The sequence below is a fragment of the Mesorhizobium sp. LSJC285A00 genome (assembly GCF_000503155.1).
Lineage (GTDB): Bacteria > Pseudomonadota > Alphaproteobacteria > Rhizobiales > Rhizobiaceae > Mesorhizobium.
On sequence record NZ_AYVK01000013.1, the window covers coordinates 111825 to 167912 of the forward strand.

The 56088-nt window shown below is 63.0% G+C and carries 57 protein-coding genes and 1 pseudogene (2 of these 58 running past the window's edge); 31 read left to right on the top strand and 27 right to left on the bottom strand.

Features of this window, described 5'->3' with window-relative positions; translation table 11 throughout:
- The 7 genes from mgrA to X726_RS155445 form a co-directional block, all read right to left on the bottom strand.
- A protein-coding gene (gene mgrA, locus X726_RS155475) for an L-glyceraldehyde 3-phosphate reductase (RefSeq protein ID WP_023669798.1) crosses the window boundary here: on the bottom strand, nucleotides 1-403 show its 5' end (the start). The gene continues 644 nt to the left of window position 1, outside the view; 403 of the gene's 1047 nt are visible here — the first part of the coding sequence; the start codon lies at nucleotides 401-403; its stop codon lies off the left edge, out of view.
- Nucleotides 404-460: 57 nt separating this feature from the next.
- Nucleotides 461-1603 (bottom strand): Gfo/Idh/MocA family oxidoreductase, encoded by a 1143-nt coding sequence (locus X726_RS155470; protein ID WP_023669799.1) that lies wholly within the window; start codon nucleotides 1601-1603, stop codon nucleotides 461-463.
- A gap of 11 nt (nucleotides 1604-1614) precedes the next feature.
- Entirely contained in the window at nucleotides 1615-2361 is a 747-nt protein-coding gene (locus tag X726_RS155465; protein ID WP_023669800.1) for a sugar phosphate isomerase/epimerase, read from the bottom strand.
- Nucleotides 2362-2460: 99 nt separating this feature from the next.
- Nucleotides 2461-3561 carry an ABC transporter ATP-binding protein gene (locus tag X726_RS155460; protein WP_023686606.1) on the bottom strand — a complete coding sequence of 367 codons (1101 nt, stop codon included), beginning with the start codon at nucleotides 3559-3561 and terminating at the stop codon, nucleotides 2461-2463.
- A gap of 5 nt (nucleotides 3562-3566) precedes the next feature.
- Nucleotides 3567-4502, bottom strand: coding sequence for a carbohydrate ABC transporter permease (locus tag X726_RS155455; protein ID WP_023669802.1), 936 nt, complete (start codon nucleotides 4500-4502; stop codon nucleotides 3567-3569).
- Nucleotides 4495-5388, bottom strand: a complete 894-nt coding sequence (locus tag X726_RS155450; RefSeq protein WP_023669803.1) for a sugar ABC transporter permease — start codon at nucleotides 5386-5388, stop codon at nucleotides 4495-4497. The genes X726_RS155455 and X726_RS155450 overlap by 8 nt, the downstream gene beginning before the upstream one ends.
- Before the next feature lie 81 nt (nucleotides 5389-5469).
- Nucleotides 5470-6708 (bottom strand): ABC transporter substrate-binding protein, encoded by a 1239-nt coding sequence (locus X726_RS155445; RefSeq protein ID WP_023669804.1) that lies wholly within the window; start codon nucleotides 6706-6708, stop codon nucleotides 5470-5472.
- A 392-nt stretch (nucleotides 6709-7100) separates the two neighbouring features.
- On the opposite strand from X726_RS155445, the gene X726_RS155440 reads away from it, so the two are divergent.
- Complete coding sequence (locus X726_RS155440) at nucleotides 7101-8144, top strand: LacI family transcriptional regulator (RefSeq protein ID WP_023692000.1); 1044 nt, start codon at nucleotides 7101-7103, stop codon at nucleotides 8142-8144.
- Nucleotides 8145-8178: 34 nt separating this feature from the next.
- On the opposite strand, the gene gndA is transcribed toward X726_RS155440, so the two are convergent.
- Nucleotides 8179-9606 (bottom strand): NADP-dependent phosphogluconate dehydrogenase, encoded by a 1428-nt coding sequence (gndA, locus tag X726_RS155435; RefSeq protein WP_031214895.1) that lies wholly within the window; start codon nucleotides 9604-9606, stop codon nucleotides 8179-8181.
- A 206-nt stretch (nucleotides 9607-9812) separates the two neighbouring features.
- Between gndA and X726_RS155430 the strand changes: the two genes are divergently transcribed.
- Entirely contained in the window at nucleotides 9813-10250 is a 438-nt protein-coding gene (locus X726_RS155430; RefSeq protein WP_023669807.1) for a VOC family protein, read from the top strand.
- Between the two features lie 25 nt (nucleotides 10251-10275).
- On the opposite strand, the gene X726_RS155425 is transcribed toward X726_RS155430, so the two are convergent.
- The 5 genes from X726_RS155425 to X726_RS155405 form a co-directional block, all read right to left on the bottom strand.
- Nucleotides 10276-11901: a copper resistance CopC/CopD family protein gene (locus X726_RS155425; protein WP_050588533.1), complete on the bottom strand. Its 1626-nt coding sequence runs from the start codon at nucleotides 11899-11901 to the stop codon at nucleotides 10276-10278.
- Nucleotides 11902-11954: 53 nt separating this feature from the next.
- On the bottom strand, nucleotides 11955-12473 hold the full coding sequence (locus tag X726_RS155420; protein WP_023669809.1) for a YcnI family protein: 519 nt from the start codon (nucleotides 12471-12473) through the stop codon (nucleotides 11955-11957).
- Nucleotides 12474-12512: 39 nt separating this feature from the next.
- The gene (locus X726_RS155415) at nucleotides 12513-13052 is read right to left on the bottom strand and encodes a copper chaperone PCu(A)C (protein WP_023669810.1); all 540 of its coding nucleotides are present in this window, start codon (nucleotides 13050-13052) and stop codon (nucleotides 12513-12515) included.
- Between the two features lie 104 nt (nucleotides 13053-13156).
- Nucleotides 13157-13513, bottom strand: coding sequence for a DUF2946 family protein (locus tag X726_RS155410; protein WP_023669811.1), 357 nt, complete (start codon nucleotides 13511-13513; stop codon nucleotides 13157-13159).
- A gap of 118 nt (nucleotides 13514-13631) precedes the next feature.
- Nucleotides 13632-14531 (bottom strand): GntR family transcriptional regulator, encoded by a 900-nt coding sequence (locus X726_RS155405; RefSeq protein WP_023669812.1) that lies wholly within the window; start codon nucleotides 14529-14531, stop codon nucleotides 13632-13634.
- A gap of 259 nt (nucleotides 14532-14790) precedes the next feature.
- Here X726_RS155405 and X726_RS155400 point away from each other — a divergent pair, with 259 nt between their 5' ends.
- The 7 genes from X726_RS155400 to X726_RS155370 all read left to right on the top strand — a co-directional run bounded on the left by X726_RS155400 (nucleotide 14791) and on the right by X726_RS155370 (nucleotide 22410).
- Nucleotides 14791-16296, top strand: a complete 1506-nt coding sequence (locus X726_RS155400) for an altronate dehydratase family protein (RefSeq protein ID WP_023669813.1) — start codon at nucleotides 14791-14793, stop codon at nucleotides 16294-16296.
- 53 nt (nucleotides 16297-16349) lie between these two features.
- On the top strand, nucleotides 16350-17351 hold the full coding sequence (locus X726_RS155395) for an aldo/keto reductase (RefSeq protein WP_023669814.1): 1002 nt from the start codon (nucleotides 16350-16352) through the stop codon (nucleotides 17349-17351).
- 73 nt (nucleotides 17352-17424) lie between these two features.
- Nucleotides 17425-17640 (top strand): hypothetical protein, encoded by a 216-nt coding sequence (locus X726_RS155390; protein WP_023669815.1) that lies wholly within the window; start codon nucleotides 17425-17427, stop codon nucleotides 17638-17640.
- Between the two features lie 12 nt (nucleotides 17641-17652).
- Nucleotides 17653-18645, top strand: coding sequence for an ABC transporter substrate-binding protein (locus X726_RS155385; RefSeq protein WP_023669816.1), 993 nt, complete (start codon nucleotides 17653-17655; stop codon nucleotides 18643-18645).
- A 147-nt stretch (nucleotides 18646-18792) separates the two neighbouring features.
- The gene (locus tag X726_RS155380; RefSeq protein ID WP_023669817.1) at nucleotides 18793-20316 is read left to right on the top strand and encodes a sugar ABC transporter ATP-binding protein; all 1524 of its coding nucleotides are present in this window, start codon (nucleotides 18793-18795) and stop codon (nucleotides 20314-20316) included.
- Nucleotides 20317-20351: 35 nt separating this feature from the next.
- Nucleotides 20352-21317: an ABC transporter permease gene (locus X726_RS155375; protein ID WP_023669818.1), complete on the top strand. Its 966-nt coding sequence runs from the start codon at nucleotides 20352-20354 to the stop codon at nucleotides 21315-21317.
- Between the two features lie 73 nt (nucleotides 21318-21390).
- A complete protein-coding gene (locus X726_RS155370) occupies nucleotides 21391-22410 on the top strand; it encodes a zinc-binding alcohol dehydrogenase family protein (RefSeq protein ID WP_023669819.1) in 1020 nt (339 codons plus the stop codon).
- 99 nt (nucleotides 22411-22509) lie between these two features.
- Here X726_RS155370 and phnF read toward each other — a convergent pair whose 3' ends face one another.
- A complete protein-coding gene (gene phnF, locus X726_RS155365; RefSeq protein WP_023744068.1) occupies nucleotides 22510-23259 on the bottom strand; it encodes a phosphonate metabolism transcriptional regulator PhnF in 750 nt (249 codons plus the stop codon).
- Nucleotides 23260-23375: 116 nt separating this feature from the next.
- On the opposite strand from phnF, the gene phnG reads away from it, so the two are divergent.
- The 3 genes from phnG to X726_RS155350 are packed head-to-tail and all read left to right on the top strand — an operon-like array spanning nucleotide 23376 to nucleotide 25561.
- A complete protein-coding gene (gene phnG / locus X726_RS155360; protein WP_023669821.1) occupies nucleotides 23376-23837 on the top strand; it encodes a phosphonate C-P lyase system protein PhnG in 462 nt (153 codons plus the stop codon).
- A complete protein-coding gene (gene phnH, locus X726_RS155355; RefSeq protein WP_023669822.1) occupies nucleotides 23837-24448 on the top strand; it encodes a phosphonate C-P lyase system protein PhnH in 612 nt (203 codons plus the stop codon). Before phnG ends, phnH begins: the two co-directional genes overlap by 1 nt.
- Entirely contained in the window at nucleotides 24449-25561 is a 1113-nt protein-coding gene (locus X726_RS155350) for a carbon-phosphorus lyase complex subunit PhnI (RefSeq protein ID WP_023669823.1), read from the top strand.
- Nucleotides 25562-25563: 2 nt separating this feature from the next.
- Here X726_RS155350 and X726_RS155345 read toward each other — a convergent pair whose 3' ends face one another.
- Nucleotides 25564-25767, bottom strand: coding sequence for a hypothetical protein (locus X726_RS155345; protein WP_023669824.1), 204 nt, complete (start codon nucleotides 25765-25767; stop codon nucleotides 25564-25566).
- 65 nt (nucleotides 25768-25832) lie between these two features.
- Between X726_RS155345 and X726_RS155340 the strand changes: the two genes are divergently transcribed.
- From X726_RS155340 to phnE (X726_RS155305), 8 genes are all read left to right on the top strand, one after another.
- Nucleotides 25833-26732 (top strand): alpha-D-ribose 1-methylphosphonate 5-phosphate C-P-lyase PhnJ, encoded by a 900-nt coding sequence (locus tag X726_RS155340; RefSeq protein WP_023726432.1) that lies wholly within the window; start codon nucleotides 25833-25835, stop codon nucleotides 26730-26732.
- On the top strand, nucleotides 26729-27505 hold the full coding sequence (phnK, locus tag X726_RS155335; RefSeq protein WP_023669826.1) for a phosphonate C-P lyase system protein PhnK: 777 nt from the start codon (nucleotides 26729-26731) through the stop codon (nucleotides 27503-27505). The genes X726_RS155340 and phnK overlap by 4 nt, the downstream gene beginning before the upstream one ends.
- 208 nt (nucleotides 27506-27713) lie before the next feature.
- The gene (gene phnL, locus X726_RS155330) at nucleotides 27714-28421 is read left to right on the top strand and encodes a phosphonate C-P lyase system protein PhnL (protein ID WP_023669827.1); all 708 of its coding nucleotides are present in this window, start codon (nucleotides 27714-27716) and stop codon (nucleotides 28419-28421) included.
- Nucleotides 28418-29035: a DapH/DapD/GlmU-related protein gene (locus tag X726_RS155325; protein ID WP_023669828.1), complete on the top strand. Its 618-nt coding sequence runs from the start codon at nucleotides 28418-28420 to the stop codon at nucleotides 29033-29035. The genes phnL and X726_RS155325 overlap by 4 nt, the downstream gene beginning before the upstream one ends.
- 130 nt (nucleotides 29036-29165) lie before the next feature.
- On the top strand, nucleotides 29166-30023 hold the full coding sequence (phnC, locus tag X726_RS155320; RefSeq protein ID WP_023669829.1) for a phosphonate ABC transporter ATP-binding protein: 858 nt from the start codon (nucleotides 29166-29168) through the stop codon (nucleotides 30021-30023).
- 148 nt (nucleotides 30024-30171) lie between these two features.
- Nucleotides 30172-31080: a phosphonate ABC transporter substrate-binding protein gene (gene phnD / locus X726_RS155315; RefSeq protein ID WP_023669830.1), complete on the top strand. Its 909-nt coding sequence runs from the start codon at nucleotides 30172-30174 to the stop codon at nucleotides 31078-31080.
- A 56-nt stretch (nucleotides 31081-31136) separates the two neighbouring features.
- Complete coding sequence (gene phnE / locus X726_RS155310; protein WP_023669831.1) at nucleotides 31137-32093, top strand: phosphonate ABC transporter, permease protein PhnE; 957 nt, start codon at nucleotides 31137-31139, stop codon at nucleotides 32091-32093.
- Nucleotides 32094-33461, top strand: a complete 1368-nt coding sequence (phnE, locus tag X726_RS155305) for a phosphonate ABC transporter, permease protein PhnE (RefSeq protein ID WP_023669832.1) — start codon at nucleotides 32094-32096, stop codon at nucleotides 33459-33461.
- Between the two features lie 80 nt (nucleotides 33462-33541).
- Here phnE (X726_RS155305) and X726_RS155300 read toward each other — a convergent pair whose 3' ends face one another.
- The 3 genes from X726_RS155300 to X726_RS155290 form a co-directional block, all read right to left on the bottom strand.
- Nucleotides 33542-34393 (bottom strand): sugar phosphate isomerase/epimerase, encoded by an 852-nt coding sequence (locus tag X726_RS155300; protein WP_023669833.1) that lies wholly within the window; start codon nucleotides 34391-34393, stop codon nucleotides 33542-33544.
- Between the two features lie 123 nt (nucleotides 34394-34516).
- On the bottom strand, nucleotides 34517-35704 hold the full coding sequence (locus X726_RS155295) for a Gfo/Idh/MocA family oxidoreductase (protein ID WP_023669834.1): 1188 nt from the start codon (nucleotides 35702-35704) through the stop codon (nucleotides 34517-34519).
- 18 nt (nucleotides 35705-35722) lie between these two features.
- Entirely contained in the window at nucleotides 35723-36778 is a 1056-nt protein-coding gene (locus X726_RS155290) for a sugar phosphate isomerase/epimerase (RefSeq protein ID WP_023704241.1), read from the bottom strand.
- A gap of 399 nt (nucleotides 36779-37177) precedes the next feature.
- On the opposite strand from X726_RS155290, the gene X726_RS155285 reads away from it, so the two are divergent.
- The 5 genes from X726_RS155285 (at nucleotide 37178) to X726_RS1000000171655 (ending at nucleotide 41462) form a co-directional block, all read left to right on the top strand.
- A complete protein-coding gene (locus tag X726_RS155285; RefSeq protein WP_023669836.1) occupies nucleotides 37178-38065 on the top strand; it encodes a sugar phosphate isomerase/epimerase in 888 nt (295 codons plus the stop codon).
- Nucleotides 38066-38074: 9 nt separating this feature from the next.
- On the top strand, nucleotides 38075-39244 hold the full coding sequence (locus X726_RS155280) for a mandelate racemase/muconate lactonizing enzyme family protein (RefSeq protein ID WP_023669837.1): 1170 nt from the start codon (nucleotides 38075-38077) through the stop codon (nucleotides 39242-39244).
- A 2-nt stretch (nucleotides 39245-39246) separates the two neighbouring features.
- Nucleotides 39247-39963 carry a FadR/GntR family transcriptional regulator gene (locus X726_RS155275; RefSeq protein ID WP_023683008.1) on the top strand — a complete coding sequence of 239 codons (717 nt, stop codon included), beginning with the start codon at nucleotides 39247-39249 and terminating at the stop codon, nucleotides 39961-39963.
- 86 nt (nucleotides 39964-40049) lie between these two features.
- Nucleotides 40050-41027 (top strand): NAD(P)-dependent oxidoreductase, encoded by a 978-nt coding sequence (locus tag X726_RS155270; protein WP_023669839.1) that lies wholly within the window; start codon nucleotides 40050-40052, stop codon nucleotides 41025-41027.
- Between the two features lie 225 nt (nucleotides 41028-41252).
- A complete protein-coding gene (locus X726_RS1000000171655) occupies nucleotides 41253-41462 on the top strand; it encodes a hypothetical protein (RefSeq protein WP_023669840.1) in 210 nt (69 codons plus the stop codon).
- A gap of 3 nt (nucleotides 41463-41465) precedes the next feature.
- Here X726_RS1000000171655 and X726_RS155265 read toward each other — a convergent pair whose 3' ends face one another.
- Nucleotides 41466-42764 (bottom strand): amidase, encoded by a 1299-nt coding sequence (locus X726_RS155265; protein ID WP_031214898.1) that lies wholly within the window; start codon nucleotides 42762-42764, stop codon nucleotides 41466-41468.
- A gap of 116 nt (nucleotides 42765-42880) precedes the next feature.
- On the opposite strand from X726_RS155265, the gene X726_RS155260 reads away from it, so the two are divergent.
- Both X726_RS155260 and X726_RS0135095 read left to right on the top strand, forming a co-directional pair.
- On the top strand, nucleotides 42881-43228 hold the full coding sequence (locus tag X726_RS155260; RefSeq protein ID WP_023669842.1) for a GFA family protein: 348 nt from the start codon (nucleotides 42881-42883) through the stop codon (nucleotides 43226-43228).
- A gap of 285 nt (nucleotides 43229-43513) precedes the next feature.
- Nucleotides 43514-43765: pseudogene (locus X726_RS0135095) on the top strand (DUF4437 domain-containing protein); the annotation flags it as partial.
- Nucleotides 43766-43792: 27 nt separating this feature from the next.
- Here the strand turns inward: X726_RS0135095 and X726_RS155255 are convergent.
- From X726_RS155255 to X726_RS155225, 7 genes are all read right to left on the bottom strand, one after another.
- Nucleotides 43793-44878: an ABC transporter ATP-binding protein gene (locus X726_RS155255; protein ID WP_023669844.1), complete on the bottom strand. Its 1086-nt coding sequence runs from the start codon at nucleotides 44876-44878 to the stop codon at nucleotides 43793-43795.
- Nucleotides 44878-45981 carry an ABC transporter ATP-binding protein gene (locus X726_RS155250; RefSeq protein WP_023669845.1) on the bottom strand — a complete coding sequence of 368 codons (1104 nt, stop codon included), beginning with the start codon at nucleotides 45979-45981 and terminating at the stop codon, nucleotides 44878-44880. The genes X726_RS155255 and X726_RS155250 overlap by 1 nt, the downstream gene beginning before the upstream one ends.
- Nucleotides 45978-46199, bottom strand: coding sequence for a hypothetical protein (locus tag X726_RS155245; protein WP_023669846.1), 222 nt, complete (start codon nucleotides 46197-46199; stop codon nucleotides 45978-45980). The genes X726_RS155250 and X726_RS155245 overlap by 4 nt, the downstream gene beginning before the upstream one ends.
- Complete coding sequence (locus X726_RS155240; protein ID WP_023669847.1) at nucleotides 46196-47155, bottom strand: carbohydrate ABC transporter permease; 960 nt, start codon at nucleotides 47153-47155, stop codon at nucleotides 46196-46198. Before X726_RS155240 ends, X726_RS155245 begins: the two co-directional genes overlap by 4 nt.
- A gap of 1 nt (nucleotide 47156) precedes the next feature.
- The gene (locus tag X726_RS155235; protein ID WP_023682997.1) at nucleotides 47157-48062 is read right to left on the bottom strand and encodes a sugar ABC transporter permease; all 906 of its coding nucleotides are present in this window, start codon (nucleotides 48060-48062) and stop codon (nucleotides 47157-47159) included.
- Between the two features lie 68 nt (nucleotides 48063-48130).
- On the bottom strand, nucleotides 48131-49447 hold the full coding sequence (locus X726_RS155230) for an ABC transporter substrate-binding protein (protein ID WP_023669849.1): 1317 nt from the start codon (nucleotides 49445-49447) through the stop codon (nucleotides 48131-48133).
- Between the two features lie 359 nt (nucleotides 49448-49806).
- Complete coding sequence (locus X726_RS155225) at nucleotides 49807-50490, bottom strand: TetR/AcrR family transcriptional regulator (RefSeq protein WP_023669850.1); 684 nt, start codon at nucleotides 50488-50490, stop codon at nucleotides 49807-49809.
- Between the two features lie 111 nt (nucleotides 50491-50601).
- Here X726_RS155225 and X726_RS155220 point away from each other — a divergent pair, with 111 nt between their 5' ends.
- The 3 genes from X726_RS155220 to X726_RS155210 are packed head-to-tail and all read left to right on the top strand — an operon-like array spanning nucleotide 50602 to nucleotide 53084.
- Nucleotides 50602-51795: a Tm-1-like ATP-binding domain-containing protein gene (locus X726_RS155220; protein WP_031214900.1), complete on the top strand. Its 1194-nt coding sequence runs from the start codon at nucleotides 50602-50604 to the stop codon at nucleotides 51793-51795.
- A gap of 13 nt (nucleotides 51796-51808) precedes the next feature.
- Complete coding sequence (locus X726_RS155215; protein ID WP_023669852.1) at nucleotides 51809-52663, top strand: phosphoenolpyruvate hydrolase family protein; 855 nt, start codon at nucleotides 51809-51811, stop codon at nucleotides 52661-52663.
- Between the two features lie 4 nt (nucleotides 52664-52667).
- Nucleotides 52668-53084 (top strand): cupin domain-containing protein, encoded by a 417-nt coding sequence (locus tag X726_RS155210; RefSeq protein WP_023669853.1) that lies wholly within the window; start codon nucleotides 52668-52670, stop codon nucleotides 53082-53084.
- A gap of 170 nt (nucleotides 53085-53254) precedes the next feature.
- Here X726_RS155210 and X726_RS155205 read toward each other — a convergent pair whose 3' ends face one another.
- On the bottom strand, nucleotides 53255-54445 hold the full coding sequence (locus X726_RS155205) for a Xaa-Pro peptidase family protein (protein ID WP_023669854.1): 1191 nt from the start codon (nucleotides 54443-54445) through the stop codon (nucleotides 53255-53257).
- A 365-nt stretch (nucleotides 54446-54810) separates the two neighbouring features.
- Between X726_RS155205 and X726_RS155200 the strand changes: the two genes are divergently transcribed.
- Nucleotides 54811-56088 carry the 5' portion of an ABC transporter substrate-binding protein gene (locus X726_RS155200; RefSeq protein WP_023669855.1) on the top strand. The gene runs 327 nt beyond the window's last position, so the window shows 1278 of its 1605 coding nt (coding positions 1-1278); its start codon is at nucleotides 54811-54813; its stop codon lies off the right edge, out of view.

The window sequence follows — 56088 nt, forward strand, 5'->3', positions numbered from 1 at the left end:
AGATGTCGACATAGTCGAGCCCCATCCGCTTCAGGCTCTGGTCGAGGCTCGCCAGCACATATTTGCGGCTGCCCCATTCGCCATAAGGCCCTGCCCACATCTCATAGCCCGCCTTGGTCGAGATGATCAGCTCGTCCCGATAGCCGGCGAAGTCGGTGCGCAATATCTCGCCGAAGGCGATCTCGGCCGAGCCGGGCGGCGGGCCGTAATTGTTGGCGAGATCGAAATGGGTGATGCCGAGATCGAAGGCCTTGCGCGCGATCGCCTGCTTGGTGTTGTGCGGCGTGTCGTTGCCGAAATTGTGCCACAGGCCGAGCGAGATCGCCGGCAGTTTCAGGCCGGATCGCCCACATCTGTTGTAGAGCATTTTCTCATAGCGGTGTTCAGCCGGCTGCCAGCGCATGGGTACAGATCCTGGATTGTATGGGTGTCGGCGCGAGCGCGCCGACACCCTTCTACCTCATTTCTGCTTCGCCAACAGTCCTTTTGCGTCCTTGACGCCGAGTGCAGCCGGCCGCTCGCAGCTGGTCTGCATGGCGACGAACTTGCCGGTCTCGCCCGACCGCAACAGGCCGGTCATGACATCGACGGCATGCAGCGCGAGCTCCATCGAGCAACGATGCGGCCGGCCCTCGGCGATCGCCAGCGCCATGTCGGCAAGGCCTGCGGTGCGGTAGTTGGCCATCATGCCCTGGCCGTGCATTTCGTTGGGCACGCCGAACGGATGCTGCCATTTCGGCAGTTTCTTCACCGGTTTTGCCGCCTTGGTTATGCGCACGTCGCCACCGAAGAAATTCGGATCCGGCACGAACACCGTGCCCGTCTCGCCATAGAGTTCCATCGGCGCGTGACCATGCGCCCAGACGTCCCAGCTGGTGTTGAGCGTGATCACGGCGCCGTTCTCGAACTCCAGCAGGCCGTGGATCGTCGTCGGCGTGTTCACCGGGATTTTTTCGCCCGCGCGCGGTTTCGACGAGATCGTGCGTTCCTTGGCAGGCGTCGTCGCGAAGGCCGCCACCTGCTTCACCGGCCCGATCAGCTGGATCAGGTTGGTGATGTAGTAGGGCCCGATGTCGAGCACCGGCCCGGCGCCCGGCTGGAAGAAGAAATCGGGATTGGGGTGCCAGTGCTCCATGCCGTGGCCCATCACATGACAGGTGCCGCTGGTGATCTTGCCGAGCGCGCCGGTGTCGATGAGGTTGCGCACCAGCTGGTGCGCGCCGCCGAGGAAAGTGTCCGGAGCCGAACCGATGCGCAGCCCTTTCTTCTCGGCCCGGCTCTTGAGGTCGAGGCCTTCCTTGACCGACAGCACGAACGGCTTTTCCGAATAGACGTGCTTGCCGGCATCGAGGATCTGCTTCGACACCCCGTAGTGCACCGCCGGGATGGTGAGGTTGACGACGATGTCGATCTCGTCATCCTTGAGCAGTTCTTCGACGGTCTCGGCGCGCAGCTTGAACTCCTTCGCCCGTGCCTTGGCCGCGTCCATGTTGATGTCGGCGCAGGCGCGCATCTCAATGCCGCGAAACAGCGGCGCCAGCGAGAAATACGCTTTCGAGATGTTGCCGCAGCCGATGACGCCGATACCCAGTTTCTTTGCCATGATGATTGTTCCTAGTAAGCCTTGACGGATGCGAGCGAGCGGCTGGCGAAGCGCTCGATATCGTTGGGGTTGTCCTGTTCCATGACGTAATATTTGGCCGCGCTCTTCGCCCGAAGTGTCTTGATCAGGCCGGCCCAGTCGATGGTGCCGTGGCCGACATCCGCCCAGCCGTCCTCGTCAAGGCCTTCGCCTGACTTGGCCATGTCCTTGACATGGACGGCGCTGATGCGCTTGCCGTGCTTTTCGATCCACGGCAGCGGATCAACGCCACCGCGGACTACCCAGGCGACGTCCATCTCCCAGCCGATGTCGGGCGCAGCCGACAGGATGTGATCCTGCGGCACCGAGCCGTCGGCGAGTGTCTTGAACTCGAAATCATGGTTGTGCCAGGCAAAGCCGTAGCCGGCTTTTTTTGCGGTCTCGCCGACCTTGGCCAGACGCTCGCCAAAGCCGCGCCAGCCGGCAGCGTCGGCCGGCCGCTGCTCGGCCAGCAGATAGGGACAGATGACGAGCGTGATGCCGAGTGCGTCGGCTGTTTTGCGTACCCCGTCGAAATCATTCTCCAGCGCATCGATCGAGAAATGTCCGGTCGGCATCGAAAGCCCGTTCTTGTCGAGTTCGGCGCGGAACGCCGTGGGGTCGTCATAGACGCCGCCGAAACCTTCGACTTCCTTGTAGCCGAGCTTGCCGAGCATTTTCAGGATGCCGTCCCACGGCTGGAAATTGCGGGCGCTGTAGAGTTGGAATGACCAGTTCATCGTCTCTGTCCGTTTCTTGGGTGGTTAAGGCTTGGGGATGTTTTCGGGGGATCGTTTCGGTCGTTCTTGGGAGGATGGTTTGCGGATGATTCTTGAGGGTCACAGGCGATTGCCGGTCGCAGCGTCGAACAGCGAGGCGCGCGCCGGATCGAAACCGAACTGGATCGGATCGCCGCTGCGCAGCGTCCGTTCCGCTTCGACGCGGAAGGAGAAGTTGCGGCCGGCAAGCTTGGTCCACACCAGCGTGTCGGAACCCATCGGCTCAACGATCTCGACCGAACCGCCGGCGGAAAACGGCATCGACTTTGCAGCGTCACCGAAAGCGATGTGTTCAGGCCGGATGCCCAGCACGCAAGCGCCGGCCGGGCGCTCCGTGCCGTCAAAGGTATAGCGGTCGAGCGGCACCGAAACACCGTCGGTCCTGAACGCCGGAGCAGCACCGGCTTCCAGCTCCCCTTCGAGGAAATTCATCGCCGGCGAGCCGAGGAAGCCCGCGACAAAACGGTTGACCGGCCGGTTGTAGATCGTCTGCGGCGCGTCGAGCTGCTGGATGACGCCGCCGCGCATGACCGCGATACGATCGGCCAGTGTCATCGCCTCGATCTGGTCGTGGGTGACGTAGATCATGGTGTTCTGCAGCTTGCGATGCAGGAGCTTGATTTCGACGCGCAGTTCCGAGCGCAGCTTGGCGTCGAGATTGGATAGTGGCTCGTCGAACAGGAAGACGTCGACGTCGCGCACCAGCGCCCGCCCGATCGCCACGCGCTGGCGTTGGCCGCCGGACAAGGCCGCGGGCTTGCGCTGCAAAAGCGGCTCGATCTGCAGGATCTCGGCGGCGCGGGCGATGCGCTTGGCGATCTCGTCCCTGGGCACGCCGGCAACGCGCAGGCCGAACGACAGGTTCTTCTCCACCGTCATTTGCGGATAAAGCGCATAGGACTGGAACACCATGCCGATGCCGCGATCCTTGGGCTCTTCCCAGGTGACGTTCTTGCCCTTGATGAAGATGCGGCCTTCGGAAATATCGAGCAGCCCGGCGATGCAGTTGAGCAAGGTCGACTTGCCGCAGCCCGAGGGACCGAGCAGCACGATGAACTCGCCCTCTGCGACCTCGAGATTGAGGGTCTGCAGCACCGATACAGAGCCGAAATTCAGGGACAGATCCTGGATCGAAACGCTGGTGCCGTTGGCTGCCGTCATCGCCATCACCCTTTCACCGCACCGGCGGCGATGCCGCGCACGAAAAGCTTGCCGGAAATGAAGTAGACGATGAGTGGCACAAGGCCGGTCAGGATGGTGGCGGCCATGTTGACGTTGTACTCCTTCACGCCTTGCACCGAATTGACGATGTTGTTGAGCTGCACCGTCATCGGATAGGTGTCGGGGCGGGTGTAGACGACGCCGAACAGGAAGTCGTTCCAGATGCCGGTCACCTGCAGGATGATGGCGACGACGAAGATCGGCAGCGACATCGGCGCCATGATCCGCAGGAAGATGCCCCAGAAGCCGGCGCCGTCGACCCGTGCCGCCCTGAACAGCTCTTCCGGCATCGAGGCAAAATAGTTGCGGAACAAAAGCGTGAGGATCGGCATGCCGAAGATGGAATGGACGATCACCAGGCCGCTGAGGCTGCCGTAGAGGCCGATCTCGCGCAGGATGATGACGATCGGATAGATCATCACCTGATAGGGGATGAAGGCGCCGACGATCAGGATGACGAAGAATGTGTCGGCGCCCTTGAAGCGCCAGTTGGCGAGCGCATAGCCGTTCACCGAGGCGATCGCGATCGACAGCAGCACTGACGGCACCGTGATGCGCACCGAATTCCAGAAGCCGCGCGAAAGCCCGTCGCAATTGAGGCCGGTGCAGGCCGTCGCCCACGCCTTCACCCACGGTTCGAACGTGATTTCGAGCGGCGGCGAGAAGATATTGCCCATCCGTATCTCGGGCATGCCCTTGAGCGACGTGACCACCATCACATAGAGCGGCAGCAGATAGTAGACTGCCACCACGATCAGCGTGCCATAGAGGAAGATGTTGCGGCGCGAGAAGACATGCCGCGGCTTCGGCCCGCGCGGCCCCGAGGCTTCGCGCTCGGCGGCACCCGCGCTGGCGGGCAAAGGGACGGCCGGGTCAGCCACGCTTCCTGCCTCCGAATTCAAGGTAGGCCCACGGCACGACGACGATCACCACCGAGAGCAGCATCATGGTCGAGGCGGCGAAGCCCTGGCCAAGATTCTGTGCGAAGAACATGTAGTCATAGACATATTTGGCAGGCACTTCGGAGGCGATTCCGGGGCCGCCACTGGTCTGGGCGACAACGAGGTCGTAGACCTTGACGATCCCCGACGCGATGATGACCAGCGTGGTGATGAAAACCGGCCGCATCATCGGGATGACGATGAACAGATAGGTCTTCCACATCGGGATCCCGTCTACCCGCGCCGCCTTCCAGATGTCCTCGTCGATGCCGCGCAGGCCGGCCAGCATCAAGCACATGATGAGCCCGGTGCCTTGCCACAGCGCCGCAATCGAAATGCCGTAGATGACGATGCTGGAATTGTAGAGCGGGTCGAAGTTGAAGCTCGTCCAGCCGAGGTCCCGCACCACATGCTGGATGCCGAAATCCGGATTGAGCAGCCACTGCCAGACCAGGCCGGTGACGATGAAGGAAAGCGCGAACGGATAGAGGAAGATGGTGCGGAACGTGTCCTCGAAACGGATCTTCTGGTCGAGAAGCGCTGCAAGCAGGAAGCCGATGACCAGTGAGAACACCAGCGAGATCGCGCCGTAGATCAAAAGGTTCTCGATCGATATCAACCAGCGCGGCGTCGCCCACAGCCGGTAATACTGATCGAGCCCGGCGAAATTCAGCCGTGGCAGCAGCTTCGAATTGGTGAAGGAATAGAACACCGTCCAGACGGTGCCGCCGACGAAAACCACCGACGCGGTGAGGATCATCGGGATCGAGGCGACCTTCGCATTGAGGTTGCGGAACAGCGGGTTGGGGCGTTCGCTCTTGCTCATCTCGTCAGCCGGCTGGGTAAGGGCGGTGCGATCCCGGCCCTGCTTTCGCAAGACCGGGAGCGAGGTGTATTGCCTCCAACGTCAGTCTGCCGAAGCGATGAGGTCGGCGAAGCGCTTCTGCGCGTCTTCGATGGTCAGGTCCGGCTTGGCGAAGAATTCGGCGAAGAGATCTTCCTTCTGCTTCTGGGTGTCCTGCGAAAGCAGTTGGTCAGTCCACGGGATGACGGCGCCCTTGGCGAGGATCGCCAGACCCTTCTTCATGCAGTTGTTCGCCGCATTGAGATCGACGTCACCGCGCACCGGCAGCGAACCCTTCTTGAGATTGAAGGCGACCTGAGTCTTGGGATCGAGCAGCGTCTCTGCCAACACCTCCTGCGCCTTGGACTTGTCGGCATCCTTGAGCAGCGGGAAATAGAAGGCGTCGCCGCCGGTGGCGATAACTTCGTTCAGACCGAGGCCCGGCAGGCAGGCATAGTCCTTGCCGGCGACCTTGCCGGCAACCTGGAACTCGCCTTGCGCCCAGTCACCCATGATCTGGCCGCCGGCCTTGCCGGTGATGACGAGATTGGTCGCTTGGTTCCAGTCCTGCACATTGGTGTTCTTCGCCATCTTGCGGGCATCGTCGGCGGCCTTGAAGACCTTGGCGATCTCGGGCCCGGCGGCGAACTTGGCGTCCTTGTCCTTATAGACCTTGAGGAATGCATCGGTGCCGCCGACCGCCGCCAGCAGCACATCGAAGGCGCCGGAAGATTGCCAGGCCTGTCCGCCGACAGCGAGCGGGATGATGCCCGCCTTTTCCAGGGCGGGCGCTGCCGCCACGAATTCGTTCCAGTCCTTCGGCAGCGGCACGCCGGCCTTCTCGAAGGCTTCGTTCGACAGCCACAACCACTGCCAGGAGTGGATATTGACCGGCACGCAGTAGATCTTGCCGTCTATGGTGCAACTGTCGAGCAGGCTCTTCGGCCGCACGATTTCCGTCCACTTGCCCTTGGTGGCGACATCGGTGAGGTCGCGCATCAGGCCGGCCTGCACCAGTTCTTCGGCCTGCCGGCCGTGATTGAACTGGGTGGCGCCCATCGGATCGCCGCCGGTGATGCGGCTGATCATGATCGGCCGTGCCGTGCCGCCGGATCCGGCAATGGCGCCGTCGACCCAGTGATTGCCGGTCGCGTCGAAGGCCTTGGCGAATTCCGCAACCGCCGCCGCCTCGCCGCCCGACGTCCACCAATGGGTGACTTCCAGGTCGGTGGCGGCCGCCGGGCCGGCAAGCTGAAGCGCGGCCGTCGCGGCAAGGGCAGCGGTCAAAAGTCTATAGCGCATTTCGGTTCCTCCCAGAATCTGAAACGTTACAGATTTTCGATACGGCAATTATGCGGAGCGTGCAACCCCTGAGATAAACGCGCTCGAATGTTTTTTCGAGGCGCGAACAAATTCGTTGCGTGCAAACCGGCAAACTCCGCGCAAAACCGGGTGCTGCGCTGCAAAATCATGCTGCAGCGCAAGAAAACCGTCTCGAACCTGATTCTCGCGCAACGTTTCTGGCCGCCAAAACCCTGCCAAAACCATGGCTTGAGAGACCCACGCGCTGCGATGTTGGAAATCTGTAACGTTTCAGTATATTGAGGCCTGACGGCGAAGAACCGTGCCACATCGTCATCGAAGCGATTGTCGGCTGGTCCGGCGGCTGCTATGCGCCTGACGGGGCGGGACGAATGGACAGGGACCAGACGGAGAAGGACGACGAGGCGTCGGCGCATGAGCGGCCGACGCTGAAAACGCTTGCCTTCATGACGGGGCTCGGCGTCACCACCGTCTCGCGCGCACTCAAGGATGCACCCGAGATCGGCGCCGAGACCAGGCGGCGGGTTCAACTCGTCGCCAGGCAGATCGGCTACCGGCCGAACCGCGCCGGCGTGCGCCTGCGGACTGGCAAGACCAATGTTATCAGCCTCGTGCTCAATACCGAGCGCGAGATCATGAGCTTTGTCTCGGACATCATCTACGGCGTCTCGGAGGTCATTGCCGACACGCCCTATCACCTGATCGTCACGCCCTACTCGCGCTCGCAGGATCCGCTGGACCCGGTAAAGTATCTGGTCGAGTCCGGCTCGGCCGATGGCGTCATCATCTCACGCACGCAGCCCAACGATCCGCGCGCCCGCTACATGCTGGAGCGTGGCATACCCTTTGCCACGCATGGCCGCACCGATATGGGGCTTGTCCACCCCTATCACGACTTCGACAATTACGCCTTCGCCGCCGAAGCGGTGCGCCATCTGGCCGGCGTCGGCCGGCGCCGGCTGGCGCTGGTAGCGCCGCCGGTCGGGCTCACCTATTACGACCACACGGTCAATGGCTTTGCCGACGCACTGAGCGAGGTCGATGCCAGCGAAGTGCCGTTCAACGCTGTTTCAATCGACCAGTCGATCGATCAGATCAGGACGCGGACCGCGCAGTTGATGCGCCGCGACGTCAGGCCGGACGGTTTCGTCAGCAGCGCCGCCGCAGCGACGCTGGCAATCGTCGCCGGCATCGAGGATGCCGGCCTGAAACTCGGCCGCGACGTCGATGTCGTGTCCAAGCAATCGTCGGAACTGCTGCATCTGTTCCGCCGGGAGTTGCTGATCGTCAACGAAGACTTCCGCCTCGCCGGCACCGAGCTTGCCCGCGCCGTGCTGGGCTGGATAGGCGGCGCGGCACCTGGCTCTTTGCAGACAGTGGTCAAGCCAGGCGACGTCGTCGCGTATCAGGGCTGACTGGCACGACCTGAGAGGTCCGCCTCACCTGACCCTATCCGGCCGCTCCACTTCCCCATGGTCCATGGAAAGCGCCCTGCTCGCCGATGCGCTCGAAGCCATGCGCGCCGAAGAAATCGCGCTGCGCCTGGATCAGGTTCGAGGTGCCGCGGCCCTGGCGGTAGCTGTCGAAATAGGCAAGTGCCGACGCCAGTGCAGGCACCGGCGAGCCTGCTTCCGATGCCTTGGCAACGGTGCGCCTAAGCGACGGATGCGCCTCCTGCATCATGGTGGTGAAAGCCGGCGCCATCAAAAGGTTGGTGGACGCGCCGCCCGAGCCGAAGGCTTCCGCCATGGTGTCGAGCATCTGCGAGCGGATGATACAGCCGGCACGCCAGATCTTGGCGATGGTCGGCATCGGCAGGTTCCAATTGAACTCCTTCGAGGCGGCGCTCATCACCGCGAAACCTTGTGCATAGGCGGCGATCTTGCCGGCGAGCAGCGCCAGCTCCAGGTCTTTCAGAAGTGCCGCCTTGTCGCCGGAGATCTTGGTGACGCCGATATTGCCATAGGCTTTTTCGGCCGCCTGCCGCTCATCCTTGATCGAGGACAGCACGCGGGCCGCCACCGCCGCCTCGATGGCCGTCGCCGGAATGCCGAGCTGCTGCGCCTCGATGACAGACCATTTGCCGGTGCCCTTCTGGCCGGCACGGTCGAGGATGATGTCGACCACCGGCTTGCCGGTCTTTGCATCGTCGGCGGCCAGCACCTTGGCCGTGATCTCGATCAGATACGAATCGAGCCGGCCCTTGTTCCAGGTTTCAAAGACGGTGCCGATCTCCTTCGGCCCCATGCCGAGGCCGTCGCGCAGGATGCCGTAGATCTCGGCGATCATCTGCATGTCGGCATATTCTATGCCGTTGTGGATGGTTTTGACGAAATGCCCGGCGCCGTCGGTCCCTAGCCACGCAGCGCACGGTTCGTCCTTGAACTTGGCCGAGATCGCGGTCAGCACGCGTTCGACGCGCTTCCAGGAGTCTTCGGTGCCGCCGACCATAATCGACGGCCCATGGCGCGCACCTTCCTCGCCACCGGATACCCCCATGCCGATGAAGGTAAGGCCCGAACCGGACAGTTCCGAAAAGCGTCGCATCGTATCGCGGAAATTGGCGTTGCCGGCATCGATGACGATGTCGTTGGCCGACAGCACGCCGCGCAGCGCTTCGATCTGCTCGTCGACCGGCTTGCCGGCCAGCACCATGATGATGACCGGGCGCGGCGGCTTGATCGCGGCTGCCAGTTCTTCCAGGCTGTAGCAGGGCACCACCATGTCCCTGAGCGAACCGGCGCCTTCGAGGAAGGCATCGGTGCGCGCCCTGGTGCGGTTGAAGACGGCGATGCGGTGCCCGTGCTCGGCAATGTTGAGCGCGAGGTTGGAGCCCATTGTGCCAAGGCCGATCAGGCCGATTTCGGCTTTTTCCATCGTTTCTTCCCTGCTTTCGGATTTTGTTGAGGCCGCGTTTTCCGGGATGCCCATTTTTCGGCGAGATGATTGACGGGCCTTTCGCGCCACGTCAACCGCCTCGCCGAATTGCGTTGCGTCGGCGTTGTGTCAGACCGAGTCAGGAAGGGTCCGTTGGTGACCAGGCGCCGCCTTGCCGATCGAACATATGACGTTAGGTTGAACTTATGGCAGTCAAACGGATGGACAATGTCGGAATCGTCGTCGATGACCTCGACGAGACGATTGCTTTCTTTCGCGAGCTCGGCCTCGAACTGGAAGGGCGGGCGACGATCGAAGGCGAGTGGGCCGGACGTGTCACCGGGCTCGGCGATCAGCACGTCGAGATTGCCATGATGCGCTCACCGGATGGCCATAGCCGGCTCGAGCTCTCCCGCTTCCTCACGCCGACTGTCGTCGCCGATCACCGCAACGCCCCGGTCAACGCCCTGGGCTACCTGCGCGTCATGTTTACCGTGGACGACATCGACGACACGCTGGAAAGGCTCCGCAAGCGTGGCGCGCAGCTGGTCGGTGAAGTCGTCCGTTACCAGGAGGTGTATCGGCTCTGCTACATCCGCGGGCCGGAAGGGCATCTCATCGGGTTAGCCCAGGAACTCGGCTGAGCGCCCTTCGCAGGCGGGCTGAATATCACTCGGCGCGGATATCGATCGGCGCTTCGATCTTTACCACTTCGAAATCCGAAACCAGAATATCGAGCCGCGCCGTCCAGCGGCCTGGAATCGGAATGACGAGATTATCGACGCGCCAGGTGCCGTCGCCTGGCTTGGTCGCCGGACGCTTGATCGGCTCGATCCCCGAATCGGGCTTGGACAACACCAGCGTCACTTCCTTGGCGTCGAGCGGGCCGAAATCGCCATCCATGATGACGATGGAGGCGGTGACCTCCCCGGTATGGCCGGGCGTGATGTCGATGTCGGCCATCGCCTTCATAGTGTGGATATGGGTTGACGTCGGTTGTGCCGCGGCGATTGCCAGCGCCCGTGGCGGCGGCGTGAAGCGCCAGCCGGCGGCAACGCCGAAGATCAGGAGCACGATCAGCATTTCGACTGAGATCGAGCGGCTAAGCCGTCGCCGCACTTCCGTCGCTCCGGCCTCGGCCAAGGCGGTGAGCCGCCATCGATTGACCGCGGCCAGCGTGAACAGAAACACCAGCAGCGCCAGCTTGATCAGCAGCAGCCGGCCATAGGCGGTGTTGACCAGTGCCGCCGGTGTCTGCACCTGGATGATGGCGAGCACCACACCGGCGGCGGCAAGCGCTACCACCACGGGCATGATCGCGCGCGAAAACCGCCGCAGGAACGCCCCGGCTTCCACCGATTGGCTGCTCAACGCCAGGCCGAGCGGCAGCAATGCTCCAGCCCAGAAAGCGATGCCGGCGCCATGCAGGAACACCATAGGCCGCGTCAGCCATTGCGGTTCGGCTGCACTGGCATGGCCGCTGGCGGCAAGGGCTGCACCCACACCGGCCAGCCCGGCGAGCGCCAACGGCCTGGCGCCAGCACTCGATCCGACCAACGACAGCAGGCCAAGCCCGAGCGCCGCCAGCGAAATCAGCACCGTCCAGCCGAAGCTGGTGCCAAGCGCCGTCCGCCAGACCACCGGTTGCGCCAGCCGGGCGAGTGGCGCGCCCAGCGCGTCCAGCCCCTGGAACCCGAGCGACAGGGGTGCTGCGACCAGCCCGCACAGGATGGCGGCAATGACGAAGCGCTGGCCTGAGCGCTGGCCTTGCGCCAGCCATGTCAGCGCGAAGGCGCCGCCAATGCCGAGGAAAAGCCCGATGTAGAGAAGAACCTTGCCGGTCCAGATCGCTGACCGCAAATCTATATCGACAGCTTCCCCCACCGCCGGCGCCGCACTTGGCGCGCCAACGGAAAACAGCACCGAGCCGCCGACCGGATGGCCATCGGCGGAAATCACCCGCCAGCTCAAGACATGGGTGCCCGGCCCGAGCTTTTGTGGATTGTCGATCTCAACCGTTTGGTCGCTCAACCGAAACGAGGTCAAAGCGACAGGCGTACCGTCGGGCCGCACCAAGGTCAGCACCAGCGGCGACACAGGCTCGCTGAAGGTCAGCGAAAATTGCGTCGGCGCTCGCTCCAGAACCGCGCCGTCGGCAGGCTCGGCCTTGATCAGCGCCGCATGGGCAAAGGCCTGGTTTGGCGTGGCAAGGACGGCAAGCAGCAGGATCGCGGCCAGCAAGCTGAAGCACCTGCCGGCTGTCCGTTCCATCCGCTGGAAACAGGCCACGTTCATGCCATCCACCAAAACAGTGGCGCGCCGCTTCGAAGCAGCGCGCCGCCAATGCATCATTTCTTGGGCAGCAGGTTGAGGCCGGGCGCCGGATCTTCCAGCGCATCCTCATCCTGACCAGCCGCCGGAATCTCTATCCAACGCGTGGTGGCGCCATCGCATTCCTGCACCACCGGAAAATAGAGTTTTTGCCCGGCCGGCAGATCGGCGGCCAACGTGCCGCGGAAGACGAACTCGTCATAAAATTCATCCGGCAGGCTGCCGCCGCTCCAGTCGACTTCCTTGACGCCCGAGGTCACCGCCTCGCCATAGAGCTGGTAGGATTTCTCGTACTTGCCTTTCTTGACCTGCAGCGTCCAGCCCGGCTTCGGCATCGGCTTCACTCCGATCACCCCTTCCGGGATCTGCACGCGCACGGCAATCGTCGCCTTGCCGTCGCAGCCATGCGGCACCCGCAGCACGGCCTTGTAGGTCGAACCGACCGGCGCTTCCTGGGTTTCGAGCGTGATATGGCCGAAGGCAGCGCTTGTCCCCAGGACAAGGAATGCAGCGGCCGGCAAAAGATACTTGTTCATGATGGTCCCTCTCGAAAAATCGGTTGGCAAATTGATTGGTCAGTCGTTGTCTTCGAGGGGTGGCGCGCTGCCTATGGCTTGCACGGCAAACTCGACGGTCACGGTTCCGGTCTTCTCGAAAGTCAGCGTGGCGGCAAACATCTGGCCTTCTTTAGGCGGCTGCTTCAAATCCATGAACATCACGTGGTAGGCGCCAGGACCCAGCGTGATCTTGCCGCCCGCCGGAATGTCCAGGCCGCCACTGACCGGGCGCATGGTCATGACGCCATCCTTCACCCCCATTTCATGCAGTTCGGCCTTGCCCGAAATGTCGGAGGAAATCGACAGCAGCCGGTCTGGTGCGCTGCCCTTGTTGACGATGGTGAAATAGCCGCCGGCAACCTTGGCGCCGGCTGGCGTGGCACGGGACCAGGGATGCTCGATCTCGATGTCACCGGCCTTGAACTCATGCGCAAGGACGGAATGGGCGCCGACGAACAACAGTGCAAAGGCGAACAGGGCGCTGCCGAGACGCTCCTCGATAGTGCTGAATAAACGGGTGCTGCGGTGCAACGCGCCGGCACGAAGAAAACGGAACATGGGTAGGCTCCATGAATATAAGGTCGCGCCGTTGTCGGGCTGCGAACGTGTTTGTCATTGGATGATTATCGCCTGCGCAGGTTACGCAAAGCGAGCGGCGGTTTTCAGCCCGCAAGCGGCGGCGCGCGCGGATTGGCCGGAGAGCGCTCGCGCGTGACGTCGGGATACCTGACTGCCGGCGGGGCAAAAGCGACTGTTTCCAAGGACTGGCTGACCGGCGCCAGGCCGACGCCTGCCGGCGGCGCATAGGCGACGGAGGCCATGCTGCAGCCGAGCATGCAGCACGCCGGCATATGCTGCTGGTGCGGATCGCCGCCGGGAAGCTTGACCGCTCCCTCATGGCTGCAGATGACATTGCCGAAAGCGTCGAGGCGCGAGGCATCCGGCGCAATGCCGAAGGCAAACACGCCGAGCGTCGACTGGAGCAGCAGCACACAGGTCGCGACAAACGCGGCCATCATGCTCCATCTCTTACGCCCGAAGTTCAAGGATCCGCCTCTTCACGCAGCAACGGCGGATACCTAGCATGCGTCACGCGGCCGGAAAATCGCCAAATCATCGCTGCGGCAACGCGGCGCGTTAAGAAGCAATCCGACCGATTTCCGGGATCGACGTCAACAGCGTGTGGCGTGCCGACTTCAGATGCTTGCGGCAGGCGGCGTCGACCTTGCCGAGATCGCGCGATTTGAGCGCCGCGATGTAGGCGAGATGCTCGCTTACCGCGACTTCGTTGCGCTCGCGCTCCTGCGCCTTGTTCCACTGGTAGTGGTAGTGAAAGATCATGGCGATGACGTCGTAGAAATCGACGATGAAGCGATTGTGCGACGCCCGGTGGATCAGCCGGTGGAAGCGCTCGTCGAGCTCCGAGAATTCGTTGAAGCGGGTGGCGATCTCGCTTGCCAGAAGCCGGTGCTCGTCTTCCAGCCGGTCGAGATCCGCCCAGACCGGACTATCCCCAGGCAAGGCGGCAAAGGCCGCCGCCGAGCGTATCTCGAACATCTCGCGAATTTCGGTGAGTTCGAGCGCAAAGGCTCGCGTAAACCCCTTCAGCACCCAGTGGCTGTTGCGCCGCTTCTCGATCAGGCCGAAGCGGGAGAAGCGGATAAGGAACTCGCGCACGCTGGTGGTGCCGACGCCTATCTCGCGCGCCAGTTCGAGCTCGTTGATCTGCATGCCGGCCTCGGCGCCGCCGGCCAGCAACCGGCGCATAAACGACCGCTCGATGATCTGGGCCAGTGTGTCTGTCTCCTCCTCAGGGAAGAAATCATCCGCCTTCGGCGCCCTGAGCACTGTCTTGCTGCGTTTGTTCCACGCGATCAGCCCGGTCTCTTCCATGCGCGCCAGAATGGTGCGCACGGTCGTGCGGCTGACGCCGAGCAAAGTGCCCAGTTCCGGCTCCGACGGCAGGCTCTGGGTCTCATCGAGCAGCCGCAGACCCCTGTTGTAAGCGTCCTTGTAGACGTTGTTGCTCTTCGACATCCCTGCCCCGTTGCGCGCCGGCGCTTGCTGTGGCTGGCTTGAAGCGCGATATCACATATGTCTTGGCGCTGACCCGGCAAAGCAAAACGCTCTGCGTGTCAGACGCCGCTCCCCACAACCCAAGCATCCATAGGACGCATGGTCTCCTCCTGAAAAAACAATTGACGCACAAATGTTTTTTCACGATAAAAGACATTATATGTAAACAGACGCGTGTCAATCCGCGCATCCCCAGGAACAGAGACCCAGGAAACTGCCCGTGAACGCCTCGAACAGCATTCTTCTGTCCCCCGCCGACAATGTCGCGGTCGCCAATGGCCGCATCGAGATCGGCACCCCTCTGCCCGGCGGCGCCCTCGCCACGGCCTTGATCGAGCCCGGCCACAAGGTGGCGATCAAGCCTATCGCCGCCGGCGAGGCGGTGGTCAAGTATGCCCAGGCCATCGGCCGCGCCACCCAGGACATCGCGCCCGGCGACCACGTCCATTCGCACAATCTGGTTTTTGAATCCGGCCGCCTGCCGGTGGTGCCGCCGAGCGAAGCGGAGCATGCCACCGAAGCCGACCGCGCCCGGACATTCATGGGCTATCGTCGCGCCGATGGCCGTGCCGGCACCCGCAACTTCATCGGGATCATCGCCAGCGTCAATTGCTCGGCCACCGTCTGCCACGCCATCGCCGACGAGGCCAACCGCGTGCTGTTGCCGAAATATCCGGGGATCGACGGCTTCGTCCCGATCGTCCATGGCCAGGGCTGCGGCATGAGCGGCACCGGCGACGGCATGATGGTGCTACACCGCACGCTCGCCGGTTACACCCGCCATCCGAATTTCGGCGGCGCGTTGATGGTCGGCCTCGGCTGCGAGGTCAACCAGCTCACCCTTTACGGCCAGAAGGGTGCGGCGGCGGGAAAACGCCATTTCAACATCCAGGACGCCGGCGGTTCGCGCAAATCGGTCGCAAAGGCGATGGGCGTGCTCGCCGAAATCGCCGAGGAAGTCGGCCAGTATCAGCGCGAGCCGATCCCGGTCTCGGAGATCGTCGTCGGCCTGCAATGCGGCGGTTCCGACGGCATGTCGGGCATCACCGCCAATCCCGCGCTGGGAGCGGCGGTCGACATCCTGGCCGGCGTCGGCGGCATCGGCATCCTGTCGGAGACGACGGAGATCTATGGCGCCGAACATCTGCTCGCCTATCGCGCGGCAACGCCGGAGATCGCCAAGAAGCTCGACGGTTTCGTCAAATGGTGGGAGGACCATGTCGCCAAGCACGGCGCCTCGATCGACAACAACCCCTCGCCCGGCAACAAGCGCGGTGGCCTGACCACCATCCTGGAAAAGTCGCTGGGCGCCGTGGCCAAAGGCGGCCAGACTCCGCTCAACGGCGTCTTCGGTTATGCCGAAAAGGTCACCGGCAGTGGCCTGGTGTTCATGGACACGCCCGGTTACGACCCGGTCTCGGCGACCGGTCAGGTGGCGGGCGGCGCCAACATCATCGTCTTCACCACCGGCCGCGGCTCCTGCTTCGGCTGCCGGCCCACGCCGTCGATCAAGGTCGCCACCAACTCGACCATGTACCACCAGATGGAAGAGGACATGGACGTCAATTGCGGCGTCATCGCTTCGGGTGAGAAGACCATCGCCGGCATGGGCCGGGAACTCTTCGAACTCATCGTCGAGACGGCATCGGGCCGCAAGACCAAGAGCGAGGCGTTCGGCTACGGCGACAACGAGTTCGTGCCGTGGCACCTCGGCGCGACGCTCTAACCACCGACGAAAAAAAACGGGCTGCAACGACGGCTCACAAGGGGAGGCTTTGGATGGACAAACGCCGCATCGGCACGACTGCGCTCGAGGTAACCGAGATAAGCTTCGGCGGGGCGGCGATCGGCGGGCTCTACCGGGCCTGTCCGCGCGAAGCGGCGATGGAGACGCTGCAGACAGCCTGGGATGCCGGCCTGCGCTATTTCGACACCGCGCCCTTCTATGGCTTCGGCCTGTCGGAGCGGCGGACCGGCGACTTCCTGCGCTACAAGCCGCGGGATTCCTATGTGCTGTCGACCAAGGTCGGACGGCTGTTCCGCCCGGTGCCGGAAGACCAGGTTCCCGATCATTCCTATGTCGACCCGCTGCCCTTCGCGCTCGACTACGACTACTCCTATGACGGCATCATGCGCTCGGTCGAGTTCTCCTATGCCCGGCTCGGGCTTAACCGGATAGACATCCTGTTTGTGCACGACATCGGCACCTACACACATGGCGTCGAGAAGACGAAGCTGCACTTTCGCCAGCTGATGGACGGCGGCTTGAAGGCGCTGGAAGAGCTTAAAACGTCCGGTGTGATTTCCGCCTATGGGCTCGGCGTCAACGAGGTGCAGATCTGCCTCGACGTATTGCGCGAAGCACCGCACGACTGCATCCTGCTGGCCAGCCGCTATTCGCTGCTCGACCNCCGCTCTGCTGAAGCCGAGTTGCTGCCGTTATGCCGTGAGCGACAGACTTCCCTGATCATCGGCGGCGTCTTCAACTCCGGCATCCTGGCGACCGGACCGGTGCACGGTGCGCATTTCGACTATCTGCCGGCGACGCAGGACATACTCGAGCGTGTCGGCGCGATGGAGAAAATCGCTGATGAGGGCGGATATCCGCTGGCGGCGGCTGCATTGCAGTTTCCGCTGCAGGACCCTGTCGTGGCCAGCGTGCTGACCGGAACGGCCAAGCCTGCCAACCTGACGCGCAACCTCGACCTGTTCGACGTCCAGGTGCCGCAAGCGGAATTTGCCCGCTACACTCCCTACACCATCGTGCAGGAGCTCGGCTGACGAAACGCCACGATCACGGTTCTCAAGAAGGAATGAATATTCCATATTGACTCGACGGTGGAATTAATATTCCATGATGATCAAGGAGGATCGGGAGCGTCTGGACGTGGCACTGAGGATCGGCAGGGAGGTTTCCCCGCCAAGCCATGCGCAGGCCGATATGAAACACCGCTTGCGTCGGCCGGACCGATGCACTATCAAAAAGCGGCAACTGTTTTTTATTGATAAAGTTCTGTTTGGGCCGCGCCTATCCAAATGGAGCTTCCGCAACCTTCACCGGGCGATCTAGGGAGGATTCCTAATGAAATTCGTGACCAGCATTCTCAACCGCCGCTCACTGATGGCACTAGCTGCCGCCTCGATGCTTGCCGGCACGCTGCACACGGCGCCGGCTTCGGCGGCGGACGTGACCATTCCGATCATCGTCAAGGACACCACGTCCTTCTACTGGCAGATCGTCCTGGCCGGCGCCCGCAAGGCCGGCAAGGATCTCGGCGTCAACGTACCCGAACTCGGCGCCCAGGCTGAAACCGACGTCAACGGCCAGGTCTCGATCCTCGAGAATGCCGTCGCCGGCAACCCGGCCGCGATCGTCATCGCGCCGACCGAATTCAAGGCGCTCGGCAAGCCGATCGATGAAGCGGCCAGCAAGGTCAAGGTCATCGGCATCGACTCCGGCGCCGACTCCAAGGCGTTCACCTCGTTCCTGACCACCGACAATGTGCAGGGCGGACGCGTCGCCGCTGACGGTCTTGCAGCAGCCATCGGCGAAGCCAATGGCGGCAAGATCGAGGGCGACGTCGCCCTGATCACCAACGCGCCGGGCGCCGGTTCGCTGGAGCAGCGCAAGCAGGGCTTCACCGAGCAGCTGGCCGCGAAATATCCGGGGCTGAAGCTCGTCGCCGACAAATATGCCGACGGCCAGGCAACGACCGGTCTCAACATCGCCACCGACCTGATCACCGCCAACCCGAACCTCAAGGGCATCTTCGCGTCCAACCTGATCATGGCGCAGGGCGTCGGTCAGGCAGTCGCCGAGAACAACCTTGGCGGCAAGCTGGCGCTGGTCGGCTTCGACAGCGACGAGAAGCTGATCAAGTTCCTCAATGACGGCGTCATTTCCGCGCTCGTCGTCCAGGATCCGTACCGGATGGGCTATGACGGCATCAAGACCGCGCTCGCCGCCTCGAAGGGCGAGAAGGTCGAGGCCAATGTCGACACAGGCGCCAACCTGGTGACCAAGGCAAACATGAAAGACCCCAAGATCGACGCCCTGCTCAACCCGAAGCTCTGAGCCCGTCGACCAAAAATCCTTTCCGGGGCCTCGCGCCCCGGAAACACCGGATACAAGCTTGAATATCCACCGGCTTGAATCACCTCGACGATGCGGCTTGACTGCATCGCGACGTGCCAATCGTAAGGCCAATCTGGGAGGATTGTCATGACGCCCATGGCGCAGGAACTGCACCCGGCCCCAACGCTAGCGCCCGGCAGGACGATCCTCGAACTGCACGGGCTGGAAAAGCGCTATCCCGGCACGCATGCGCTGAAGCCCGTTCACCTTGCCTTCAAGGCAGGTGAGATCCACGCCATCGTCGGCGAGAACGGCGCCGGCAAATCCACCTTGATCAAGCTTCTGACCGGCGTCATGCCGCGCACCTCCGGCGATGTCATCTGGGAGGGCAAGCCGGCAGCGCTGGCAACCCCGCACGAGGCAATGGCGCTGGGCATCAACGCCGTGCATCAGGAGGTCGTGCTCTGTCGCCATCTCACCGTCGCCGCCAACATGTTCCTCGGCGAGGAGAATTCGCGCTTCGGCATCCTGCAGCAGCGCGACATGGTCAAGGAAGCGCAGAAGATCATCGACGGTCTCGGCTTCGACCTGCCGGCGCATGTCATGCTGGGTGACCTCACCATCGGCCAGCAGCAGCTGATCGCAGCCGCCCGCGCCACCGTGCGCGGCACCAAATTCCTGATCTTCGACGAGCCGACCGCCTATCTCACCCGCAAGGAAGCCGACCAGCTGTTCACGCTGATCCGCAGGCTCAAGGGCGAAGGCGTCACCATCATCTACATCAGCCATCGCATGGAAGAGGTGTTCGAACTCGCCGATCGCGTCTCGGTGCTGCGCGACGGCACGCTGGTCGGCACCCGCAACATTGCCGAGACCAATGACGCCGAGCTGGTCAAGATGATGATCAACCGCTCGATCGAGCAAGTCTACCATAAGGAGCATTTCACCCCCGGTGCCGTGATCGTTGAAGCGAAAAACCTGTCGGGCAAGGGTTTCGAAGACGTCTCGATGACGGTGCGCGCCGGCGAGATCGTCGGGCTCTATGGCCTGATCGGCGCCGGGCGGAGCGAGTTCGTCACCACGCTCTATGGCCGCCACAAGAAGTCGGCCGGACAGGTCCTTTGGCAAGGCAAGCCGGTCCACATCAATTCCGAGCACGACGCGATCAAGCTCGGCATGGCGCTGGCGCCGGAAAGCCGCCGCGACCAGGGCCTGTGCCTGAACCTGCCGGTCGGCCTCAACCTCAACCTGCCGATCTACAAGCGCATCTCCAGCAACATGCTGATCTCCGGTGCGAAGGAAAAGGCCGAGGCCGATCGCCAGATCGCCGGCCTCCGCATCAAAACGCCGACGCGCGGCGCCCTGGCCTCCAGCCTGTCCGGCGGCAACCAGCAGAAGATCGTCATCGGCAAATGGCTGGCGCATGGCGCCAAGCTGTTCATCTTCGACGAGCCGACCGTCGGCGTCGATGTCGGCACCAAGGCCGAGATCTACCGCCTGTTCGGGGAACTGTTGTCCAAGGGCGCCGGCATCATCCTGATCTCGTCCTATCTGCCCGAGGTTTACGAGCTCGCCGATACGCTGCACGTGTTCCGGCGCGGCAAACTGGTCGCCAGCCACGGTTTTCGCGCCGCCAGCCATGAAGACGTGCTGACGCAGGCGATCGGCTGAAAACGCCGTCCAGACAAGAAGAAACGGGAGGAACCATGAGCATCGAAACCGCCGCGATCGAAAAACCGAAACGGAACTACAACGTCCTGTTCGGGCTGACGCTTCTGGCGTTGCTGGTTCTGCTCTGGATCGTGCTGTCGGTGGCGACGCCGAGCTTCGCGTCCTCCAACAACATCGCCAATCTTTTGCGGCAGGGCTCGATGATCGCCATCATGGCGGTCGGCCAGACCTTCGTCATCATCACCGGCGGCATCGACCTCTCGGTCGGCGCCGTGGTCGGCTTCGCCACCGTCATTGTCGCCATGATGATCAATGCCGGCTTCCCGATCTGGGTCGCCATTCTGGTGACGCTGCTGGTCGGCGTTGCCATCGGCCTGTTCCATGGCTTCGGCATCGTCAAGATGGGCCTGCCGCCCTTCATCATCACGCTGGCGACGCTGACCTCGTTGCGCGGCATCGGCCTGTTGATGACCAACGGCAATTCGATCAACATCAACAGCGACAGCTTCACCGCGTTCTCGCGCAGTTCCTTTGTCGGCATCCCCAATCTGTTCTGGATGGTGATCCTGGTCGGTATCCCGGCCTACATCTTCCTGCACCACAGCCGCTGGGGCCGCTATCTCTTCTCTGTGGGATCCAATGCCGAGGCCTCGCGCCTCTCGGGCGTCAATGTCCAGCGCACCATCTACATGGCCTACACGCTGTCGGGCCTATGCGCGGCCTTCGTCGGCGTGCTGCTGGCGGCGCGCATCGGCATCGGCAACCCGACCCAGGCGGAAGGTTGGGAGTTGCAGGCGATCGCCTCATCGGTGATCGGCGGCACCTCGCTGTTCGGCGCCGTCGGCTCGGTGCATGGCCCACTGCTCGGCGCCTTCATCCTGGCCACCATCAACAACGGCGCCAATCTGCTCAACGTCAACTCGTTCTGGCAGCGCATCATCACCGGCGCGCTGATCATAATCATCGTCTATTTCGACGGGCTGCGCCGTCGCGGCAAGTAATTCTCCCTGACCTTCTGCGCCGGCCTGCTTAACAACGGACCGGCGCCTTTTTGAGAAACACTGGAATTGCCGAATGAAAGCTGTTGTCTGCCGCTCGCCCGGCGAGCTTGTCCTGGAAGACCGGCCGGCGCCAGGAGCGCCGCCTGCCGGCTGGGCGCTGGTCGCCGTCAGCCATGTCGGCATCTGCGGCACCGACTACCACATCTTCGAAGGCAAGCACCCGTTCCTTGCCTATCCCCGCATCATGGGCCATGAAGTGTCGGGCACCGTCGTCGAGACCGGCGAAGATGTCGACCTTGCCGTGGGCGAGCCCGTCATCATCAATCCCTATCTCGCTTGCGGAAAATGCATCGCCTGCCGGCACGGCAAGCCGAATTGCTGCGTCAGGATCGAAGTGCTTGGCGTCCATCGCGACGGCGCCATGGCCGAGCAGATCCTGGTGCCGGCGCAGAATCTTTATCCGGCAAACGGCTTGTCGCTGGCCGATGCGGCGGCGGTGGAATTCCTCGCCATCGGCGCGCATGCCGTGCGGCGCGCTCGCGCCGAACCAGGCGCCCGCACGCTGGTCATCGGCGCCGGGCCGATCGGCCTTGGCGCAGCGCTGTTTGCGCGCATCGCCGGGCTCGATGTCAGCCTGCTCGACATGAGCACGGAGCGGCTGGATTTTGCAAAAGGCGAACTCGGCTTCGCCACGCTCGACGCCTCACAAAAAGCGGCAGCCGAACTGGTGCGCGAGGCAACCGGCGGCGAAGGGTTCGACATCGTCTTCGACGCCACCGGCAACACCGCCTCGGTGCAGTCGGCCTTCGCACATGTCGCGCATGGTGGCACGCTCGTGCTGGTCAGTGTCGTCAAGGACGACATCGTCTTTTCCGACCCGGAATTCCACAAGCGGGAAATGACATTGATCGGCAGCCGCAACGCGCTGAAAGTCGATTTCGACCACGTCGCCGCCTCGATCCGCAACGGCGCCGTGCCGCTGGCAAAACTCGTCACCCACCGCACCACGCTGGCCGGCACGCCGGATGATCTCACCCGCTGGGCGCATGAGAAATCGGGGTTGATCAAGGCTGTGATCGAGGTTGGGGCATAACATCGCAGGTGGTCCCGGCCCGAATGACGACGACCCGCGCAGGTTGACTCCCACTCCGTCCTCAAAACGCCAGGCCGCTGAAAAATAGGCGCGACCCCGCTACAGCGCCGACAGTTTCAGCTCGACCCGCTCCGCCGGAAACCGTGTTTCGGCAAACTGGATCGGCTGGCCGTCCGGTGTGACGTTGACGGCGACCGCCACCAGCACGATTGCGCCGGGCTGCAGATCGAGGTCGGCGAGATCGGCGGCATCGGCATGGCGGGCCGACAGCACCGTCGATTGCCTGAGATAATCGTCAATGCCGAAACGCTTGAGCGAGGCGGTAACCGAACCGGTTTCGGCCATCGCAGCATTGATGCCGGCGAAACGCTTCGCCTCGTACCAGGCGGCGGCGCGCGACACCGGCCGTCCATCGGCTTCGCCGCGCGTCTCCAGGCGGATCACCTCAGCCCCTCTTGCCAGACCAAGCCCCTCGGCGACGCGCTGACTGGCCGACTCAACTGTAGAAGCTAGCAGCACGATGTGCCGTTCCGATGTTTGCCCTTGCAGACCGGTCGAAAACCGAGTGCGCGCGCCGATCGGATAGGACAGCCGTTTGCGCGAAAAGACGAAGGTGCCGCGTCCCTGCTCGGCCCGCAGCACGCCGTCCTGCACCAGGGCCGATATGGCGCTGCGCACCGTGTGGCGATTGACGCCGTAGCGTTCGGCCAAGGCCATTTCCGGCGGCAGCGCGGCATTCTCGGCAAAATCGCCGGCGGCGATCGAATGCAGGATCAGGTCCGCAATCTGCCGCCACAGCGCGACACCGCTACGGCGTTCGATGCTGCTCGCGCCCTTTTGAGCCACCATTTCGTCCACGCTCCCGCCATGTCATCCACCCGTCATGGACACAAGTTAGATAATAGGTATAATTTGTATAATTGTCTATATCACTAGACAAATTATATACATTCAGGGAGTTGTCCATGCGAGGACAGGAAGCCCGCGACCAGGCCGAGCGCAAAGCCGTCATGACGACGTTGGCGCAGGCCAGTGGCGATGACATCGCCCGGCTGTGGAATGAGGCCGGCCTGATCTCGGAAGCAGAGCTTTTGCGCGGCCCGGAAACCGGTCTGGTCACCGTGCGTGGCCGCATCGGCGGCGGCGGCGCGCCCTTCAATGTCGGTGAAGTGACCGTCACCCGCGCCACCGTCCGGCTCTCTTCCGGACAGGTCGGCCACAGCTACATGCTCGGGCGCGACAGGCAGAAGGCGAAGCTTGCGGCAATCGCCGATGCACTTTGGCAGGATCCCGCCCATCGGCAGACGGTCGAGAGTGCGCTGGTCGCACCGCTGCGCGCCGCCCAAAGCGAGGCGCGCGAAAAGCGCCGCTCCGAGACGGCGGCAACGAAAGTGGATTTCTTCACCATGGTGCGCGGAGAAGACTGATGGACATCGCAGCCCAATGGATCGACGGCGGCTTCGCCGATCCGGTGTTCAACGCCCAGGCGGTCTTCCGCGCGGTCATGGATGCCATGGCGCGGCCGGGCAGCGAGCGGCCTCTGCCTGCCTTCGCCCGCCCCCCTTCGCCGCTGTCCGCAACCGCCGGCGCCATTGCACTTTCGCTCTGCGACAACGACACACCGCTCTGGCTCGATCCTGCTTTGCAGGCATCGGCAGCGATCAAATCCTGGCTCGGCTTCCACGCCGGCGCGCCACTCGCCAACACACCTGCCGATGCGCATTTCGCGTTGGTCGCCACGCCGGCCGAGATGGCCGCCCTCGACGGTCTTTCGCAAGGCACGCAGGATTATCCCGACCGTTCGACGACACTGATCCTGCAGGTCAGCGATCTCACCTCCGGCGCGCCGCTATTGCTCGAAGGCCCAGGCATCGAAAAGACGGCGACCATCGCGCCGGCGCAGATGCCGCGCCATTTCGTCGAACAGTGGAAGCAGAACAGCCAGCGCTTTCCGCGCGGCGTCGACATCATCCTGGCGGCGCCCGACGGTATCGCCTGCCTGCCGCGCACGACGCGCATCAAGACGATGGAGGCATAAATGTATGTCGCGGTAAAAGGCGGCGAAGTCGCAATCGCCAATGCCCACAGTCTGCTTGCGGACCGCCGTCGCGGCGACCGTTCGGTGCCGGCGCTGCGCCTCGACCAGATCGTCGAACAGCTGGCGCTCGGCGTCGACCGGGTGATGAGCGAAGGATCGCTCTACGACCGGGAACTGGCGGCGCTCGCCATAGTCCAGGCGCGCGGCGACATGATCGAGGCGATCTTCCTGGTGCGCGCCTACCGCACCACACTGCCGCGCTTCGGCTACACCAACGCCATCGACACCGGCGCCATGCTGGTCGAGCGGCGCGTGTCGGCGACCTACAAGGATTTGCCCGGCGGCCAGCTGCTTGGGCCTACCTTCGACTACACCCACCGCCTGCTCGACCCGGAACTCGCCGCCGGCGCCGATGTCGCCGAACCGCTGCAGCGCGAGACGGAAACGCAGGCCATGCCGCGCGTTTCGACGATCCTCGCCCGCGAAGGGCTGATTGAGCCGGATGGCGACATGCCGCAGGACCATGTCCCCGGCGACATCACCCGTGAGCCGCTTGAGTTTCCGATGGCGCGCGACATCCGCCTGCAGGCGCTGTCGCGCGGCGATGAAGGGTTTCTGCTGGCGCTCGGCTATTCCACCCAGCGCGGCTATGCCCGCAACCACCCCTTTGTCGGCGAGGTGCGTATCGGCGAGGTCGAGCTGGAACTCGACGTGCCGGAACTGCCCTTCGCCGTGCTGCTCGGCAAGGTCCGCGTCACCGAATGCCAGATGGTCAACCAGTTCAAGGGCTCGGCCAAGGCGCCGCCGCAATTCACCCGCGGCTACGGACTGGTCTTCGGCCAAAGCGAGCGCAAGGCGATGGCCATGGCGCTGTGCGACCGCGCGCTGCGCGCAACGGAACTCGGCGAAGATGTCGTCGCCGCCGCGCAGGACGAGGAGTTCGTCATCTCGCACTCCGACAATGTTCAGGCGACCGGCTTCGTGGAGCATTTGAAGCTGCCGCACTATGTCGACTTCCAGGCCGAGCTCGATTTGGTGCGCCGCATGCGCGCCGAATACGAAGCTCGAGAGAACCCTGCAAAGGTGGAAGAGAAGCGGGAGGCGGCCGAATGAGCCTAATCGCCCCCGCCATTGCCGCCATCCCCGTTGCCGCCGTCATGGGAATGGCTGCTATGCCCGCCGACGTAGCTGCCGTTTCCGCCTGTGACATGCGCGCCATCTCTGGAAGCAGGCAGAAACAAGCGCCGAGGTACAAAACCGACCACGCAGACAAACGCCAGAAGCAGAATTGCAATCTGGATCCAACCGGTCTGAGTCATTCGACTTCGCCTTTATTTCCGTTTTCTGGGCGTCAATGCAATAGCAGGGAGTGGATTTGATCGCCATGACCGACATCGCCACCTACAACTTCGCCTATCTCGACGAGCAGACCAAAAGGATGATCCGCCGGGCGATCCTCAAGGGCATCGCCATCCCTGGCTATCAGGTTCCCTTCGCTTCGCGCGAAATGCCGATGCCCTATGGCTGGGGCACTGGCGGCGTGCAGGTCACCGCCTCGATTATCGGGCCGGACGATGTGCTGAAAGTCATCGACCAGGGCGCCGACGACACCACCAATGCCGTCTCGATCCGCGCCTTCTTCAAGAAGGTAGCCAACGTCGCGGTGACGACCGATACCGCCAGCGCCACCATCATCCAGACCCGCCATCGCGTCCCGGAACACCCGCTGAGCGCCGGCCAAGTTCTAGTCTACCAAGTGCCGATACCCGAGCCGTTGCGCTTCCTCGAGCCGCGCGAAACCGAAACGCGCAAAATGCATGCGCTCGAGGAATACGGCCTGATGCATGTGAAGCTCTACGAGGACATTGCCAAACACGGCCGCATCGCCACCACCTATGCCTATCCGGTCAAGGTCGAGGGCCGCTATGTCATGGACCCCTCGCCGACGCCGAAATTCGACAACCCCAAAATGCACCGTTCGCCGGCCCTGCAACTGTTCGGAGCCGGGCGCGAAAAGCGCATCTATGCCGTGCCGCCCTTCACCGATGTCGTCAGCCTCGACTTCGAGGATCATCCCTTCGAGGTCCAGACCTTCGACCTGCCCTGTGCGCTGTGCGCGGCGGAAAATGTCTATCTCGACGAGGTCATCCTCGACGACCATGGCGACCACATGTTCGTCTGCTCCGACACCGACCATTGCGAGAAGCGGCGCGCCGAAGGACATCGCGGCCACCTTGCGGCTGAAAGCCATGTTACCGCAGGAAAGATGAGGCCAGCAGAATGACCGGCGACCCACTGCTGCGCGTCTCCGAACTGTCCAAATTCTACGGCTCGCGCGTCGGCTGCGAGAATGTCACCTTCGACCTGTGGCCGGGTGAGGTTCTGGCCGTCGTCGGCGAATCCGGCTCCGGCAAGACGACGCTGCTCAACTGCCTGTCGACGCGGCTGCTACCATCTTCTGGCACCGCCAGCTACCGCATGCGCGACGGCCAGTTCCGCGAACTCTACCGTATGAGCGAGGCCGAGTGCCGCTTCCTGATGCGCACCGACTGGGGCTTTGTTCATCAGAACCCCGCCGACGGCTTGCGCATGACGGTGTCTGCCGGCGCCAATGTCGGCGAGCGGCTAATGGCGGTCGGTGACCGCCATTACGGCAAGATCCGCGCCACTGCCGTCGACTGGCTGTCGCGCGTCGAGATCGACGAGGACCGCATCGACGACGAGCCGCGCGCCTTTTCCGGCGGCATGCGCCAGCGCCTGCAAATCGCCCGCAACCTCGTCACCGGACCGAGGCTGGTGTTCATGGACGAGCCGACCGGCGGCCTCGACGTCTCGGTGCAGGCGCGCCTGCTCGATTTGCTGCGCGGGTTGGTCACCGATCTCGGCCTGGCGGCCATCGTCGTCACCCACGATCTCGCCGTCGCCCGGCTTCTGTCGCAGCGTATGATGGTGATGAAAGACGGCCGTGTCGTCGAAAGCGGCCTGACGGATCGCGTGCTCGACGATCCCCGCGCGCCTTACACGCAATTGCTTGTTTCCTCGATTCTACAGGTGTGAAGATGGCGCCAAGGCACCCCCCTCTGGCCTGCCGGCCATCTCCCCCTCAAGGGGGGAGATCAGCAGCTTTTATGTCCCGCCCCTTCTACGATGCAGAAGAATGGCGAAGTCGAACGCGACAGCCAATCTCCCCCCTTGAGGGGGAGATGCCTGGCAAGGCAGAGGGGGGTGTTGGCCCGCGGACGAACAACGATTGGAGAACCTTCTGATGCCGACGCCCCTCGTTGTTTCCGGCGTCGCCAAAAGCTTCACCATGCATCTGCGCGACGGCATCAGATTGCCGGTTGTCGCCGGCGTCTCATTCTCGATCCGGGCCGGTGAATGCGCCGTGCTCGGCGGGCCTTCCGGCGCCGGCAAAAGCTCGATCCTGAAAATGCTCTATGGCAATTATGCCGTCGATGAAGGCCAGATCATCGTTCAGCATGAGGGCGGCCTGATCGATCTCGCCATCGCCAGCCCGCGCACGGTGCTTTCCGTGCGCCGCCAGACGATCGGCTATGTCAGCCAGTTCCTGCGCACCGTGCCGCGCGTCTCCGCGCTCGACGTGGTCGCCGAGCCGCTGGTCGAACGCGGCGAGGACCGCGAGAGCGCGCGGAAAAAAGCACGCACCTTGCTGGGGCAGCTCAATTTGCCGGAAAAGCTCTGGGCGCTGCCGCCGGCGACTTTCTCGGGCGGTGAGCAGCAGCGCGTCAATATCGCGCGCGGCTTCATCACCGAGCATCCGGTCTTGCTGCTCGACGAGCCGACAGCTTCGCTCGATTCGAAAAACCGCGACGTTGTGGTTGCGTTGATCGCCGCCAAGAAGGCCGGCGGTGTCGCCTTGCTCGGCATCTTCCATGACCCGGATGTGCGTGACGCCGTCGCCGATCGCATCATCGACGTGACCTCTTTCGCCGCCGGAAAAATCGCTGCATGAGCAGGAAACTATCGGAAGCGCCGTTGGTCCACGCCACGGCGCAGGTCGAGAACTCGACATTGGGGCGCTGGACAGAGATCGCCGACCGCAGCCGCGTGTCCGAAAGCATCCTCGGCGACTATTCCTACATCATGCAGGACTGCGTCGTCTGGTGCGCGACCATCGGCAAGTTCTCCAACATAGCCGCCGCCGTGCGCATCAACGCCACAAACCACCCGACCTGGCGGCCGACGCTGCATCACTTCACCTATCGCGCCTCCGACTATTGGGACGACGCCGAGCACGAAACAGAATTCTTCGCCCAGCGCCGCGCCAAACGCGTCTCCATCGGCCACGACACCTGGCTCGGCCACGGCTCGACCATCCTGCCCGGCGTCACCGTCGGCGATGGTGCTGCCGTAGGCGCCGGCGCTGTGGTGTCGAAGGATGTCGCGCCCTACACCATCGTTGGCGGGGTGCCAGCCAAGCCGATCCGCGAGCGTTTCGATCGCCGCACGGCCGAACGCTACCAGGCGCTCGCCTGGTGGGACTGGGACCACGCCAGGCTGCGCGCCGCGCTCGACGATTTTCGCGTACTCGAGGCAGACGCGTTCCTCGAGAAATACGGCGCCTGATCGGGTGCGATCACCCCCACTTGCCGCACGGCTGTGGAGCGTAACAAAACTGACATCGTGATGACATGGCAGGTTCATGTCGCTGCGCTAGGCGAGAACCAGACGATCAATTCAGGTCTGGAACTCTTCGATGTTATCGACCCCTGCCACGCTCGAAATCCGCGGCGTCTCGCGCCGATTTGGCAAGAACACCGCTGTCAGCGCCATCGACCTGTCGATCCCGCAGGGCCAGATGGTCGGCATCATCGGTCGTTCCGGCGCCGGCAAATCCACCCTCCTTCGCATGATCAACCGTCTCATCGACCCCAGCCAGGGATCGATTTTTTTTGACGGTGCCGAGGTCTCGCGGCTGCGTGGCTCGCCGCTGCGACGCTGGCAGCGCGACTGCGCCATGATCTTCCAGCAGTTCAACCTGGTGCCGCGCCTCGATGTGCTAACCAATGTGCTGCTCGGCCGTCTCAATCATCGCTCGACCTTTTCCAACCTGCTCGGCATGTTTACCCGCGCCGAATGCGCTGAGGCGATTGCAGCACTCGAGCGCCTCGACATCGCCCGCACCGCACTGCAGCCAGCCGGCACGCTGTCTGGCGGCCAGCAGCAGCGCGTCGCCATTGCCCGCGCCATGATGCAGCAGCCCAAGGTGCTGCTCGCCGATGAGCCGATCGCTTCGCTCGACCCGCTCAACGCCAAGGTGGTGATGGACTCGCTGCAGGACATCAACCTGCGCGAAGGCATCACCGTCGTCACCAATCTGCACACGCTGGACACCGCCCGCACCTATTGCAACCGCATCATCGGCATGGCTGCCGGCAAGATCGTCTTCGACGGTCCGCCGGAAGCGCTCAACCGCGAGGCCGTGCGCCTGGTCTATGGCGCCGACGGCAACGGCGTCGATATCTCCGAGGCCATCACCTCGACCAGCATCGCCTACAAGCAAAAGATCGCCGCATCCGCCAGCCCGCTCGAGCCCGCATTCCCCGGGTACTGATCCATGATCCCGAAAAGTGGATACCGGTTTTCGGAAAAGATCATGGACGAAAACTGAGCCGCACTGGATCGACCGCCCGCGTCAAGGGCACTTGCAAAAATCAAGAACGCTGCCGGCGCGGGGCCGGAACTTACAGGAGAGACATCAAATGTTCAGGAAGATGGTATTCGGCGCCGTTTCGGCTCTCGCCATGGCAACCAGCGCCGCGCATGCGGCCGACCTCAAGGAATTCCGCGTCGGCATCCTCGGCGGAGAGAACGAAACCGACCGCCTGCGCAACTATCAGTGCCTGGCCGATCACCTGAAGACCGAATTCGGCTTCGAAAAGGTCTCGCTGTTCCCCGCCGCCGACTATGACGGCGTCATCCAGGGCCTGCTCGGCGGCACGCTCGACTTCGCCGAACTCGGCGCTTCCGGCTACGCCAGCGTCTACATCAAGGACCCGAAGGCGGTCACCCCGATCCTCACCACCCAGCAGACCGACGGCGCCACCGGCTATTATTCCATCGGCCTGGCGCTGAAGTCTTCGGGCATTACCGACATCAAGTCGGCCAAGGGCAAGAAGCTCGGCTACGCCGATCCGGACTCGACCTCGGGCTACCTGATCCCGCTGACCCAGATCCCGAAGGACACCGGCGCCTCGAACGACGCCTACTTCGCCTCGACCCAGTTCAATGGCGGCCATGAAAACAACATCCTCGCCGTTCGCGACGGCAAGGTCGACGTTGCGGTTGACGATTCCTCCGGCATCGGCGACTTCAAGAACGGCTACACCTCCGGCACCTTCCACAAGGTCACCGCCAAGGGCGCCGTCGACCCCAACGACTTCGTCGAAGTCTGGCGCTCGGGCCTGATCCCGAACGGCCCGCTGGTCGTGCGCACCGCGCTCGGCGACGACATGACCGCCAAGCTTGCCGCCTTCTTCACCGACCTGCCGAAGAAGGACAAGGCCTGTTTCGAAGGCGTCGAAGGCGGCGACTTCACCGGCTACGTCCCGGTCAAGCCTGACTTCTACAACGTCATCGTCGAAGCCCGTAAGGCAGCCATCGGCGGCTGACGGCAAAATCAGAAAGGGCGACGTGAAAAACGCCGCCCTTTTTGCATGTCCCGATCATGACCATCTCAGCAACAGCCCGCTCCAACGCGACCCTGCAGGTAGCCAACGCTTGGCAGCGCCAGATATCGTTGCGGCGGCTTTATACCATCCTCGGCATCGGCCTGCTGCTGGCGGCGACGCTGTCGAGCATGTGGTTCGCCGACGAGGCCAATGCCGGTCACTTCTGGGACCGGCTGCCGCATATATTCGACTTCCTCAGCTGGCTGATCCCGAAGGACTGGAACGACGTCTGGCGGGCGCTGTTCGACATCGCCTCGCCGCATGACACCGGCACCCAGGAGTTCAACTTCCCGCTCGGCCGCGTCTATGTCTGGGGCGGCTTCTACATCCCCGAATATTTCGAGCTGATGCTGACCACACTCAACGTGGCGCTGGTCTCGACTTTCATCGGTTTCATCTTCGCCGTGCCGTTTTCGTTCATCGCCGCGCGCAACCTGACGCCGCATCCGGCGCTGCGGCTCGTCGTCAAGCGCTTCATGGAATTGCTGCGCGCCTTTCCCGAAATCGTCATTGCCGGCCTGTTCGCCGCCATTGTCTCGACCGGGCCGATCGCAGCCATCATCGCCATCGGCCTGCATTCGATCGGCGCGCTCGGCAAGCTGTTCTATGAAATCAACGAGAACATCGACATGCGCGCCGAAGAGGGCCTGAGAGCGGTCGGCGGCAACTGGTTCGAGCGCGTGCGCTTCGCCGACCTGCCGCAGGTGCTGCCCAATTTCATGTCCTACACATTGCTGCGCGTCGAGATCAACGTGCGGGCCTCGACCATTATCGGCGCCGTCGGCGGCGGCGGTATCGGCGAGGAACTGAAGCTCTCGATATCGCGCGGTTTCGGCGCCAAGACGGTGGCGTTGGTGCTGCTGTTGTTCACGACGATCTTCATCGTCGACCAGTTCTCCGCCTGGCTGCGCCGCAAGCTGGTCGGCGAGCAAGCTTTTCTGATGAGCGCTTAAATGACCGCTTTGACCACTGATCAGGTCCAGTCGATCGAGGAACGCTATCCGCAAATCTTTCGGCGGCCGGCCTACAAGCGATTCGCGCCGCTGTTCCTGTTCGGCGGCATCCTGCTCTACCTCGTTTACGCCTTGTGGTTTTTCAACCTGCCGCAGGTGATGCGCGACTCGCATTGGGAGCGCCTGCCGCTCTTCCTGACGCAATGGATCAGCTACGATCTGCAGCCTGAATTCCGCCTCGACCAGCCTGAAATCACGCCGAAATACCCGCGGTTTTCAGCACTCGGCGAGAACCCAGATCCCGACTGGGTTGTCAAGAACGCGGATGGCACCTTCACCGTCCTGATCGATGGCGCGGCCAGGTCCGTCACCTTCGACAAGACCAAAGCGACGATCGTCGCCAATGGCGAGATGGTGCCGGTGGCGCTGACCAGCGGTAAGCCGGTAATTACAGGTCCGGTGCCTGGCTGGATCACCGCGCATGACGACGAGATCGTCGCCAGGATGGGCTTTGTCGGCGAAGTGCGCGTCACCGTCGATCGCGTCAAGGTCCGCAAGCGCTTCCTCGGCTGGGCAAATTTCGTCTTCGACACGCGCTCGCCCTTCTTCGGCAAATCGGCCAGTGAAGTGATCTCGCTGATCTGGTCCGGACCGGAACTTAAGCCTGGCACCTCGAACCTCGCGCTCGCCGGCGACAACATCTGGAACAATGCGCAGTGGCAGCATGGCGACGTCTGGACGAAACTGCTGCAGACCATCGTCATGGCCTTTCTCGGCACGTTGCTCGGCGGCCTCGTCGCCTTCCCGCTCGCCTTCTTCGCCGCCCGCAACATCACGCCGAGCGGATTGTTCGGCCAGGTGCTCAAGCGCTTCTTCGATTTCATGCGATCGGTCGACATGCTGATCTGGGCGCTGTTCTTCACCCGCGCCTTCGGCCCGGGACCGCTCGCCGGCAGCGCCGCGATCTTCTTCACCGAAATAGGCACGCTCGGCAAAATCTATTCGGAAAGCCTGGAAAACATCGACGACAAACCGCGCGAGGGCATCAAGTCGACCGGCGCCAACGGCCTGCTGGTGCAGCGCTATGGGGTCATGCCGGAAGTGATCCCGGTCTTCATCAGCCAGACGCTCTACCAGTGGGAATCCAACACAAGAGGCGCCACCATCATCGGCGCCGTCGGCGCTGGCGGCATCGGCCTGAAACTCTGGGAAGCCATGCGCACCAATTCCAACTGGGCCAACGTCTTCTACATGGTGCTGCTGATCCTGCTCGTCGTGTTTGTGTTCGACAACATCTCGAATTTCCTGAGGCGCCGGCTCAGCCGGACCATCCATGATTACAACAGGATGCAGGCCGAGGAGGGGTGACGTGCGAGGGACAGCACCCCCCTCTGTCCTGCCGGACAGAGGGGGGTGTGAAGGAACGCAGCACTCCTTGGGCGGCGCGGCTAAGCCGCCCGCTTCCACCCATCCCTGATATGCCTGTATCCCTCGCGATAAACTGCCTCCGGCGTCTCGGAAAAATCCCGCCACACCTTGGTCGCCGCCGCCAGATCCTTCAGCGACCTGCCAAACGCCTCGATCGTCAGCCAGTCGTCATAGCCGCTCTTGCGGATGGCCGCGAAAGTCTCTTTCCACGGAATGTTCCCGCGTCCCGGCACGCCGCGATCGTTCTCCGAAATGTGGATGTGCACGACATTCCTGCGGTGCTTCGTATAGGCGCCGATCGGGTCGGCTTCCTCGATATTGGCGTGGAAGGTGTCGTACATCGCCTTGATGTGCGGCCGGTCGATGGCATCGACGTGCTCGGACAGATCGGCCATCGTGTTCAGCAGATAGCACTCGAAACGGTTGAGCGCCTCCAACCCGATGGTAACGTTCCGCTTGCCGGCATGATCGCCAATGGCGCGCTGCGAGGCGATCGAGCGCTTCTTCTCGGCAGCGGTCGGCCCGCTGCCGGAGAAGGCGCCGAGCGTCGAATGCAGCGGCCCGCTCAGCGTACTCGCGCCGAGCGCCTGGGCGCAATCGATCGCCCATTTCATGTAGCCGATGCCGGCCTTGCGGGTCACGGCATCCGGCGAAATCAGATTCATCGCCGGGTCGCCCATCGCCGTAACAGCCGTGCGCTCCAACCCGATGCGGTCGAGCAAATCGCCAAGCTTCTTGTAGTCCTCTGGCGTGCCTGAGAAGATCGGTATCTCGACGCCGTCGAAGCCGGTCGCCTTGATGTCGCGCAGCAACGGCTCGTGTTTCTTAGACACGGAAGTCGTCCACAAAAACATGCACATGCCGATTTTCATCGACAGCCCCTCCCCATTTGACGGCGCGTTGGTTTCTTTCGCACCTCGCACCATGCGCCCTCATTCGGCCGCTTAGCGGCCACCTTCTCCCCGAAGGGAGAAGAGACTTGGCGCCGGCGCTACCTAAAGTTTCGTCCACGCCCCGTTCTTCTTCGACGACTTCACGCAGGCCTCGATGAACGCCATACCTTCGACGCCGTCCTGGATGGTCGGGAACACCACGTCCTTGCCCGGTCTGCCGCCCTTCTTGCGTGCCGCGCGGATCGCGCGCGCCGCCTCCTGGTAGATGTTGGCGAAGCCTTCGAGATAGCCTTCCGGATGGCCAGACGGAACGCGGCTGACGCGTCCCGCAACCGGCAGCGCGCCGGCGCCGTTGCGGGTGAGCAGCTGCTTGGGCTGGCCGAACGGCGTGTACCAGAGATAGTTCGGATCGGCCTGCACCCATTCCAGCCCGCCTTTCGAGCCATAGATGCGCAGCTTCAGCCCGTTCTCGTGGCCGGGCGCCACCTGGCTTGCCCAGATCATGCCCTTGGCCGGATGCACCTTGCCGACCGGCTTGAAGCGCAGCATGACATTGACATTGTCGTCGAGCAGTCGCCCCGGCACGAAAGCGTCGAGATCGGCCGACAGGGAATCGAGCTCCAGACCCGAGACGAAGCGCGCCAGATTGTAGGCATGCGTGCCGATGTCGCCGAGCGCGCCGCCCGCGCCCGCCTGCTTGGGGTCGGAGCGCCACGCCGCCTGCTTCTGGCCGGTGGCGGCAAGATCCTCGGTCAGCCAGTCCTGCGGGTACTCGGACTGAACGATGCGGATGTCGCCAAGCTGCCCCTTGGCCACCATCTCGCGCGCCTGCCGGATCATCGGATAGGCAGTGTAATTGTGCGTCAGCACGAACACCTTGCCGGTCTTTTCGACTATCGCCGCTAGCTTCCTGGCTTCAGCCAAGGTGGTCGCCAGCGGCTTGTCGCAGATGACGTGGATGCCGGCCTCGAGAAACGCTTTGGCCGCCGGCACGTGCACATTGTTGGGGGTGACGATCGCCACCGCCTCGATGCCGTCCGGGCGCTTGGCCTCGGCCTTGGCCATCTCGGCATAGGAGGCGTAGCTGCGCGCCGGGTCGAGACCGAGTTCGGCGGCGGAAGCCTTGGCGCGCTCGGGATTGGCCGACAGGGCGCCGGCCACCAGCACGAAGTCATTGTCCATGCGCGCCGCGATCCGGTGCACCGCGCCGATGAAGGCGCCTTGGCCGCCGCCGACCATACCATAGCGGATCGGGCCGCCCCCCGCTTCCGACTTCGATGCGCCGACCATGTCTTTCTCCTGCTTGTGTCAAATACCCATCATGGCGCGCAGCATCTTCTTGTCGGTGGTGCCGCCGGCGAAATCATCAAAGGCCTTTTCCGTCACCCGGATAATGTGGTGCTGGATGAAGGGCGCGCCTTCGGCCGCGCCGTCCTCCGGATGCTTGAGGCAACACTCCCACTCCAGCACCGCCCAGGAATCGTAGCCATACTGGGTAAGCTTGGAGAAGATGCCGCCGAAATCGACCTGCCCGTCGCCAAGCGAGCGGAATCGCCCCGCGCGATTGGTCCAGCTCTGATAGCCGGAATAGACGCCTTGCCGCCCCGTCGGATTGAACTCGGCATCCTTGGCATGGAAGGCCTTGATCCGCTCGTGATAGATGTCGATGAATTCGAGATAGTCGAGCTGCTGCAAAAGGAAATGCGACGGGTCGTAGTTGATGTTGCAGCGCTTGTGACCGCCAACCGCATCTAGGAACATCTCGAAGGTGGCGCCGTCGAAGATGTCCTCGCCAGGATGGATCTCGTAGCCGACATCGACGCCGTTTTCGTCATAGACGTCGAGGATCGGCTTCCAGCGTGTGCCGAGTTCGGCAAAGGCCTCCTCGATCAGCCCGGCCGGCCGCTGTGGCCAGGGATAGAGATACGGGAAGGCCAGAGCGCCGGAAAACGTCACCGAGGTTTTGAGGCCAAGATTCTTCGAGGCCTTGGCGCCGAACTCCATCTGTTCGACCGCCCATTTCTGCCTGGCCTTGGGGTTGTTGTGCACCGCAGGCGGTGCAAAGCCGTCGAACTGGGCATCATAGGCCGGGTGCACCGCCACCAGCTGCCCTTGAAGATGCGTCGACAGTTCGGTGATCTCGACGCCGGCATCCGCGCAGATGCCTTTCACCTCGTCGCAATAGGTCTTGGAAGATGCCGCCTTCTTGAGGTCGAACAGGCGTGCATCCCAGGTCGGGATCTGCACGCCCTTGTAACCGAGACCGGCCGCCCATTTGGTGATCGAGGCCAGCGAATTGAACGGCGCGGTATCCCCCGCGAACTGCGCCAGAAACAGCCCCGGACCCTTCATTGTCGACGGCATCGGCATCCTCCCAATTCATTTTTCCAAGGCCCAAGCATAGCGCCTGATGAAAGCAGGGCCAGCCTCTTTGGTCTCTTGCGATGTGCATTCTCGTATCGGCATTCTGGTATTACCAAATACCGAAAATGGGTCAAGCCATTTGACTCACACGCAAAGCTGCCAGGGCATTCCATTTTTGCCGATATATACCAGCATAATCAATACGGTACACAGATGCCGATATCGCATGGCGGCGGTTCTTGCCGCGCGACAAAAATTGCTGTAGACCTCCATTAGGGCCCAATTGGTCGAACCAGTTGCGCAAAAACGCTGGAGCGCCTTGGGGAGGAAACACGCGACGCGCCTTGTGGGGCGCATCGCAGGCGAACTGGCACAGACGAATTCTGGGAAGGATAGACCATGCATCTTTCGACGCACAACTGGATGCGCGCGGAACCGTTGGAGGTGACGCTGAAGCGCATCAAGAAATTCGGCTACGAGTCGATCGAGATCTCCGGCGAGCCCGAGCAATACAAGACCAAGGAGACCCGCGCGCTGCTGAAAGAATACGGCATCCGCTGCTGGGGGTCGGTGACGCTGATGCTGGGCGAACGCAACCTTGCCGCCAGGGACCAGGGCCAGCGCGAACGCTCGGTGCAGTACGTCAAGGACGTGCTGACCATGGTCAGCGAACTTGATGGCGAGATCATAACGCTGGTGCCCGCGACCGTCGGCAAAGTGGTACCGGACGGCACCGAGGAAGAGGAATGGAAGTGGGTGGTCGACGCCACCCGCGAATGCTTCACCCATGCCAAGAAGGTCGGCGTCAAGATCGCGGTCGAGCCGCTCAACCGCTTCGAGACCTATCTGTTCAACCGCGGCGCGCAGGCGTTGGCCCTGGCCGATGCGGTGAGCCCCGAATGCGGCGTCTGCCTCGACGCCTATCACATCCATATGGAAGAATTTAACGTCCATGACGCGATCCGTCAGGTCGGCAAACGGCTGTTCGACTTCCACGTCGCCGACAACAACCGCTTTGCCGCCGGCCTTGGCCAGATCGATTGGCCACGGATCGTGCAGACGCTGAAGGAAGTCGGCTATGACGGCGCGCTGACCAACGAATTCGTCGCGCCAGTCGACCGCACACCCGCCGCGCCCTATCCCGACATGGTCGACCGGAATCCGGTCGACATTTCTCCCGAACAGCTGAAGTTCATCCAGGATCACGGCTCCAGCGTGCTGACGGAGAAATTCTACACCGACCAGATGCGCATCACGGCCGAAACGCTGCTGCCGCTGATCAAGTAGCCGATCGGGATGCGCATCAAAACGGTCCAGGCGTGGTGGGTCCGCGTGCCGATTGAGGCCGCGAAGCAGCATCGCAGTGACTTTGGCCAGGTGACGACGTTCGACGCCGCCATCCTGCGCATTGAGACTGACGACGGGCTGATCGGCTGGGGCGAGGGCAAGAACGCCGCCGGCAGCGCCGGCAGCTATGGTACGCTGGTCTACATGCTGAATCACGAGGTCGGGCCGCAGCTGATCGGCCGCGACCCCGCCGACATCGGCCTGATCTGGGAGATGCTCTACAACGGCGTGCGCCATGACAGTGCCGCGCGCGCCGGCCATGCCATGCCGCAGCTGGCGCGGCGCGGCATGAGCATTGCGGCAATCAGCGCCGTCGATATCGCGCTCTGGGATATTCTGGGCAAGTCGTTGGGACAGCCGGTGTGGCGGCTCATCGGCGGCCGCAAGCTCGACCGCATGCCGGCCTACGCCTCCGGCGGCTGGGCTGCCGCCGACGCTATCGGCGAGCAGCTCAAATCCTACATCGCCAAAGGCGGCTTCAAGGCGCTGAAGATGCGCGTCGGCGCCATGGACGGCGCCCCGCACATTTCCGCCGCCCGCGTCCGCGCCGCACGGCAGGCGCTCGGTCCTGACGTCGAGTTGATGGTCGACGCGCACGGCACCTATACGGTGGCCGAGGCCAAGCGCTTCATCAGCCTGGCCAGCGATCTCGACCTCGCCTGGTTCGAGGAGCCTGTTATCGCCGACGACAAGGCTGGTATGGCCGAGGTGCGCGCCTCGGGCTCGATCCCGATCGCCACCGGCGAAAGCGAAGCGACGCGCTACGCCTTCCGCGATCTCGCGGTGCTGAAATCCGCCGACATCTTCCAGCCGGATCCGGCCTTTTGCGGCGGTATCAGCGAGGCGATGAAGATCGGCACCATCGCCAGTGCCTTCAATCTGCGCTTTGCCCCGCATCTGTGGGCCGGCGCGCCATGCTTTTTCGCCGGCCTGCATGTTTGTGCGGCCTCGCCTGCCAGTTTTACCGTCGAATATTCGCTCGGCGCCAACCCCATGATCCACGATCTTATCGAAGAGACTGTCGAAGCAAGGGACGGTATGATAGCGATCCCTGAAAAGCCGGGTCTGGGATTCACCATTTCGGAGCGGTTCCTGGAGGCGCACGCGCAACGCGGTTGACGATGAAAGAAAAGAACCTTCTCGCCGAACTCGCCGCCTATCTCTTCGCCCATTCGGACAAGGAGAGCGGCCGCACGCCCTCGGAGCGCGAGCTGGCGGAGCATTTCGGTGTCAGCCGCGGCCAGATCCGCGAGGCGCTGGCCATTCTGGAGGCCATGCGCATCGTCGAGCGCCGCGCCAAATCCGGCATCTATGTCGACACCAGGCAGGCCAGTGTAGAAGCCTTGGCTCTTTTCGCCCGCGCGGGCCTGCCGCTCGATCCGGTGCAGATCTACGAGACCGTCGAACTGCGCAAGATCCACGAGATCAAGGCCGCCGAACTTGCCTGTTCGCGTGCCACCGAAGAGAATTTCGAACGCCTGCGGGAGATCCTGAAAGCCTCGGAGGAGTGCATCGCCGCCGGCGAAGGCCTCGCCAAGGAAGACCGCGAATTCCACCTCGAAATCGTGCGGGCGACCAAGAACGGCGTCTTCCACAATATCTGCAGCGTCTATTACCTGATGGGCGAGCAGCGGCTGCCGATCTACTTCAACGATCCCGAGCGCTCAGTGCGCTCGCATGCCGAGCATATCCAGATCTACGAGGCGCTGCTGCGTCGCGACGGCAATCTCGCCCAGGCGCTGATGAGCGCCCACCTGCAAGGCGCGGAAAGCTACTGGAAGGGGATCATCGAGGGCCGCGAGGCGCAAGCGCAAAGCCTGGCATTTGAGAAAGCCTAGAGCAATTCCAGGAAAAGTGTGAAACGGTTTTCCCGGGAAAGCGCGCAGCGCTTTCCCTTGGGAATTGCGACAAACACGAGAGCCCCATGCCCAGAATCCTGTCGACGCACACGCTGCATCCGCGTGCCTCCGCCATGCTGGCGGGCGCCGGTGAACTCGTCGTCGCCTCAGCGCTCGATGCGGCAACGCTGACCGCCGAGGCGAAGCATGCCGACGTCATCATCGTTCGCGCACCGCTGCCGCCGTCGCTGTTCGAAAACGCCACGAAACTCAGAGCCGCGGTCCGCCACGGCGCCGGGCTCGACATGGTGCCGATGGAGGCCGCGGCCGCGGCCGGCGTGCTGGTCGCCAACGTGCCGGCGGTCAATGCGCGTTCGGTCGCTGAATATGTGATGTTCGCGGCCCTTGCCCTGCTTCGGCGCTTCCGTTCGGTCGACCGCGACTTGCGCGCCAAGGGCTGGAATGCCGGCCGCGACCACGCCAGCCATGCCAGCGAGCTTGCCGGCAAGACCATCGGCATCATCGGCTTCGGCGCCATCGGTCAGGCAGTCGCCCATATCGCCGCGCACGGCTTTGGCCTCGACGTCGTGGCGACGACCCGCAGCATGCAGCCGGCACCCGACAGGATCGGCTTCCTGTCGATCGATGCGCTGGTCGAACAGAGCGACATCATCGTGCTCTGCTGCCCGCTGACGGAAGAGACGCGCGGCTTGATCAGCCGCGAACGCATTGCCCGCATGAAGCCCGATACGCTTTTGATCAACATTTCGCGCGGGCCGGTGATCGATGACGAGGCGCTGATCGAGGCCTTGCGCAAGGACCGCATCGGCGGCGCCGCGCTCGATGTCTTTGCCACGCAGCCGCTGCCGCCGGCTCATCCCTATTTCAGCTTCGACAATGTCATCGTCACCCCGCACATGGCCGGCATTACCGAGCAGTCGATGATGCGCATGGGGGTGGGTGCTGCCGGCGAGACCTTGCTGGTGCTGGCCAACCGGCTGCCTGTCAATCTGCGCAATCCCGACGTGGTCGAGCATTACCGCAGACGGTTTCCTGCCGACTGACGTTTCTGCAAGCCGCCTCAATTTTCGCGGATTTGGCGTCGACCTTCGCCGATATGGTCAAGAGCGTCGTGAGAGTTCTTCTTCTGATTGCCGGTACAAGCGTAGGGACAGCCAAGGCTCAGGCCGAAAGCAGCTACGTGCCTTGCGACAACGGCCTGCGCTGCGTGATGGCGCCCTGCCCTTCTACCAGCGCGCTCGACCTCGCCACCGGAAAGGTCGTCAAGGGTGTGGGTCGACATCGACGGCTTGCCGCAGCAGGACAAGGCGCTTGACCTTTCCGACAAGCTCTATGCCGGCAAGCTCGTTGTCACAGGAACAATCGAGAACCGGCCACACAGCTTCAACGGCAAGCAGCACGACGTGCCGACATTGTTCGCGACGGGCATCCTGCGCACCGCCAAGGACAGCGAACGCAAGCACTGCTCGTCGGGTTGACTATTACCGACCAAGCAGCCGCTCGATTTCAGCCGCGATGCGCAGCAGATGGTGGTCATGGCCATTGCGCGCCACCAGCATCAGCCCGGCCGGCAGCGTCATGCCGGGCATCGGTAGCGAGATCGCGCAGAGGTCGAACTGGTTGGCGACCTGGCTGTTGCGCAGCAGCAGACCTTCAGTGCGTTCACGCAGAGCCGTATCCTCGGCCATCGAAACGATAGTCGGCGCTGTCACCGGCGTGGTCGGCAGAGCCAGCACATCGACCGAACCCAACCGCTCGTCCATGGCTATGCACAGTGCCGCGCGACGACGCATTGCCCTGATATAAACCGGCGTGGGTATGGCCGCCGCCCGCGACAGCGGCCCGCTGACATGGGGATCGACCGGCATCGATGCGCCCGTCGCCAGCCAGTCGGCATGGATTTCAGCACCTTCCATGGCCGCTATCGAGCCGCGTTTGGTGGCCAGGCGCAGATCGGCAATGAGGTCGTCGATCGAAATGTCCGTGAGCCACGCGCCTGCCTGCTCGATCCCGGCAAGGCTGCGATCGAACGCGGCGGCAATCTCCGTTTCCGTGTCTTCGAAAAGCAGGCCGCGCGGAATGCGGACACGAAGCCCGGCAAGCGCTAACGGCAGGTGCAGTTGCGGCATCTGCTCGCCCGTCATCGCGGCGTCAGCCAGGGCACACGCAGCAACACTCAGCGCCAGCGGCCCGATCGAATCCAGCGTCGCAGAAAGGGGATAGGCACCAGTCAGCGGCACGCGCCGCGCCGTCGGCTTGAAACCGACGACGCCGTTCAGCGATGCCGGGATGCGCACCGAACCGCCGGTGTCGGAGCCGATGGAAATGTCGCTCGTCCCCTCGCCAACGGACACGGCGGCGCCCGACGACGAACCGCCCGGAATGCGGCTGGTGTCGGCGGCATTGCCCGGTGTGCCGTAGTGCATGTTGTCGCCGATGGCGGTGAAGGCGAATTCGGTCATGTTGGTCTTGCCGATGATGACGGCGCCGGCCTGGCGCAGACGGTTGACGACCGCAGCGTCGTGCCGACGGGGCGCGGTGTCCCTCAGCATCAGCGACCCGGCCGTGGTCGGCTCGCCGGCGACATCGAACAGATCCTTGATCGACACGATGGTGCCGTCGAGCGGCCCGAGCGATACGCCGGCCTTCTTGCGCGCATCGGTGGCCTCGGCCGCTGCGCGCGCCGCCTCGGCATAGAGTTTGGTGAACACCTTCTCGCCTGCCGCGCAACTGGCAAGACGTGACAGGATGATCTCGAGACGATCGCGGATTGATTGCATGTCGATGTCGGATTCCGTCAAGGTGGAGCGTCTTTAAGGCATATGGGCCGCTAGGTCAGCGGAAGGAATAGCCCGGACAGCGTGCCTTTGCACCTGCCAGCGATAGGAAGGGACTGATGCTGTACAAAGGCAGCTGCCACTGCGGCAAGGTTGCGTTCGAATTCAAGGCGCAGCTGACCGGCGCCGTGCGGTGCAATTGTTCGATCTGCTCGCGCAAGGGCGCGCTGTTGGCCGCCATCCCGCATGACAGCCTGACGGTGCTGGCGTGGGGCGACGATCTCGGCACCTACACATTCGGCAATCATGCAATGGCGCATCGCTTCTGCCGCACCTGCGGCATCCATCCCTTTGCCGAGGATGTCAGTCAGGGCAGCGAACGCAGCGCCTACATCAACCTCAACTGCGTCGCCGATTTCGATCCCACCGGCCTGCCGGTCTTCGACTTCGACGGCCGCGCGGTCTGACCCTACGGTGGCCTCTCACCACAAAAGCAACGCCCCGAAAACCTTGATAGTTCTCGGGCCCGCTGCTTTAGCCAAGGATGGCTATCGGCTATTCGACGCGCTTAGGGCCGCGCGCGAACACAACACTGCCGCCAGCAAGGTCGCAGCGCCACAATAGGCGAAGGCGCTGGCCACACCGGCATTGTCGACCACCAGGCCGCCGAAGACGGCGCGTTTCTGGTGCTCGCCGNGTGCTCGCCGTTTCTTGCGTCTTTCCCGCTCGCGCCTTTGCCCTCGAGGACAGCCTTGCTGAAAGTTCCCGGCAACTGGCGCGCGCCGGTTCATGCGCACACCGCCGACTATCGCGCGTTGGTCATCAAGGGTCTGTGGGCGCATTGGCAAATGGACGGCGGCGAAGCGACGAAGGTCGAATTGCCGCGGGGATCCTACTGGACCCAGAAGGCCAACGAGATGCACGACGACGCCTGCCTCTCAGAGACGGAGTGCGTGATCCTGCTGATCAACGATACGCCTTACGAGACCTACTTCCAGAAATAGTCAGGCGGCGCCGTCGTTCGACCGCAACTAGCTGGCGTGCCGCAAGCTCACGCCGCTGCCCTTGTCGAACAGCACCACCTTGTCCTGATTCCAGGCAAAGCGCACCGGCTGCTCGATCTGGACATCGGTTCTGGCCGGCACCGTGGCGCGCAGCGTCGTGTCGCCGACCCGCAGAGTCAGGATCTTTTCCACGCCATGGTTCTCGACATCGTGGACGCGTGCCTCGACCGGCGCACCGCTTTCAAGATACACATCCTCAGGTCGAATACCGAAGACGAGCGGGCGACCGTCGGTCGCACCGCCCGCCTTGGCACCCCCAGAGAAAGGCAGTTCGAAATTCAGCGGCGCCATCACCGCGCGGCCGTTGACCAGCTTGCCATCGATCAGGTTCATCGGCGGCGAGCCGACGAAGCTGGCCACATAGGTATCGCGCGGATTGTTATAGATCTCGTGCGGCGTGCCGGTCTGGATGATGCGGCCATGGTTGAGCACGCCCACCTTGTCGCCCATCGACATCGCCTCGATCTGGTCGTGGGTGACGAACAGGAAGGTGGCGCCAAGCTGGATCTGCAGGTTCTTCAGTTCCGTGCGCAGCGCCTCGCGCAGTTTGGCGTCGAGCGCCGACAGCGGTTCGTCCATCAGGAACACGCGCGGCTTGCGCACGATGGCGCGCCCGATAGAGACGCGCTGCATTTCGCCGCCTGAAAGGCGGTCGGTCTTGCGGTCGAGCAGATGTTCGATCCGCAGTGTCTTGGCGGCTCGTGCAACACGGTCCTTGATCTCGGCATCCGGCAGCCGACGGATCTTCGGCTTCAGCGGGAATTCGAGATTTTCGCGGACCGTATAGCGCGGATAGAGCGAATATTGCTGAAGCACCAGCGCCACGTCGCGCTCGGCCGCACCCCAGTCGGCGACGTCGACGCCGTCGATGAACACCTGACCCTCGGTCGGCTTTTCCAGACCCGCGATCATGCGCAGCGTCGTCGTCTTGCCGGCGCCGGTCTCGCCGAGCAGCACGAAGAACTCGCCATCGGCGATCTCGAGATCGAGCCCGGTCAGTGCGGTGTGGTTGCCGAAGCTCTTGGAAATATTCTTGAGCTGGATATGAGCCATCAGAGCCTCACCTCAAGCGACTTGCCGCTTGCCGTGTCGAAGAAATGTGCTTGCGTCGGATCGATCCTGGCGAAGACCTTTTCGCCCGGGCCGCCGACGAAGCCGCTCTTGGTGCGCGCGCGCAGCATCTTGGAGCCGACCTTGAGATCGACAATGTCGAACGAGCCGAGCGGCTCGACGATCTGTGTCTCGACCGGCAAGAAGCCCTTCGCTGCTTCATGGCGCACCAGCACGCCTTCGGGCCGGATGCCGAGCGCCAGCTGGCCGCCGGCATGGCCGTTGAGCTTGGACAAGAGCGTGCGCGGAAATTCGAAGCCGGCGGCAGCGCCACCGACGGTGACCGAGGCCGCCGATGCGGTCTCGGCGATCGCCGCATCGGCGACGTTCATCACCGGGCTGCCGACGAACTGCGCCACGAACAGATTGGCCGGATGCGAATAGACCTCGTCGGGCGAACCGACCTGCTGCAGCACGCCCTCATGCATGATCACGATGCGGTCGGCGAGGCTCATCGCCTCGATCTGGTCGTGCGTGACATAGATGGTGGTCGAGCCCTGTTTGATGTGCAGCCGCTTGATCTCGGCCCGCATCTCTTCGCGCAGCTTGGCGTCGAGGGCGCCGATCGGCTCGTCCATCAGCATCGCCTTCGGCCGCCGCACCAGAGCCCGGCCGATGGCCACACGCTGCATGTCGCCGCCCGACAGCGCCGACGGCTTCTTGGCCAGCAGTTCCGTGATCTGCAGCGTCTTGGCGACCGAGCGCACCTCGCTATCGATCTCGGCCTTGCTCTTGCGCGTCGCGCGCAAGGGAAAAGCAATGTTCTCATAGACGCTCATATGCGGGTAGAGCGAGAACGACTGGAACACCATGGCGATGTCGCGGTCGGCGGCCTTGAGGTGTTGCACCGGCTTGCTGTCGATGAGGATGTCACCGCCGTCGATCGTCTCCAGCCCGGCAACCGCCCTCAATGTCGTCGTCTTGCCGCAACCCGACTGACCGAGCAGCACGATGAACTCGTTGTCGTCGATCTTGAGGTTGAGGTCCTTGATGACCTGGACCGCACCGAAGAATTTCTGGACGCCGCGAAGCTCAATCTGGGTCAATGCTCTGCTCCCGGATTGCGCACCTGGCCGGTACCGGCCTTCTCCGCCGGCGCGATCTTCGAGGTGATGTTGAAGCCGATCAGGCCGATCAGGATGATGGTCACGCCATAGCTGTGCAGCAGCAGGTTCCACGGCTGGCAAAGCGCGATGATGCCGAGGACCATCAGCACCTGAGACCCCGGTTCGAGATATTTCTGGTTGATGGCTCGAAAGCTCATTTGCGGATCGCTCCGAAGGACATGCCGCGCAGCAAATGGTTGCGGAGCAGGAAGGTGAAGATTGCGACCGGCAGCAGGAACAGGAAGGTTCCGGCGGCGATCACCGTCCAGTCGGGCAGGCCGGCGCCGACCTGGCTGGGGATGAAGGGCGGCGCCGTCTGGGCGCGGCGGTTGGTCATGATCAGCGCGAAGGCATACTCGTTCCACGCCGTGATGAAGCAGAAAACCGCGGTCGCGGCGATGCCGGTGGCGGCCTCCGGCAGCACGATCTTGAAGAAGGCTTCCATGCGGGTGTAGCCGTCGACCAGCGCTGCCTCTTCATACTCCTTCGGGATCTCGTCCATGAACCCCTTCATCAGCCACACCGAAAAGGACAGGTTGAAGGCGGTATAAAGGATGATCAGCCCGATATGGGAATCGTTGAGGCCGACGGCCCGGTACATCAGGAACATCGGGATCGCGACCACCACCGGCGGCAGCATGCGCGTCGACAGGATGAAGAAGAGCAGATCCGCCTCCCCCTTCACCTTGAAGCGCGAGAAGCCGTAGGCGGTGAAGGTACCCATGCCGACAGCCAGCACCGTCGAGGTGATGGCAATGATCAGCGAGTTCATGAAGCGGCTCGGATAGCCGGACCATTGCACCTGGCCCTTGCCGTCGCGCACGATCTTTTCACCGCCGTCGAACACGACACGTTCCCACCAGGGTGCCGCCGCATACTCTTCCGGCGACGGCGGGTTGCGCATCTGCGAGCGCTTGGTGAACAGCTTGACGAACGGCGATATCTCGGGCTGGAACACCACCGTCGGCGGGATGGTCGTGGCAAGATTGCGCGGCTTGAACGCCGTCGCGGCGATCCAGTAGATCGGCGCCAGGAAGATGATCGTCACCAAAAGGACGGCGACGATGGCGATGCGATTGAAGCCGATTTCGGAAGAAGTGCGGACGGCGGCCATCTCAGCGCTCCTTCACCTTGTTGAGGTACTTGACGTAGATGTTGGTGATGGCCAGCACCATGATAAGCACGATGTAGGCGAGCGCGCAGGAGCGCCCGGTCTGCCATTCCTGGAACGCCATCTTGTACAGCCGGATCGAGATCAGCTCGGCCGTCGGCTGGCTGGTCAGGATATAGGCGAGGTCGAAGGTCTTGAACGCTTCCATGGTGCGGAAGATGACCGCGATCATCAGGATCGGCGCGACCAGCGGCAGCGTGATGCGGAAGAAGGTGTAGAACGGTCCGGCGCGGTCGATCGCCGCTGCTTCGTAGAGATGCTTCGGCACCGCTGAAAGACCGGCCAGCGACAACAGCATGACGAAGGGCGACCACATCCAGATGTCGGTCAGCGCAACCGCATAGAGCGCCATCTTGGGATCCGCCAGCCACTCGAAATTGCCGAGGCCAAGCGCATAGTTGATGACCCCCCATGACGGATCATAGAGCAGTTTCCAGAACAGACCGACGACGGCCATCGACAGCATCATCGGCAGCAGCAGCAGCGTTGTGATGAGACCCTTGAGGGGAATATCCCGGTTGAGCAGCATGGCCACGCCGAAGCCGACGAGCAGCTGACCCGCGACCGAGATGATGACGTACTTCGCGGTGATGGCGAAGTTGGACCAGACATAGGGATCGTTGAGCAGGTCGCGATAATTCTGCAGCCCGACGAAATTTGCCGGCGCGTTGGTCGACGCGCGGAAATCGGTGAAGGAATAGCCCAGCGAATAGATCAGCGGGAAAATGTTGAAGACGATCAGGAACAGGATCGTCGGGATTATGAAGAGGTTGCGGATCGACATGTCGCTCAAGCCGCGTGCAGCGGCCCGCGAGGAAGTGTCCAGCGTGGTGATCATCGTGGTCGCCAAGACCCTGCTCCCGTTTCGGAAAAAAAGAACGGAGGAGGCACGGATGCCTCCTCCGCGAGAAAAGCTGCTTATTGGCCGCGGCCGTATTTCTTGAACGTCGCGTTCCAGTCGCCTGCGAGCGCGTCCAGCGTTTCCTTGGCGGTGCCTTCGCCGCCGATCATGTAGGGATAGACGCGCTGGTTGAGCTGCTGCAGCAGTTCGGCATATTCCGGCACCGCCCAGAAGTCCTTCACCTTGAACATGGTCTCGTAGAAGGCCTTGTTGTACGGCGTGGCGTTCTGGAATTCCTCCGACTTGAGCACGGCGGCGCTGCAGGTGTAGCCGCCGAGCGCTGCCCACTTCTTCTGGGTCTCGTCCTTGATGAACCATTCAAGGAACTTCGTCGCCTCTTCCTGCTTCTTGGAGTAGGAGACGATGGAGATGCCCTGACCGCCGAGTGCGGCGAACTGATCGCCGTTCGGGCCTGGAGGATTGGCGAAGAAGCCGGTGTTCTTGGCGTTCGGGTTCGACGCCTCGTTGATCAGCGAGGGGAAGAACGCGAAGTAGTTCATGCTCATCGCGGCCAGGTTTTCGGTGATCGCCTGGTTGTCCTCGACGAAGAACGACTTGGCCCAGCCCGGAGGCGTGAACGTGTAGAGTTCCTTGTAGGCGTCGAGTGCGGCGATTGCCTTGTCGGAGTTGATGAAGCCGTCGACCTTGTAGGTCTTGTAGTCACCCAGTTCGCCGCCGAAGGAGAACAGCGCGTTTTCGAAGCCCATCGCCATCGCGTCATAGGAATTGTCGGTGTAGATGGCGATGCCGTATCGCTTCTGATCCGGCCGATAGAAGAACTCCGCGATGTCGCGCAGCGCCTTGAAATCCTTCGGCACGTCGAGATCGTAGCCGTACTTGGCCTTGAAGGCTTCCTTTTCCTTCGGGTCCTCGAACCAGTCCTTGCGATAGGACCAGCCGACAGCGTCGCCTTCGAGCGGGATCGCCCAGTACTTGCTGCTGCCGCCCGGATATTCGGCGTAATATTTCACCGTTGCCGGCGCCATCACTTCGCCAAGCTTGTGCTTGTTGAAGAAGTCGGTCAGGTCGACATAGTGGCCGCCGGTCGAGCCGGCGCCGAGCCATTGCGAGTCGCCGACGACCATATCATAGGCGTCGCCATGGGCGTTGAACTCGGTGAAAGCCTTGGTCTGGAAGTCGGACCAGGGCGTGGTTTCCACCGTGATCTTGACGCCGGTTTCCTTCTCGTACTCGTTGCCGAGTTCCTGCAGATAATTGGCCGGATCCCATTCCGCCCAAAAGATGGTGAGCTCCTTGTCCTGCGCGTAGACGGACGTTCCGCAGGCAAGTACTAAGCCGATACCAGCAAGCAGGCTGGTCATTGTCTTGCGCATAATGATTTCCTCCCTTGTGCGCATTCTACCTTGTCATGCTAGCCGGCGGTGAAGCCGGCCTGGTAGTTCCTCCCGAGATCGCACCTTTCCGGTTCCAAGCCTCCTCGCTTTGCCGGAAACTGGATCGCAGCTCTCACTTTCGATCCGCTTTTTCTGTCCTGATCTGGTATTACCAATTTTAGATAGCCGTCAAGCTCTTTCTTGGACCACCACCGGACCTTGTATAACCGGATTCTTCATGTATCCGACTGTTTTCCCTGAATTTTCCTACTCGTTGATATAGGAGAGCCTTGTTTCGGCACCGCCATCCCGGTTAACATCAATAGTGGGCATCCAAATCTGGTCGAACCAGATTGGCGCTATTTCGCCAATGCCGCTGTCGGGGCCGCATCGATTTCAGCCGTTGATTCCGCCACCGCGGCGCGCACAAGGGCGCCCGCCGCCCATTGCGCGACCGACCGCATGCCGCGGCTATCGAGCTCCCATATATCCTTCAGCACGATCAGCACTTCGACGCCGAACATCATCGACAGCGCCTGTGCCAGTCGCTTGAACTCGCGCGGCGGCAGCCGGCCCTTGAGCGGTGCGATGGCGTCCTTCAGCAGCTGGACGCGATGTCCGCGCGTGAATTGCGGTTCGCCGTCCAACGTGCCCGCCTGCCGCTGCGCCCATTGGTCGAGCGACAGTTTCAGCGCCGCCTTGAAAGTTGCCTCGAAAGCCTCGATGCGCGGCATGGCGGTATCGAACAATTCGGCAACGCGGCGCCCGGCATCGGTGGACGTCGATTGCCAGGTCAGGATCGGCCCAAGCCCCTCGTCGACCACCGCCTGCACCAGGGCTGCCTGGCTGGGGAAATAGCGATAGGCGGTGGCGCGCGACACTTGCGCCGCCTCCGCGACTTCGCTGACAGACGGGGTGACGCCCGCCTGCATCAGCCGCGTCGCCGTCTCCAGCATCAGCCGTTTTGTGCGGGCCCGCGGGCCGCGTTCGGCAGCCTCGTTGGCGTCGTCGTTCCCAGCGGCTTGTTGACGTGAGACTTCCATGTCAATACGATACGCGCGTCTCAAAAAATTGCAATGACCTTTGCCCACCGAAAGGCCGGCAAAGGGCGACAGGCGGCCCGGCGCCGGTCGGCCGGTGACGGGAGAAACGCGATGAAGCGCATCTACGTGGTGGGCACAGCCGACACCAAGGGCGAGGAACTTGCCTTCCTGGCCGATGCTATTGCCGCCACCGGCAGTTCGGTTGCCCGTGTCGACATCGGAACGCGCGGCGCCACCGTGCCGGTCGATATCCCGGCCAGCGAGGTCGCGGCGCATCATCCGGATGGAGCCAGTGGCGTGCTCGGCATCGATGATCGCGGCACGGCAGTGGCCGGCATGGGCGCCGCCTTCACCAGTTTCATTCAGTCGCGCGACGACATATCAGGCGTGATCGGCATTGGCGGCGGCGGCGGCACGTCGATCATCACTGCCGGCATGCGCGCGCTGCCGCTTGGGCTGCCCAAGATCATGGTCTCGACGCTCGCCTCCGGCGACACCGCGCCCTATGTCGACGTCTCCGACATCATCATGATGCCATCGGTCACCGATATGGCGGGACTGAACCGGCTCTCCCGCACGGTGCTGCACAACGCGGCGCAAGCGATCGCCGGCATGGCCGCCAGGCCGGCGCCAGTCGCCACTGGCAAGCCGGCACTCGGGCTCACCATGTTCGGCGTCACCACGCCTTGCGTGACCGCCATCGCCGACCAGCTGCGCGCCAACTACGACTGCATGGTCTTCCACGCCACCGGAACCGGCGGCCGCTCGATGGAGAAGCTCGCGGACTCGGGCCTGCTCGCCGGCGTCATCGACATCACCACGACGGAAGTCTGCGACCTGTTGTTCGGCGGCGTGCTGCCGGCGACGGAAGACCGCTTCGGCGCTATCGCCCGCACCAAGCTGCCCTATGTCGGCTCGGTCGGCGCGCTGGACATGGTCAATTTCTGGGCGCCGCCGACCATTCCCGAGAAGTTTAGGGGCCGGCTGTTCTACGAGCACAATCCCAACGTCACGCTTATGCGCACCACGGCGAATGAATGCCGCGGCATAGGCGAGTGGATCGGCACCAGGCTCGCTCGCTGCGAGGGCCCTGTGCATTTCCTGATCCCCGAAAAAGGCGTCTCGGCACTCGACATCGAGGGCGGCGCCTTCTTCGACCTCGAAGCCGACGCCGTGCTGTTCGATGCCATCGAGCGCACCATCAGGCCGAGCGCCACGCGCCGCGTCACACGCCTGCCGTTGCACATCAACGATCCGGAATTTGCCAAAGCCGCAACCGCGGCCTTCCTCGACATCGCCAGATAGTGAGAGCCAACAAATGCCCGCAATACCGCGCAAAGACATATTGAAGAAGTTCAAGGCGATGATCGCCGACGGCGTGCCCATCGTCGGGGGCGGCGCCGGCACCGGCCTGTCGGCCAAGGCCGAGGAAGCCGGCGGCATCGACCTCATCATCATCTACAATTCCGGCCGCTACCGCATGGCCGGGCGCGGCTCGGCTGCCGGCCTGCTCGCCTATGGCAACGCCAACGAGATCGTCAAGGAAATGGCCTACGAGGTGCTGCCGGTGGTCAAAAAGACGCCGGTGCTGGCCGGTGTCAACGGCACCGATCCCTTCGTCATCATGCCGCTGCTGCTTGCCGAGCTGAAGACGATGGGCTTTTCCGGCGTGCAGAATTTCCCGACCATCGGCCTGTTCGATGGCAGCATGCGCCAGAGTTTTGAGGAAACCGGCATGGGCTTCGGGCTGGAGGTCGACATGATCGCCGAGGCGCACAAGCTCGATCTTCTGACCACGCCCTATGTCTTCAACCCCGACGAGGCGCGCGCCATGACAAAAGCCGGCGCCGACATCGTCGTTGCCCATATGGGGGTGACGACCGGCGGCTCGATCGGCGCGACGTCGGCCAAGTCGCTCGACGACTGCGTGGTCGAGATCGACGCCATCGCCAACGCGGCGCGCTCGGTGCGCAAGGATGTCATCCTGCTTTGCCATGGCGGGCCGATCTCGATGCCGGATGATGCCCGCTACATCCTCGACCGCTGCAAGGGCCTGCACGGCTTTTATGGCGCGAGTTCGATGGAACGGCTGCCGGCTGAAGCCGCGATCGCCAGGCAGACGGCGGATTTCAAGGCCGTCATGCTGCACGACCAGAAGAAAAAGAAGGGATGAGATCATGACCGACAAGAGCAAGGTATTCGTATACCCGAAGGACGTGAGCGCCTTCGGCTTTGACTGGGGCAAGCTGTCGCTGACGGTGGCGCCTGAAGTGAATGGCGCTGAGCGCTTTTCCGGCGGCGTCGTTGACCTGCCCTCAGGCAAGGGCCACACCCGCCACAACCATCCCGGCGCGGAAGAGATCATCTTCGTTATTTCGGGCAATGGCGAGCAGATGGTCGAGGACGAGGAGGGCAATCCGGTTGTCGCCAAGGTCGGCCCCGGCTGCACCATCTATGTGCCGGAAAGCCGTTTCCATTCGACACTGAACACGGGCGATGGGCCGATGCAGCTCTTCGTCGTCTATTCGCCGGCCGGACCCGAACTGGTGCTGCGGGAGTTGCCGGATTTCAGGTTGATCCCGGCGGGGAAGTAATCGCGAAAGGCCCCCTTCATCCGGCCGCTTCGCGGCCACCTTCTCCCCGAGGGGAGAAGAGGCAGAAGCCAGCGCCGGCGCAAACTCCTCTCCCCTCGGGGAGAGGTCGGATAGCCCCGAATTGCCCTTCGCAATTCGGATGGCAATCCGGGTGAGGGGGTAGCGCCGAGCTAGGCTATCCCACCTCTATTCCAGCCCCGCGCCCGATCCCCAAACATCACATATCCCGTATCCGTCACCGCCAACGTGTCCTCCAACTTGATGAACCCCCGCGTCGGGTGAAGCATGGTCGTCTCCACCGACAGCACCATGTTTGTCTCCAGCGGCTTGGCGGCATAGGTGCCTTCATAGGTCACCGGATGGTTGGTCATCAGGAACGGCGCTTCATGGGTGATCAGGCCCATGCCATGGGCGAAGAAATCCGTATAGGGCGCGACCTTCGACGCCTTCAGCACGCCCTCCGCGTGCGAAATCATATCGCCGCCGATGGTGCCTGCCCTCACCTTCGAGAACGCCGCCTGCTGCACCGTCTCGACCTCGGCCAACAGATCTTCCAGCTCGGCATCCGGTTCGCCCAGAATGCCCATGCGGCAGAGATCGCCGATATAGCCGTGATAATTGCCGCCGGAATCGATCGACAGCACCTCGCCCTTTTCCCAAGCCTGCGGTGACGCCGCACGGTTGTGGCTGGAGCCCAGCGTCAGCAGGCAATATTCGAAATGCGCGCCGCGATTGGTCTCCTCGCGCCTGAGCTGCTCGATCATCTCGGCCTTGGTCGTGCCTTCGCGCGCCCACTGGATAGTCGCCAACATGGAATCGGTGATCAGCTCGGAGGCGATGCGCAGCTTCTCCAGCTCGGCGTCTGTCTTGATGGCGCGCATGCGCTCCAGCATGCCGGTCGCGTCGATCAGCCTGGCATCCGGCAACGCCTTGCGGATCAGCGCATAGGCGTCCGACGGCAGGAAGGCCGGCTCGATGCCGATGCGGGCGCCTGCCTTGCCGATCTTGCTGACATGCTCGACCGCAAGATTGGCGGCGTCGAGCGTACCCCAGCAGGCGGCATGCAGCGTCGGCGTCCAGAACGGGTTGTTCTGGTGCTCGGCGCCTTCCATGCGGTTGCCGATATAGGCGGCATGATCCGGCCCGCCCTTCTCATAGACGACAACAGGCAGATAGCGGCTGTGGCCAATCGCATCCATGGCGGCGAAGAAGATGAATTTGTAGCCACCGAGCAGATATTGCGTGTTGTGCTTGGACGTCGCCAGCAGCACATCGATGCCGGCTTCCTCCATCAGCCGGTCGACCCTTGCCTGGTCGAACGGGATATTGCTGACGGCATTCTTGCCCGGGGCAATGTTCATTGTTCTCTCCCTGATTTCCGTGGGATCGCCGGCCGCGCTGCGCCCGATTCCCTTGGCTGTCGGTCAAATCTGCATCATTTTGTCCACTCTGGTCCAGCCAGAAATAGGTCAAATTGCTTCAGCGGGCGGTCGCCAAGTCGTCTTTGCTGCATATCAAGGCAATCTGGTCCTACCAGAATATCAGAATGAAAGGGCCACCTCTAAACTGGTCCAGCGGACGAAAATTTCAAAGCCAAGCAAGGATGCGCCAATTCCGTCTCTGGCGAAACCCTTGGCAAGGGCCATAATCGCCGCGAGGATGCTGGCGGGTGCCGCCAGCTTCGAGGGGTGCGCCCATCTGGTCGCGGAGAGGACGGAGTTCGGTCATGTCAGATATTTCCAGACGCACGCTGCTTGGCGGCTCAGCTTTGCTGCTGGCCTCCACCGCCCTGCCCACATTCAGCTGGGCGCAGACGCCGAAGAAAGGTGGCCGGCTGGTGCTCGCCGCCGATTCCGAGCCGCGCAATCTCAACCCGGCAATCGTCGCCTCCAACGGCGTTTTCTTCATCTCCAGCAAGATTGTCGAGACGCTGGCCGAAGCCTCGTTCGACGGCAAGGACGGGCTCGAGCCCCGCTTGGCGCTCTCCTGGGAAGGTGCTGCCGACGGGCTCTCGGTAACCTTCAAACTGCGCGATGGCGTCAAATGGCATGACGGCAAGCCGTTCACCTCGGCCGACGTCGCCTTCTCGGCGCTGCAGATATGGAAGCCGCTGCAGAATCTCGGCCGCACCGTGTTCAAGGATCTGGCCAGCGTCGACACCCCCGACGATCTCACCGCCGTGTTCAAATTCGCCAAACCGACCCCGTTCCAGCTGATACGCAATGCCTTGCCGGCGCTGAGCAGCGTGGTGCCGAAACATATCTACGAAGTCGGCAAGATCGAGGACAACCCGGCCAACAATGCCCCCATCGGCACCGGCCCGTTCAAGTTCGGCGAGTACAAGGCCGGCCAATATTACAAGCTGACAAGGAATGCGAACTATTGGGGCAAGGACGAGCCCTATCTCGACGAGATCATCTATCAGGTGCTGCCGGACCGCACGTCCGCCGCGGCCGCACTCGAGGCCGAAGAGATCCAGCTCGCCGCCTTCTCCGCCGTGCCACTGGCCGACCTCGACCGCATCTCGAAAGTGCCGGGCCTGAAGGTCATCTCCAAGGGCTATGAGGGGCTGACCTATCAACTCGTCGTCGAGATCAACCATCGCCGCAAGGAACTGGCCGACGTGAAGGTGCGCCAGGCGATCGCGCATGCCATCGACAAGGATTTCGTCGTCAAGACGGTGTTCCTCGGCTATGCCGCCACCGCTACCGGTCCGGTGCCGAAGAACGACCCGCAATTCTACACCGCCGACGTGCCGACCTATCCCTTCGACGTCGCCAAGGCCAACGCCCTGCTCGATGAGGCCGGCTACACCAAGGCCGATGATGGCAAGCGGTTTGCGCTCAAGCTTTTGCCGGCACCCTATTTCAACGAAACAAAACAGTTCGGCGATTATCTGCGCCAGGCGCTGGCCGCGATCGGCATCGACGCCGTGATCGTCAACAACGACTCGGCCGCGCACATCAAGGCCGTCTACACCGACCACGCCTTCGACCTCGCCGTC

Coding starts and splice junctions, on each gene's coding strand:
- X726_RS155470 (WP_023669799.1), bottom strand. CDS start 1,603: ATGGCAAAGAAACTGGGTATCGGCGTCATCGGCTGCGGCAACATCTCG.
- X726_RS155465 (WP_023669800.1), bottom strand. CDS start 2,361: ATGAACTGGTCATTCCAACTCTACAGCGCCCGCAATTTCCAGCCGTGG.
- X726_RS155460 (WP_023686606.1), bottom strand. CDS start 3,561: ATGACGGCAGCCAACGGCACCAGCGTTTCGATCCAGGATCTGTCCCTG.
- X726_RS155450 (WP_023669803.1), bottom strand. CDS start 5,388: ATGAGCAAGAGCGAACGCCCCAACCCGCTGTTCCGCAACCTCAATGCG.
- X726_RS155445 (WP_023669804.1), bottom strand. CDS start 6,708: ATGCGCTATAGACTTTTGACCGCTGCCCTTGCCGCGACGGCCGCGCTT.
- X726_RS155440 (WP_023692000.1), top strand. CDS start 7,101: ATGGACAGGGACCAGACGGAGAAGGACGACGAGGCGTCGGCGCATGAG.
- gndA (WP_031214895.1), bottom strand. CDS start 9,606: ATGGAAAAAGCCGAAATCGGCCTGATCGGCCTTGGCACAATGGGCTCC.
- X726_RS155430 (WP_023669807.1), top strand. CDS start 9,813: ATGGCAGTCAAACGGATGGACAATGTCGGAATCGTCGTCGATGACCTC.
- X726_RS155425 (WP_050588533.1), bottom strand. CDS start 11,901: ATGAACGTGGCCTGTTTCCAGCGGATGGAACGGACAGCCGGCAGGTGC.
- X726_RS155420 (WP_023669809.1), bottom strand. CDS start 12,473: ATGAACAAGTATCTTTTGCCGGCCGCTGCATTCCTTGTCCTGGGGACA.
- X726_RS155415 (WP_023669810.1), bottom strand. CDS start 13,052: ATGTTCCGTTTTCTTCGTGCCGGCGCGTTGCACCGCAGCACCCGTTTA.
- X726_RS155410 (WP_023669811.1), bottom strand. CDS start 13,513: ATGATGGCCGCGTTTGTCGCGACCTGTGTGCTGCTGCTCCAGTCGACG.
- X726_RS155405 (WP_023669812.1), bottom strand. CDS start 14,531: ATGTCGAAGAGCAACAACGTCTACAAGGACGCTTACAACAGGGGTCTG.
- X726_RS155390 (WP_023669815.1), top strand. CDS start 17,425: ATGATGATCAAGGAGGATCGGGAGCGTCTGGACGTGGCACTGAGGATC.
- X726_RS155385 (WP_023669816.1), top strand. CDS start 17,653: ATGAAATTCGTGACCAGCATTCTCAACCGCCGCTCACTGATGGCACTA.
- X726_RS155380 (WP_023669817.1), top strand. CDS start 18,793: ATGACGCCCATGGCGCAGGAACTGCACCCGGCCCCAACGCTAGCGCCC.
- X726_RS155375 (WP_023669818.1), top strand. CDS start 20,352: ATGAGCATCGAAACCGCCGCGATCGAAAAACCGAAACGGAACTACAAC.
- X726_RS155370 (WP_023669819.1), top strand. CDS start 21,391: ATGAAAGCTGTTGTCTGCCGCTCGCCCGGCGAGCTTGTCCTGGAAGAC.
- phnF (WP_023744068.1), bottom strand. CDS start 23,259: ATGGTGGCTCAAAAGGGCGCGAGCAGCATCGAACGCCGTAGCGGTGTC.
- phnG (WP_023669821.1), top strand. CDS start 23,376: ATGCGAGGACAGGAAGCCCGCGACCAGGCCGAGCGCAAAGCCGTCATG.
- phnH (WP_023669822.1), top strand. CDS start 23,837: ATGGACATCGCAGCCCAATGGATCGACGGCGGCTTCGCCGATCCGGTG.
- X726_RS155350 (WP_023669823.1), top strand. CDS start 24,449: ATGTATGTCGCGGTAAAAGGCGGCGAAGTCGCAATCGCCAATGCCCAC.
- X726_RS155345 (WP_023669824.1), bottom strand. CDS start 25,767: ATGACTCAGACCGGTTGGATCCAGATTGCAATTCTGCTTCTGGCGTTT.
- X726_RS155340 (WP_023726432.1), top strand. CDS start 25,833: ATGACCGACATCGCCACCTACAACTTCGCCTATCTCGACGAGCAGACC.
- phnK (WP_023669826.1), top strand. CDS start 26,729: ATGACCGGCGACCCACTGCTGCGCGTCTCCGAACTGTCCAAATTCTAC.
- phnL (WP_023669827.1), top strand. CDS start 27,714: ATGCCGACGCCCCTCGTTGTTTCCGGCGTCGCCAAAAGCTTCACCATG.
- X726_RS155325 (WP_023669828.1), top strand. CDS start 28,418: ATGAGCAGGAAACTATCGGAAGCGCCGTTGGTCCACGCCACGGCGCAG.
- phnC (WP_023669829.1), top strand. CDS start 29,166: ATGTTATCGACCCCTGCCACGCTCGAAATCCGCGGCGTCTCGCGCCGA.
- phnD (WP_023669830.1), top strand. CDS start 30,172: ATGTTCAGGAAGATGGTATTCGGCGCCGTTTCGGCTCTCGCCATGGCA.
- phnE (WP_023669831.1), top strand. CDS start 31,137: ATGACCATCTCAGCAACAGCCCGCTCCAACGCGACCCTGCAGGTAGCC.
- phnE (WP_023669832.1), top strand. CDS start 32,094: ATGACCGCTTTGACCACTGATCAGGTCCAGTCGATCGAGGAACGCTAT.
- X726_RS155300 (WP_023669833.1), bottom strand. CDS start 34,393: ATGAAAATCGGCATGTGCATGTTTTTGTGGACGACTTCCGTGTCTAAG.
- X726_RS155295 (WP_023669834.1), bottom strand. CDS start 35,704: ATGGTCGGCGCATCGAAGTCGGAAGCGGGGGGCGGCCCGATCCGCTAT.
- X726_RS155290 (WP_023704241.1), bottom strand. CDS start 36,778: ATGCCGTCGACAATGAAGGGTCCGGGGCTGTTTCTGGCGCAGTTCGCG.
- X726_RS155285 (WP_023669836.1), top strand. CDS start 37,178: ATGCATCTTTCGACGCACAACTGGATGCGCGCGGAACCGTTGGAGGTG.
- X726_RS155280 (WP_023669837.1), top strand. CDS start 38,075: ATGCGCATCAAAACGGTCCAGGCGTGGTGGGTCCGCGTGCCGATTGAG.
- X726_RS155275 (WP_023683008.1), top strand. CDS start 39,247: ATGAAAGAAAAGAACCTTCTCGCCGAACTCGCCGCCTATCTCTTCGCC.
- X726_RS155270 (WP_023669839.1), top strand. CDS start 40,050: ATGCCCAGAATCCTGTCGACGCACACGCTGCATCCGCGTGCCTCCGCC.
- X726_RS155265 (WP_031214898.1), bottom strand. CDS start 42,764: ATGCAATCAATCCGCGATCGTCTCGAGATCATCCTGTCACGTCTTGCC.
- X726_RS155260 (WP_023669842.1), top strand. CDS start 42,881: ATGCTGTACAAAGGCAGCTGCCACTGCGGCAAGGTTGCGTTCGAATTC.
- X726_RS155255 (WP_023669844.1), bottom strand. CDS start 44,878: ATGGCTCATATCCAGCTCAAGAATATTTCCAAGAGCTTCGGCAACCAC.
- X726_RS155245 (WP_023669846.1), bottom strand. CDS start 46,199: ATGAGCTTTCGAGCCATCAACCAGAAATATCTCGAACCGGGGTCTCAG.
- X726_RS155240 (WP_023669847.1), bottom strand. CDS start 47,155: ATGGCCGCCGTCCGCACTTCTTCCGAAATCGGCTTCAATCGCATCGCC.
- X726_RS155230 (WP_023669849.1), bottom strand. CDS start 49,447: ATGCGCAAGACAATGACCAGCCTGCTTGCTGGTATCGGCTTAGTACTT.
- X726_RS155225 (WP_023669850.1), bottom strand. CDS start 50,490: ATGGAAGTCTCACGTCAACAAGCCGCTGGGAACGACGACGCCAACGAG.
- X726_RS155220 (WP_031214900.1), top strand. CDS start 50,602: ATGAAGCGCATCTACGTGGTGGGCACAGCCGACACCAAGGGCGAGGAA.
- X726_RS155215 (WP_023669852.1), top strand. CDS start 51,809: ATGCCCGCAATACCGCGCAAAGACATATTGAAGAAGTTCAAGGCGATG.
- X726_RS155210 (WP_023669853.1), top strand. CDS start 52,668: ATGACCGACAAGAGCAAGGTATTCGTATACCCGAAGGACGTGAGCGCC.
- X726_RS155205 (WP_023669854.1), bottom strand. CDS start 54,445: ATGAACATTGCCCCGGGCAAGAATGCCGTCAGCAATATCCCGTTCGAC.